The sequence below is a fragment of the Celeribacter naphthalenivorans genome (assembly GCF_020524585.1).
In the GTDB taxonomy this organism is placed as follows: domain Bacteria; phylum Pseudomonadota; class Alphaproteobacteria; order Rhodobacterales; family Rhodobacteraceae; genus Celeribacter; species Celeribacter naphthalenivorans.
This window is the reverse complement of the sequence record NZ_JAIVLK010000002.1, coordinates 506849-563334: the sequence shown is the minus strand read 5'-3', so window position 1 is coordinate 563334 and position 56486 is coordinate 506849. Positions and strand designations below refer to the sequence as shown.

Here is a 56486-nt window from a genome sequence, read left to right as displayed (position 1 = left end):
CAAAGGCAAGGAAAAGGACGCGTTGCGCGCCCGCTTCGATGCCATCGTGGCCTCTGTCGCCGCCGACACCACAGCGGCGCCGACGGGCATCGAAACTGTGCTCAATGAGATCGGCACCGGGCTGCGCCGTTAAACGCCGACGTCCCAAACCGGAACCATCGCAGCCCCAGAGGCGTTCTCTATTCAACACGAAAAGGAGAACATCATGGACCTTATCCGTATTCTGGCCGCGATTTTTCTGCCGCCTCTGGGCGTGTTCTTGCAGGTGGGCTTTGGCAAACACTTCTGGCTCAACATCCTGCTGACGCTTCTGGGCTACATCCCCGGCATCGTCCACGCCGTCTGGATCATCGCCCGCACGCCGGAGCACAGTCGCATTTGAACGGGCCGCATTTGATCTGGCCGCATTTGAACAGGCCCGATTTGATCCGGCGGTAACAGCCCCGGCCTAAGATACTCGTAACAGGCCCTCAAAGGCCGTCACCACTTTGCGTTTCCCCTGAAAGCCGGAACGCAAAAGGCCGCCTCCTTCACAGGAGGCGGCCACATTTTTGAGCTTAAGCGAAACGCTTAGCCGACCAGTTCGAGACCGGAGAAGAAGTAGGCGATTTCGACCGCTGCGGTTTCCGGAGCGTCGGAGCCGTGCACGGAGTTTTCACCGATGGAGAGCGCGAACTCTTTGCGGATGGTGCCCTCTGCGGCGTCGGCCGGGTTGGTGGCGCCCATGACTTCGCGGTTTTTCGCGATGGCGTTTTCACCTTCGAGAACCTGCACGACGATCGGCTCGGAGATCATGAATTCGCACAGTTCGCCAAAGAACGGACGGTCTTTGTGCACGCCGTAGAATTCCTGAGCCTGAGCCAGGGTCAGTTGAATGCGCTTGGAAGCCACGACACGCAGGCCGGCTTCTTCGAACTTGGCAACGATCTTGCCGGTCAGGTTGCGCTTGGTTGCGTCGGGTTTGATGATGGAGAAGGTACGCTGGATCGCCATGGGAGAGAACCTCTTGGATGGGTCAGATGGAACGGACAGGGCAAACACCCCGCCCAAAGATTGCGCGCCGGATAGCATGGGACGCGCGCTTTGAAAAGCGGCGATTGACCTTGGCCGAAAGCTCAGGCAAGTGAGCCTTATGCTTAAGATCCAGAACATCACCTATTCCGTCGAAGGCCGCACTCTGATCGAAGAGGCCTCAGTCACCATTCCCACCGGCCATAAGGTCGGCATCGTGGGGCGCAATGGCGCGGGCAAAACCACGCTGTTTCGCATCATCAAGGGCGAATTGGTGTTGGAGGGCGGCTCTATCGAGATCCCGAAACGCGCCCGCATCGGCGGCGTCGCGCAAGAAGTGCCGGGCAATGAGGTCTCGCTTCTGGACACGGTTCTGGCCGAGGATAAGGAACGCGCGAGCCTGATGGCGGAATCGGAAACCGCGACCGACCCGCACCGGATCGCCGACATCCAGACCCGTTTGGCGGATATTGATGCCTGGAGTGCCGAGGGGCGCGCGTCCTCCATTCTCAAGGGTCTCGGCTTCACCGAAAAAGAGATCCAGATGCCCTGTTCGGCGTTTTCCGGCGGCTGGCGGATGCGTGTGGCGCTGGCCGGGGTGCTGTTCTCTCAGCCCGATTTCCTTTTGCTCGACGAACCGACCAACTACCTCGATCTCGAAGGCGCGCTTTGGCTTGAGACCTACCTCGCCAAATACCCGCACACCGTGCTGTTGATTTCCCACGACCGCGCGCTCTTGAACCGTGCTGTCGGGGCGATCCTACATCTTGAGAGCAAGAAACTGACGCTTTACTCCGGCGGCTACGACGATTTCGCCCGGACGCGTGCCGCAAAGCGCGCCGTTCAGGCCGCCGCCGCCAAGAAACAAGAGCTGCAACGCGCGCATTTGCAGAGCTTTGTGGATCGCTTCAAGGCCAAGGCCTCGAAAGCGAAACAAGCCCAGTCCCGCGTCAAAATGCTGGAAAAGATGGAGACCATCACCGCCCCCGAAGACGCGGCGCGCGTGGTGTTTTCCTTCCCCGAGCCCGAAGAGCTTTCGCCGCCGATCATCAATATGGAGGGCACCTCCGTCGGCTATGATGGCAAGGCGATTTTGCAGCGGCTGAACCTGCGGATCGACCAAGACGACCGCATCGCTTTGCTGGGCCGCAACGGCGAGGGCAAATCGACGCTGTCGAAATTGCTGTCAAACCGTCTCGACCCGATGGGCGGCCAGATCACCCGGCACAACAAGTTGCGCATCGGCTTTTTCGCCCAGCACCAAGTTGACGAGCTGCATCTGAACGAGACGCCGCTTCAGCACCTGCAAAGCGCCCTGCCCGATTTCCACCCGCCGAAACTGCGGGCGAAACTGGCGGGCTTTGGCCTTGGCGCCGATCAGGCCGACACCGAGGTCGGGCGTCTGTCGGGGGGCCAGAAAGCGCGGCTTTCGCTGTTGCTCGCCACACTCGACGCGCCGCACCTCTTGATCCTCGACGAACCCACCAACCACCTCGACATCGAGAGCCGCGAGGCCTTGGTCGAGGCGCTCACCGCCTACACGGGCGCCGTGGTTCTGGTGTCGCACGACATGCACCTGTTGAGCCTCGTCGCCGATCGGCTGTGGTTGGTGAAAGACGGCCGTGTTGCCCCCTACGAAGAGGACCTTGACGCCTATCGCAAGCTCTTGCTGCAAGGCGACGAGAAGCCGAAGGCAGAGAAAAAAGAAAAGCCCGCACCCAAGCCCAAAAAGGCCAGCCGCGACGAGATTCTGGCGCTCCGGGCCGAGGTGCGCAAATGTGAGGAACGCGTCGGCAAGCTGACCGACATGAGCAAAAAGCTACAGGTCAAACTGGCCAATCCCGAGCTTTACGAGGACAAAGAAGCCGCCGTCGTCTGGCAAAAGAAATACGGTGAGGTGACGGAGGCGATGGACCGCGCCGAGGCGCTCTGGATGGATGCGCTCGAAAAGCTGGAGCAAGCGGGAGGCTAAGCCATGGAGTTGCAAGTTCTGATCACGGCCTTCATGACGCTTTTCGTCATCATAGACCCGATCGGCCTTGCGCCTCTGTTCGTGGCGCTGACCCAAGGCGCCTCCGCCAAACACCGCCGTGCGGTGGGCCTGCGCGCCGTCATGATCGCTTTCGTGATCTTGACGCTCTTTGGATTGTTCGGCGATCATGTACTTGAATTTATAGGGATTTCCATGCCCGCCTTCCGCATCGCGGGCGGGCTTTTGCTCTTCCTCACCGCACTTGAAATGCTGTTCGAGAAACGCTCGAAACGCCGCAGCGAACATGCCGAGCACCCAGAGCATCAACCGGTCGAAGACCCCTCCGTCTTCCCGCTTGCCACGCCTTTGCTGGCCGGCCCCGGTGCAATCACCTCGATGATCCTCTTGATTGATCAGGCCGATGGCGTCCCCGGTGTGCTCATGATGCTCGGCGTGATGGTCGCCGTGTTGGGCGTCTGTCTGATTTTCTTTGCTCTGAGCAACGTGATGGAACGCGGCCTCGGCGCGACGGGCATCAATGTGGTCACGCGTCTGATGGGCATGCTTTTGGCCGCTCTGTCGGTGCAATTCGTGGCCGATGGCATCAAGGCGCTGTTTTTCGTCGCTTAAACGTCATACGGCGCGCAAATTGCCCCGCTCCAAATTGTCCCACGCCAAATTGCCCCACTGACAAACCCGTTTGCCGTGCCTATCTATACCCCCATGGATCAAATGGACACCGCCCGCATTCTCTATCTGTCGCTCTTGTTGGGCGCCGTCGGCTTTTATTACGTCGTCGCCAATCGCCGCAATCTTGGCCAGATGGCGCGTCATGCCGCGCTCTGGGCGCTGATTTTCATTGGCGCTCTGGCTGCCGTCGGCCTCTGGCAGGACGTGCGCCCCCGTCTGGCGCCCGCGCAGATCAGCGACGGGGCCGGTGTGATCACCGTCGACCGCGACCGGACCGGGCATTTTTCCGTCATCGCAGAGGTGAACGGTGCGCCTGTGGAGTTTCTTGTCGATACAGGCGCGTCCAACGTGGTGCTCTCGTTCAAAGATGCCGAAAAAGCCGGGATCGACGTGGACAATCTGGCCTTCACCGGCCGTGCCCAGACCGCCAACGGCACGGTGCGCACCGCGCCTGTGCGGATCGACACGCTGGGGATTGAAGGCATCACCGACGAGGGCGTGCGGGCCTATGTCACAGATGGCGAGCTGTTTGGGTCGCTGTTGGGCATGGACTACCTGCGACGCTATGAGCGGATCGAAATTCAGCAGGATAAGCTGGTTCTGACGCGGTGAGGCTTACGGCATCGCGCGCACGGAGGCGAGTTTTGCAGCAAACCCCAGAAAGACCACACCTGTGACTCCCTTGAGCCAGCGTTGAAACCGACCGCCGCCGAGGCTTTTGGTCAGCCGTGCAAAGAGCAGCACCATCGCCGAGAACCAGATCGCATTGATCAGGGAATGGATCACCACCAGCGTGAAACTGGCGAGAACGGGGGTTTCCCCCGGGCTGATGAATTGCGGGAAAGCCGCGAGGTAGAACATCGACACTTTCGGATTGAGCGCATTGGTCAAAAGACCTTCGAGATAGGCACGAGACAGCGTCCGCCCTTGACGCGCTGGCGCAACCTCGAGCGAGGAGACACCCTGCCATGCCGACAGCAGCGCCTTAACCCCAATCCAGCCCAGATACGCCGCCCCCAGAAGTTTGACGATCGTGAACGCCGTGGCCGATTGTACCAAAAGCACGGACAGCCCGAGGATCGAAAGCGCACCATGCAGGTAAAATGCGGAGACGAAACCCGCAACCGTGGCAAAACCCGCCGCGCGCCCGGAGCTGGGTACGGTTTTCGCGATCAACACCCCGTTCGGCCCCGGCGACATCACCAAAAGCGACGCCACCAACGCAAACGTCATGATCTCTTGCAGGCTCATGTCACGCTTCCTTCTTGCTTTCAGCCTTCTTTTCCCAGCGACCGCTTTCCTCGGACCAATATTGCGCCTCGGCGCCGGCGGCGGTCAGGGTTTTCCATTGCACGCGCGCGTGTTGCACCGCGTCCAGATCGTCACCATCAAAGAGGATGCAGGCGCGGTCGAGCGCGGCGATGTCTTCCGCCGCCAAATCCGCCCCGCCGACGCTCATGACGCAGGAGGCCGCGTTGCCGCCCGCCCCGGTTGTGAAGAGGATCGGCTGATCCGCGTCATGCGGCCCGCCTGCGAGCCCGTGCGGCAAAAACCCCTCGCGCAGCCAGAGCGCCTGATCCAGCGCGCGGAGCATCTGATCCGAGCGCCCGCGCACCTCCACGCGCCAGCCCGCCTGTAGAGATTTCTCTGCAAGCGTGGCCAGCGTCTCCGCCAGAGGCGCGCGGGTCAGGTGATAGAAATAGACCGCACCCATAAGGGGTTAGCCCTCCTTGTTCATCTCGGCATTCATATCGTCGATCATCCGGTTGAGCGCTAACACGCCCCAGCCGGTCGCACCTTTGGGCGCCAAGGTGGTGGGCGTCGAAACCGAGGCCACGCCCGCAATGTCGAGGTGCATCCATGGCACATCGTCTTTGACGAAGCGCTTGAGGAACTGCGCCGCCGTAATGGCCCCGCCCCAACGCGGGCCGACGTTTTTCATATCGGCCACATCGGATTTGATCAGCGCATCGTAACCTGCACCCAACGGCAGACGCCATGCGCCCTCGCCCTCCGCTTCGGCGGCTTTCAGAAAGCCGTTGCAGAAGGCGTCGTCGTTGGAAAACACGCCCGCGTTTTCATGGCCCAAAGCCACCACGCAAGCGCCGGTGAGCGTCGCGAGGTTCACCATGGCGCGCGGCGCAAAGGTTTCCTGCGCATACCAGAGCACATCGGCCAAAACGAGGCGGCCTTCGGCGTCGGTGTTGATGATCTCGACGGTGTCGCCCTTCATGGATTTCACCACATCTCCGGGGCGCGTGGCCTGACCGTCGGGCATGTTTTCGACGAGGCCCACGAGACCCACGACATTCACCGGCGCCTTGCGCAGCGCGAGGGATTTCATCACGCCGGAGACCGTGCCCGCGCCGCCCATGTCCATGGTCATGTCTTCCATGCCCGCACCGGGTTTCAAAGAAATACCACCGGTGTCGAAGACGACACCCTTGCCGACAAGCGCAATCGGCGCTTCATCGCCGCCCTCAGACCATGTCATCACCACCATTTTCGTCGGCGTCACAGAGCCTTGGCCGACGGAGAGCAAGAGGTTCATGCCCAGCTCGGCGAGACGATCCTCTTCGAACACCTCGACCTTGAGGCCGAGGCTTTCAAGCTCGACGAGACGTTTGGCGAATTCCGTGGTGGTCAAGACGTTCGCAGGTTCAGAGACCAGATCGCGGGTGAAGAACACGCCTTCGGCCAGAGCCGTGACGGTCGAAAGATCGACATTCTCAGGTTTGGTCACGGCGAGCGTCACGTCAGGAACGGTGACCTCTTCGTCGAGCGTCTTGTGATCGGTAAAGCTGTAATGCTTGAGCGCAATCCCCAAAGCCAGTTCTTCGACGCGTTTGACACTTCCGGGCAGCACCAGAGCGTCTGCCTTGCCCAAAGCCGCACCAATCGCAGCGCCTGCTTTGCGGCAGAGCGCGGATGAGGCCTGATTGGACAGTTTGACGACCTGAACGGCGTCGGCCTCCATGCCGGTCGGATAGGCGAGATCCTTGGCCTCGCCCTCTTTCATCGTCTCAAAGCCGTCGCTTTCCACGAACCGCGCCAGAGCGCCCTTGGTCAGCCGGTTGATCCGCCGCGCGGGCAGCCCCAATTTGCCATCGGGCGTGACAATCACGACCACGCGGCCTTCCGCGGAGACAATGGCATCGAGATCGAGGGCGGCAACGGAAAGTTGGGCAAGCGCGGTCATGGGAGATCCTGTTTAAGTTCAATTCCGTTATAGGTAGCGGTCAAAGCCCCGAGTGACCAGTATGAGTTTACAGGTGTCTCTTCCGGCGTCTCTCCGGCATCTCTTCGCGTCTCGGCTTTTACGGGCAAGATTGGACCTTTCTCCTTGCGCGCTGTGACGATAAAGTCCGGCAAAAATATGTGCACGGGAACAGGACCACGGGTTTGGGAAGATTCGACAAATACATGCTTCAGCAATTGCTGATGCTGTTCGGTTTTTTCTCGCTCGTGCTGGCGCTCGTGTTTTGGGTCAACAAGGCGGTGAGCCTGTTGGACTGGCTGATGGGCGACGGGCAATCGGCCTCAACCTTTGTCCAGCTGACTTTGCTGTCGCTGCCGACCATTCTCGTGAACCTCCTGCCGATCGCGGCCTTTGCCGCCACGGTCTACGTCACCAACCGGCTGGCCTCTGAATCGGAACTGGTGGTGGTTCAGGCCGCGGGCTATTCGCCCTATCGCCTCGCGCGCTCCGTCTTGATCTTTGGCGCCATAGTCGGCGTGATGATCGCGGTGCTGGCGCATATGCTCGTGCCCCTGTCGCAGCGCGAACTGGACCTGCGCCGCGCCGAGATCACCAGCGACGTGACCGCGCGGCTTTTGACCGAAGGCTCCTTTGTGCACCCGGTCAAAGGCGTGACCTTCTACGTGCGCAACATCACGGCGGCGGGTGAGCTTGAGGATGTCTATATCTCCAACACCCGCACCGAAGGCGAGCGACAGGGTTTCATAGCCCGCAAAGCCTTGATCGTAAAGGATGACACGGGGCCCATGCTCTTGCTGTTCGACGGCATGTCGCAGGTCTTTGATCTTGAAGACAACCGCCTGTCTGTCACGCGATTTGACAGTTTTGCCTATAGTCTCGCCGGGCTTTTGAACACCAACCCGAACCAGAGACGCACGATGCGTTCCACCGACAGTGTGGATTTGCTCAGCGCGGGGCCTGCGCTTTTGACCGAATTGAACGCCAGCCGCCTCGAGGTGCTGGCCGAGGTTGCGCAGCGCACCAACAAGGCCGTTCAGGGCCTCGTCATCTGTCTTGTGGGCTTTGGCGCGCTGCTGATTGGCGGGTTTTCGCGTTTTGGCCTCTGGCGGCAAATCCTTTTGGCGATCTTGCTTTTGGTCATCGTGAAAAGCCTCGACAATGGGTTTGGCGGGGCGATTGACGACGACCCCCGGCTCTGGCCCCTGCGCTATCTGGCCTCGATACTGGCGGTCTTCATGGCCCTCGCCCTGATGTGGAAAGCCGCCCATCCACGCCTGCGCCCCCGCAAGGCGGATGCAGGCCGCGACACCCGAGGAGAGGCCCGATGAAGCTCGATCTTTATTTCGGACGTCGGTTCCTGCGCGCGCTGCTCATCGTCTTGGCGCTTTTCGGCGGGCTGATCCTGATGGTCGAGAGCCTCGATCAGCTGCGCGACCTGTCCGATCTCGGGATCGGTGGGGCCGCGATTTTGCAGATGGCGCTGCTCAGGGTGCCGCGCACGCTCTATGAAATCCTGCCGATCATCGTGATGATCGCCACGCTGGTGCTGTTTCTGGGCCTCGCGCGCTCCTCGGAACTGGTCGTGGCGCGTGCCGCGGGTCGGTCTGCGCTGCGCTCTCTGGTGCCGCCGATGACCGTGGCCTTTTTGTTCGGCGTCCTGAGCATCACCGTGTTCAACCCCATCGCCGCCACCTCAGAACGCAGCTATGAGCGCCGGATCACATTGATGAGCCAAGGCGAGGCGCAGGTGTTTTCGGTCTCCGACGAAGGGCTCTGGCTGCGCGAAGGCACAGCGAACGGTCAAATGGTGATCCGCGCCAGCCGGTCGAACCTCGATGGCTCAGAGCTTCAGGATGTCAGTTTCGTAGGCTTTGCCCCCGACAGCACACCGCTCTACCGCATCGAAGCGCAGACTGCCGAGATCGAAGACGGGCAATGGCATCTGCGAAACGCCAAACGCTGGCCCTTGTTGGGCGCGGCCAATCCAGAGGTCGCCGCGACCCTTCATGACGATCTGACACTGCCCACATCTTTGAGCCCGAATGAAATCCGCGACCGCTTCGGCGCCCCCGAGGCCGTGCCCTTTTGGGAACTGACCGGCTATATCGAAAAGCTCGAGGTCGCCGGATTTTCCGCCCGCTCCTATCGCATGTGGCTGCAAAGTGAATTGGCGCTGCCGTTTTCTTTCATCGCCATGGCCTTGATCGCCGCCGGGTTCACCATGCGCCACACGCGGCTTGGCAACACCTCCTCGCGGGTCGTCACGGCCATGCTTTTGGCCTTCAGCTTTTATTTCCTGCGCTCTTTCGCCATCGTCATGGGGCAGAACGGATTGCTGCCGATTACACTCGCGGCCTGGGCGCCGCCTCTGGCGGTCATCCTCGCCACTCTTGCACTTCTGCTGCATCTGGAAGATGGATAGAGATATGACTGCTGCCCCGTCTCATGCCCTCGCCGCACGCCTGTTGAAAGGCGCATTGCCCCGCCTTCTGAGCGGGGTGTCACGGCGTGCCTGTCAGGTTGCTCTGGTGACTGCATTGTCCCAAGCGGTCCTGCCCCATGCCACCCAGGCACAGGAGGCCTCGACCTCGACCGCGCTTTTGGCCAATGGCGTGACCTTTGACGGCGAGCTGTTGGTCGCCACCGGCGATGTCGAGGTGCTGCAAGGCGACAGGCGCCTCACCGCCAGCCGCATCACCTACAACCAGACCACCGGCGCGCTCAGCATCGACGGCCCGATCCGCCTCACGCAAAACGGTACAGAGGCGGTCATTCTGGCCTCCGCCGCCGAGCTCGACACAGAGTTGCAGAACGGCATTCTGACCTCTGCCCGCATGGTGATCGACCGCCAGATGCAATTGGCCGCCGCCCGGCTCGATGTGGTCGATGGGCGTTACATCCGGATGCAGAAATCCGTCGCCTCGACCTGTGAAGTCTGCGTCAATCGCCCGGTGCCTCTGTGGGAAATCCGCGCCCAAGAGATCATTCACGACAGCGAGGCGCGCCAGCTCTATTTCACCAATGCGCAATTCCGCCTGATGGATGTGCCCGTGCTTTGGCTGCCGCATCTGCGCGTCCCCGATCCGACGCTGAAACGCGCCAACGGCTTTCTGGTGCCGGAAATTCGCACCGACTCGACCCTCGGCACCGGCATCGTTGTGCCCTATTTCATCACGCTGGGCGATCACCGCGACCTGACCGTCTCGCCCTATATCGCGACCAAGACCACCACGCTCAACCTGCGCTATCGTCAGGCGTTCTCGAACGGTGATCTGGAGTTGAACGGCGCGGTGAGTTCCGATGACACCCGCGACGGACTGCGGGCCTATCTCTATGCCCAAGGGCAATGGGACATCGGGCGGGGTCTCAAGTTCGGGGTCGATCTGCGCGCCGCCTCTGACATTGCCTATCTCGCCGATTACGGCATCGACGATGGCGATTACCTGACCTCGAAGGTCACGCTCACGCGCTACCGGGCCGAGGAAGCGCTGGACGCCCAGCTCGCCTATTCCCGCAGCCTGCGCGCCTCTGACGTCGTGATCGAAGACAAGCTGCCGTTCATTTTGGGCGAATTCAGCTACGAACGGTTTCTGACGGTGCCGCAGTTGCCCGGTCGGTTGAGCTTTGGCCTCTCCGCCTCGACCTCGTACCGCGATTCCGAGGATGACATCGACGGCTATGATGTGATCCGCCTCGGCGCGGAAACCCGCTGGCGTGGCGGTGCGGTCTTTGGCCCCGGTCTGAAACTCGACAGCACCGCGGCGCTGATGGCCGATGCCTATATCCAGCAACAATATTCTGCCTATGAAAACAAAGTGATCCGGCTCACGGGCGAAGCCGAAACGCGGCTGAGCTGGCCCTTGCTGCGCCGGACGGCCTCTGGCGCCTCTCAGCTGTTGGAACCGATGCTCCAACTCGGCTGGTCCGACACCTCCGGCGGCGCTGTCCCCAATACGGATTCGCGTTTTGTCGAATTCGACGAGGGCAATCTTTTGACCTTGGCGCGCTTTCCGGGGGCGGACCGTCGCGAAACCGGGCTGACCGCCGCCGCCGGTCTGCATTTCGCGCATTTCGGCCAACATTCGGAATATGGTCTGACGCTGGGGCGGGTGCTCTATCTCGAAGACATCGCCGCCTACACCGAAAGTTCGGGGCTGGATTCGCGTCAATCCGACTGGCTTTTGGCCGCAACGATGCAATTCGACACCGGCCTCGCCTTCACCTCACGTGCCCTGTTCGATGACAAAATCGAGGTCACGAAATGGGAAACCCGCCTCGATTACATGCGCCCGCGTTACAGCCTTGGCACAAGCTACGCCTATGTGATCGCAGACGCTTTGGAAGAGCGTGACACGAATCTCAATGAATTCGGCTTTGATGGGGCCGTGAAAATCGCCCGGAACTGGTCGGCCACGGCGCAATATCTCTATGATTTCTCTGAAGATTCCGAGACCCGTGTGGGGGTTGGCGTCGAATTTCAAAACGAATGTAGCCGCTTTAACCTCGGCCTGACGCGGCGCTATTGGAATACGGATGATCTGGATCCGACCACGCGACTGTCCTTTTCCGTCGGCTTTGGCGCTTTCGCCTCCGAACAACAGGCCGGGTCGTGCGCGTTTTGAGCAAGACCAGTGGCCATCCGCAATCTTTCGCCCAGAGAGAGGCCTTGGCCCTTGGCAATCCGCTTGGCCCGCGCCAAGAAACCTCTTAAGAAAGAAACGAAACACCCCGGAATGCGCAATCTGCGGACCGGTATCGTTGTGAAGGTTGGAATATGGGAGTTGGCATGACACGCAAATTCGGGGCAGATCTGATCGCCGGGCTGAAGAAAGCCACCCTGGGCACGCTTTGTGCCGCGGCTTTGAGTGCGTTCTCACTCACGCCTGCCATCGCGCAAAACATGTTTGCCCCGGTCGCCTATGTCAACGACAAGGTGGTGACCAGCTATGAGCTGAACCAACGCATCCAGTTCATGAGCGTTTTGGGCAGTGTTCCGACCCGTCAGGCCGCGCTCGATGCGCTGATCGAGGACCGGCTGAAGGCCAATGAAATGGAACGCGTCGGCATCACACTGACCGACGAACAAATCGCACAGGGCATTCAGGAATTCGCCAGCCGCGGCGGTCTTCAGCCCGAGCAATTCCTGAGCCTCATGGCCCGCGAAGGCATCAGCGCCCAGACCGTGCGCGATTTCGTGGCCACCGGCAACGCCTGGCGCGAATACGCCCGTGCGCGCTTTGCCTCCAAGGCCCAGGTGTCCGAGGTCGAGGTCGATCGCGCGCTGCAAAACAACGGTCCCTCCGGCGGCTTGCGCGTGCTGTTGTCGGAAATCTTCCTGCCCGCACGGACACCCGAAGAACGCGCCAAATCCGAAGCGCTGGCCAAACAGATCGCCTCGCGCCCGACCATCGGCGCCTTTGCCGCCGCTGCAAGCGAATATTCCGTCGCGCCCTCGCGCGAGAAAGCCGGACGGATGGATTGGGTGAACATCGGCGATCTGCCGCCCGCTCTGCGCGGCACCGTTGCGGGTCTCAAACCCGGCGAAGTCACAGCACCGCTCTCGACCCAAAACGCCATCGGCATGTTCCAGCTGCGCTCTGTGGCCGAAACCACCCGGCCCACGCCGAAAGCCGACGCCATCGAATACGCCGCCTATTACATCGCAGGCGGGCGCTCCGAGGCGGCTTTGAAACGCGCCGCTGAGGTGAAAGCCAGCGTGGACAGCTGCGAAGACCTCTACACCATCGCCAAAGGTGAACCCGCCGAGGTGCTGCAAATCGACACGCTGCCTGCCGGTGATATTCCGACAGATGTGGCGATTGAGCTTGCCAAGCTCGATCCCGGCGAGGTCTCCACCGCTTTGACCCGCGCCGATGGGCAGACGCTTGTGTTCCTGATGATGTGCGGCCGCACTTACGGCAACTCGGGCGAAGCCGACCGCGATCAGGTCCGCAACCAATTGCAGACCCAGCGTCTGGCCGCCCTCGCAGACAGCTTTGTCGCCGAAATGCGGGCCGATGCGACCATCGTCTACCCCTGATCTGACGCCCGATGGGCACGTTATGAAAGAAGAGATATGAGCCCGGCTGCTTTTGCCCCCATCGCACTCAGTTGCGGCGAACCGGCGGGCGTCGGGCCCGAACTGGCCGTCGCCGCCGCGAAAGTTCTCGACGGCTCCGTGCCGTTTTTCTGGATCGGCGATCCGCGCCACCTGCCTGATGGCACTCACTACACGGAAATCTCCGCCCCCCACGAGGCGCATCATGTCGCCTCAGGCACCCTGCCCGTGCTGCGCCATGAGTTCGCCGCCCCCGCCACGCCCGGCCACCCGGATCTGCGCAACGCGCAGGGCGTGATCGATGTGATCGCGCGCGGCGTGTCTCTGGTGCAATCGGGGGCCGCCTCCGCGCTCTGCACCGCACCGATCAACAAAAAAGTCCTGAAAGACGGCGCCGGTTTTGCCTTTCCCGGCCACACCGAATATCTCGCCGATCTGGGCGGCGTGGAGCGGGTGGTGATGATGCTCGCCTGTCCGGAGTTGCGCGTCGTGCCCGTGACGATCCACATCGCGCTGAAGGACGTGCCCGTCGCTTTCACGCCCGCGTTGCTCGAAGAGACCATTCGCATCACCGCCACCGATCTGAGCCGTTTCTGGGGGCTGGAACGCCCACGCATCGCGCTTGCAGGTCTTAATCCCCATGCGGGCGAAGGCGGTGCGATGGGGCAGGAAGAGCTCGACTGGATGATCCCGCTGATCGAGCGTTTGAGCGCAGAAGGCTTTGATCTCAAAGGCCCGATGCCGCCCGACACGATGTTCCACGCCCGCGCCCGCGCGGGCTATGACGTGGCGCTTTGTGCCTATCACGACCAAGCCCTCATCCCGATCAAGACGATTGATTTTTCGGGCGGCGTCAATGTCACGCTGGGCCTGCCCTTCATCCGCACCTCGCCCGATCACGGCACCGCGTTTGACATCGCGGGCAAAGGTCTTGCCGATCCGACAAGCCTGATCGCCGCGCTCAAAATGGCCGCTGAAATGGCAGAAAAAGGAGTGCGCTGATGGCCACTGTCGATGGGCTCCCGCCGCTGCGCGATGTGATCGAAACCCATGGTCTCGTCGCCAAGAAATCGCTCGGGCAGAACTTTCTTCTCGACCTGAACCTGACCTCGAAAATTGCCCGCCAAGCAGGTGATCTGACGCACTCCGATGTTTTGGAAGTCGGCCCCGGCCCCGGCGGTCTGACCCGTGGCCTTCTGGCCGAGGGCGCGCGCAAGGTTCTGGCCGTCGAAAAAGACAGCCGCGCCATGGGGCCATTGTCGGAAATCTCCGCCGCCTATCCCGGACGGCTTGAGGTGATCAACGCCGACGCCTTGGAGATCGACCCGCTGGAGCGCCTGACGCCCCCCGTGCGCGTGGTCGCCAACCTGCCCTATAACGTCGGCACCGAGCTTTTGGTGCGCTGGCTCACGCCGCCCACTTGGCCGCCCTATTGGGCCTCGCTGACGCTGATGTTCCAAAAAGAGGTGGCCGAGCGCATCGTCGCAGAGCCCGGGTCGAAAAAATACGGCCGTCTCGCGATTCTCAGTCAATGGCGCACCCGGCCCCGTATTGTCATGGAACTGCCGCCCGAGGCCTTTAGCCCGCCGCCGAAAATCCATTCCGCCGTGGTGCATTTCGACGCCCTGCCCGCGCCGCGCTTTGAGGCCGATCCCAAAGTGCTGGAGCGCATCGTCGCCGCCGGGTTCAACCAGCGCCGCAAGATGCTCCGCGCTTCGCTCAAGGGTGTTGCGCCGGAGATCGAAGACCGGCTCGTCGCGGCCGGGATCAAACCCACGGACCGCGCCGAACAGGTGCCGATCGAAGGATGGTGCGCCTTAGCCCGAGAAATCGCAAAAGGATAAGTCATGTTTTCCCATGTCACGGTCGGCGCCGACGATCTCGACCTTGCCGCCGCCTTTTATGACGCCGTGTTGCTCCCTCTGGGCCTGAAACAACGAGCGGTTGAGCCCGATGGTGGCCCGGAGGCGCGATGCTGGGTCCGGCCCGAGGCACCTTATCCCCGGTTTTACGTCTATAAACCCTTTGATCGCACGCCCGCACGCGCGGGCAATGGCGCGATGCTGGCCTTTGTCGCCCCCACCCGCGCCGCCGTCGACACGGCCCATGCCGCGGGGCTGGCACAGGGCGGACGAGATGAAGGCGCGCCGGGTCTCAGACCGCAATATGCGCCGGATTACTACGGCGCCTATCTGCGCGATCCCTCGGGCAATAAGGTCCACATCGTGCACCGCGCCGAGCTGACCGAGAGTTTCGGGATACTGCCCTAACCTCAGACCTAAACTCAGGGTCAATTCCCCTCATCCTGAACGAAAAACACTGGTCTCCAACTTGGGTCCAATAGGTTTTCCGCTGCTCTCCTGCCTTTTTGCACCAGTCCGGCCCTCTCGCCGGTCCATCTGCAAAAAGGACAAACCATGATCAAAACCCTGATTTCCGCCACGCTTCTGGCCGCAACGCTCACCACCGGCGCTTTCGCCGCTGGCACGGTCGAACTGACCGATGAGAACAAGATGAAGATCACCGAACTGCTCACCGCAGACGGTCATGAGGTGGGCAAGATCAAACTCGAAGACGGTCTTTATGAGGCCTACACCAAGAAAGATGGACAAAAGCTCGAAGTCTTTCTGGATGGCGATTTCAACATCGTGAAAATCGAAGACTGATCTGCCCGTGCGGGGGGCTTCAAACGCCCCCCAGATTTCAAAAGAGGCCTCTATGACACGCGAGAAAATCTGGGACCCCGTCGTCCGCCTGTTTCACTGGACGCTTGTGGGCTGCTTCGCCGCCAATGCGTTTTTTGTCGATGACGAAAGCGATCTGCATCTCTGGATCGGCTACACGATCATTGCGCTTTTGACGATCCGCGTGATCTGGGGCTTTGTCGGCAGTCGTTACGCCCGCTTCGCCAGTTTCCCGCCCTCTGCGTCGCAGGCGATGGAACAGGCCACGGACATGATGACCGGACGGGTGCGCCCACACAAAGGCCACACACCTCTGGGCGCCTTGATGATCTACAACCTCATCGCCACGCTCGGTCTCATCGGCCTCTCCGGTTGGCTGATGACCACCGATTTGTTTTGGGGCGTCGAATGGCCCGAGGAGGTTCATGAAATCGCGGTCGGCTGGGCCGAGTTTTCGGTGCTTTTGCATATCGCCGCCGTGTTTTTCGAAAGCTGGCGGACGCGCATCAACCTTCCCCGCGCGATGGTGACAGGCTACAAGGACATGCCAGATTCCTGACCCCGAAAGGACGACGTCATGGCACATCCTGCCTTCACCGAACGCCCGACGCCTGCGGCCATGGTGGCCTTGATCGCCGCCCAGGCCTTTTGCGCGCTGTTTTTTATCACGGATGTTCTGACCGATCTGGGCGAAGCGGGCGGAAAACCGACCACGCATCTTTTGATCGAAGCCATGGCGGCGGCCACTTTGGTCGTCGCGATTTTCCTTGAAACACGGCTCATGCTGGATCTTTTCGCCCGAAAGGCCCGGCTCGAGACCAGTCTCAAAGAGGCCTCGCGCGCGGTGTTCGACGTCATCGAGGCGCATTTCGATGGCTGGGCACTCTCACCTGCGGAGCGCGATGTGGCGAGTTTTCTCGTCAAAGGCCTGTCGATCACCGAGATTGCCGACCTGCGCGGCAACAAAGAGGGCACGATCAAGGCGCATCTCAACGCGATCTATCGCAAATCCGGCACCAGAAATCGTGCGGAACTGATGTCTGCGGTCATCGACACGCTGATCGACGCTGATGTAACTGGCGAGGCCTAACGCCTTTCGCGAAAAGAAAAACCCCCGCCATGGCGGGGGCTTTCGATCTGTGGTCTGCGCCTTACTCGGCGGCGTCCGGTGCGGCCTCTGGCGCCGGTTCTGGCGCCTCAGAGGAGGCCTCTTCCGCAGCTTTCGCAGCCGCTTCCGCATCCTTTTCCGCTTTGGTCTTGCGCGGCTTGCGCGGCGCGCGCGGTTTTTTCGGCTTCGGCGCCTCGACCACCTCTTTCGGGGCCTCTTCCGGTGTCTCTACGAGACCGGTGTCGCCATCGTCCGCCTTGGTGTCCACAAAGACCAGATCGGGCTGATCGCCTTCGCCAGCTTGCGGTTGTGTGGACTGATGGTCGTCGCGTTTGCGCTGACGCTCGGCGCGCTCAGATTCCTGACGTTCACGACGCTCGGCCTGATCGCGCTCCTGCTGCTCGCGCTGCGCTTCCTGTTCTTTTTGGGCTTGGCCCAGAAGGCGAAGATAATGCTCCGCGTGCTGTTGAAAATTCTCAGCGGCCACGCGGTCGTTGCCAAGCTGGGCATCGCGGGCAAGCTGATTGTATTTCTCGATGATCTGCTGTGGCGTGCCGCGCACCTTGCCTTCGGGGCCGGAGCTGTCGAAGACGCGGTTGACGATATTGCCAACGGAACGGCTGCGGTTGTTCTTGGACCGCGAACGGTTTTTAGAAGATCTCATATGTTGTTCTTTCGAGCCTATATCTCGGTAAAGTCCAGCCTGTTGCCGGATTCTTGGACCGGCTTGTCCTGTAACTGGCTTGTCTGTCCTTGTTGATCCGCACTTCATGTTGTGGTCTGCGCTCCCCGAAATGGGAGCCCTCAACGTCAAAGCTGTGCAGGGTAACCGCGTTGGGGAGTGTCCTCCGCCTTACGCTGTCCCCAGTAACCATGTACATCCGCGCATTACAAGAGGTTTTTGCACATGGGCTGCGCCAAATTGAACCGTTTTGCCCGGATTTTGCCGATACGGGAAAAGGTATCGCTAACAGGCACTCTAACGCATAAGCCTTACCAAATCCCTTATCGATATCGTGGTGACCACATTCTTCCCCCGCATCATTTTCCCAAATTGCGCGGATGCGGATTCGGCGCCTGTGCCACGACCACGCGGTCGCGCCCATCGAGATCGGCGATGACGCGTACGGCCTTGAGACCCTGAGCCAAAAACAGGTCGGACACGGCCGCGCCCTGCGTCGGGCCGATCTCAACCATGATCCGCCCACGCGGCGCCAGATGCGCCCGCACACCTGCGGCAATCGCACGGTAGCACATCAGCCCATCGGCCTCGTCCGTGAGCGCCATGCGCGGCTCATGCGCGAGCTCCGGCGACAGGCCCGCCATCTCGTCCGCGGCGATATAGGGCGGGTTGGAGACGATCAAATCGAACTGGCCTTCGACGCCAGCCCACCAATCCGCCCATTGAAGCCGCGCGCGCTTGCCGAGGCCAAGTGCCTCCGCATTGGTCTGCGCAACTGTCAAAGCAGCCTCAGAGAGATCCGTGGCAAGCCCCTTGGCCAAAACCTGTTCCGCCAGCAATGTCAAAAGGATAGCGCCCGATCCTGTGCCAAGATCCAAGACGGAGGCAAAGGGTTTCGAGAGCGCTTCCGAGATCAGGATTTCCGTCTCGGGGCGCGGGTCCAACACGTCGGAAGAGACCTGAAACCGCCGCCCGTAAAAGTCGCGATAGCCCAAAATGTGCGAGACCGGTTCACGGGTCAGACGGCGTTCAATCGCCGCTTCAAACGCCGCTTTGTGATCCTCAGACATCTCATCCGGCATCACGAGCGTCAGCCGCCCCGGCTCCATGTCCAACACATGTGCCATCAACAGCCGCGCGTCGCGGGGCGCGCCGTCGATCCCGGCCTCTGTCAGGCGCTTGGTGCCGGCGATCAAAGACGCCTGAACACTCCCCTGCGCACTCACCCTTCCATCTCCGCCAAAAGCGCGGATTGATGGTCGGAAATCAGCGCGTCGATCACCTCATCGAGGTCACCCTGCATCACCTGATCGAGCTTGTAGAGCGTCAGGTTGATGCGGTGATCCGTCATACGGCCTTGCGGAAAATTATAGGTACGGATGCGTTCCGAGCGATCGCCCGAGCCGACCTGCGATTTGCGGTCCGCCGAACGCGCATCATGCAATTTTTGCCGCTCCGCGTCGTAAAGCCGGGCTTTGAGCACATTCATCGCAATCTCGCGGTTGCGGTGCTGGGATTTCTCGGAGGATGTCACAACGATTCCCGTCGGGATGTGGGTGATCCGCACCGCAGAATCCGTGGTGTTGACGTGCTGGCCGCCCGCGCCGGAGCTGCGCATCGTGTCGATGCGAATGTCATTGGCGTTGATCTCGATGTCCACATCCTGCGCCTCGGGCAGAACGGCAACGGTGGCGGCAGAGGTGTGAATGCGCCCGCCGCTTTCGGTCTCCGGCACGCGCTGCACCCGATGCACGCCGCTCTCGAATTTCATCCGGGCAAAGACGCCCTCGCCCTTGATATTGGCGACAACCTCTTTGACGCCACCCAGCTCGCCCTCGGACAGCTCGATGATCTCGAATTGCCAGCCCTTGGCCTCGCTATAGCGTTGATACATCCGCAAAAGATCGCCCGCGAACAGCCCCGCCTCGTCGCCGCCGGTGCCGGGGCGAATTTCGATGATGGCGGAGCCCGTGTCGGCGGCGTCTTTCGGCAAAAGCGCGATCTGAAGCGCCTCTTCGGCCTCCGGCAGCGCGGCTTTGAGATCGGGGAGTTCCTCTTCGGCCAAGGCCTTCATCTCAGGATCCGCGAGCATCTCCTCGGCCTCTTCGATCTGAGCACGCAGGCTCTGGTAGCCCCGGATTTGATCCACGACGGGACGCAACTCGGCATATTCGCGGCCCAAGGCGACAATATCGCCGGAGCCCTGAGACATGGAGGCCTCAAGGAATTCAAAACGCTGGAGGATTTGGTATAGGCGATCTTCTGGTATCATGGCGTGATCTGTTGCCCGCGATCCGGGCCAGCGTCAAGAGACATCGCTAAAACCCGGCGGCCTCGATCCACGCCTCCGCCCGCCGTCCGTTGACGCCCAGATCGGACTTGCCAAAGCGCAGGCGGGCGAGGATCACCACTTCGGCGCCGCTCTCATGCGGCCGCGCGGCGATGGTGGTGAAATCGGGAAAGCCCCAAAAGGCGGTGCGGCTGCGATAGGTCAGACGCCCCTCCTCGACCGATCCGGCAATGTGGCGCGTGCGCGGTTCGGTTTCAGCAATGGCGGCCAGCCGGGTGAGCGCCTCTTCGGGGTCCATCGGCACGGTCAACAGACGTTTGACGCCGCCCGGCGCGGGATCGGCAGCAGCGAAGGGATCGACATGCCAGCGCGCAGGATCGGTGGGCGCCAGACGGATCAGCGCCTGCAGCGCGGCAAATGCAATGATGATCCCCCAAAACACCATTCTCATGCGTCTTTCCGGCGTGTCCAGCCATAGAGCGCGATGATCTCCATCAGCACATGCGCGCCTGCGATGGCTGTGGCACCGGTGGTGTCATAGGGCGGAGAGACCTCGACGACATCGCCGCCGGTGAGGTTCACCCCCGCCAGATCGCGCAGGATCGCGGAGGCTTGCCATGAGGCCAGCCCGCCCCAGACCGGCGTGCCGGTGCCAGGCGCAAAGGCCGGGTCGAGACAGTCGATGTCGAAGGTCAGATAGCAAGGCCGCTCACCGACGATCTTTTTGACCTCCGCGGCCACCCATCCGGCGCCGCGTTCGTGCACGGTGCGCGCGTCGATGATATTGACGCCCATCGTGTCCGGGTTGTCGGTGCGAATGCCGATCTGGACCGAGGTTTTCGGATCAATGAGGCCGGTCTTCACCGCCTTGTAAAACATGGTCCCGTGGTCGATCCGGGTCAGATCATCATCTTGCCAAGTGTCGGAATGCGCATCGAAGTGAATGAGGCTCAGAGGGCCAAACTTCTCGGCATGCGCTTTCAGAATCGGGTAGCTGATATAGTGATCGCCGCCCATCACGAGGCTTCCGGCGCCGGCGGCCAGAATCGTGCGAATGTGGTCGGTCAAACGGTCGGGAAACTCGGAGACCATGGCATAGTCAAAGGCCAGATCGCCGTAATCCACCACATTGAACTCATCGAAGGGCGAATAGCCCCAGCCGTAAGGCGCGTCAAAGGCCTGCAAAGCCGAAGCCTCCCGGATCGCCCGAGGCCCAAGCCGGGTGCCGGGGCGGTTGGTCACCGCTTGGTCGAAGGGCACGCCAGTGATCGCCAGATCGACGCCCGTGAGATCCTTGGTATAGCGGCGACGAAAGGCCGAGAGCGCGCCGCCAAAGGCGTTTTCAAAGGCCAGTCCCCGCCCCGTGCCCGTAAAGGCCAGATCGATCTGAGTTTTCGCGTCTTCCAGCGCCATGGTGATACCCTTTGTCAGTTGCGCGCCAGTGTAGCCATCGCATCCGGCTTGGCAATGACATCCCGAGCCCGCAAAACAAAAAAGCCCCCCGCAAATCTGCGAGGGGCCGTGGCGGTTCTTGTGTGTGGGGGGGAACCGAACCGCCTGTAACGATCAGCTCAAATCAGAGCTTGCCGGATCAGAACTTGAACGACACACGGGCACCCAAGGTGGTGGCCGAGAGGTCCGTGCCGCTGTTGTCGAATTCGTCGAATTCGTTCTGCAGAAGCTCGGCACCGACGTTGATGCTGTCGGTCACGGCATAGTCCACACCGATACCGTAGGTGTAACCGGTGTCGTTGTAGGACTGGCCACCGATGTCGGCATTGGCATAGGCCGCACCGACCACACCGTAGATCAGAGCCGGACCGGCGTCGTAACCGGCGCGCAGTTTCAGACGGGTCAGATCATCGAGGTTGGCCGTGTCATTTTCGATCTCGGAGCCGAGATATTCCAATTCGCCGCCGAGCACGAACTGACCGAAGTCGTAGTTGTAGCCGCCGAAGATGCCGTAGGTCATGTCGTCCGCGTCATCGAGCGCGTCGTCACCCCAGCCGTAACCAAGCGACGCACCGGCGTAGCCACCGGTCCAGTCGGAGCCGGACACCGGCACGACGGGTGCAGGCGCGATGGTCGGCTGTTCGATCACCGGCTCGGAATAGCCGCCAGCGAAAGCCGGGGCGGACAGGGCCAGGGCGCTCAGGACCAGCACGGGGGTTGCGATACGTTTCATATTATTCTCCTTTTCTGCCTCGTTCGTGAGGTGATGTCTTGATCGACATCTCAACCGAAGAGATAGCGAAGTTGTTCCGAGAAAATAGGGGGTCCGAGATCACGCCAGCGTGAGGAAACCGTGAAGTACCATAAATCGGAAAAATGCCGCTCATTGCCGGGAGGGAACCGGCAAAAAGCAGCTTATTTCATAAAATTTAAATAGGTCAGGCGCCGGAATTCTTTTCTTCGAGAGTAAGCCATTCTTCCTCGGCGGCCTCCAAGGCAGACTGACGTTCTGTCAACATATCCGTGGCCTTTTGGAACTTCACAGGCTCGCGGGTGAAGAGCTCCGGATCGGACAAAAGCTCGCCCAATTTAGCGATCTCCGCCTCCAGCCGCTCCATCTCCGCAGGCAGCGCTTCGAGGCGGTGTTTTTCCGTGAACGACAGCTTGGATTTCGCCGCAGGCTTAGGTGCAGGCGCGGCAGGTGCCGCCGCTTTCTCGACCGGTTTCGGGGCCGTTTTCGCAGCCGATACGGCAGGTTTCTCGCCGCGCTGCGCCCGGTAGTCCGACCAGCCGCCGGCATAGACGACAGCCTCGCCATCGCCCTCCATCGCCACCGTTTGCGTCGCCACCCGGTCGATGAAATCGCGGTCGTGGGAGACCAAAAGCACGGTGCCTTCGAAATCCGTCAGCAGCTCCTGCAACAGGTCCAGCGTTTCGATGTCGAGATCGTTGGTCGGCTCGTCGAGCACCAAGAGATTCGACGGTTTCGCCATGATTTTCGCCAGCAACAGCCGCGCCTTTTCACCGCCCGAAAGGGACGCCACGGGCGCGCGGGCCTGCGCATCGGTGAAGAGAAATTCCTTGAGATAGCCGACCACATGTTTCGGCGTGCCGCGCACCATGACCTGATCGGCCTTGCCCGACACGCGCATGTCCTTGTCCGACGTCATCGCCTCCCAAAGCGTCAGATCATCGCGCAGATTCGAGCGCGTCTGATCGAAGATGGCCATCTCAAGCTTCGTGCCCAGTTTGACGGTGCCGCTGTCGGGCTCCATCTCGCCGGTGAGCATTTTCAAAAGCGTCGTCTTCCCTGCCCCGTTCGGGCCAACAAAAGCGATCCGGTCGCCGCGCGCCACTTTGATCGAGAGATCACGGACGATGATTTTGTCCTCGAACCTCTTCGAAATGTGATCGGCCTCGACCACGCGCTTGCCGGATTTCTCGGCGACTTCCAATTCCATCGCCGCCGTGCCCTGACGCCGGATTTGGCCGGCACGTTCGGCGCGCAGGTCCTGCAACGCACGCACCCGGCCCTGATTGCGTTTGCGCCGGGCCGAGATGCCCTCGACCGCCCAACGCGCCTCAGCCTTGATCTTGCGATCCAACTTGTGGCGCTGCATGTCCTCGTCTTCCCAGACCTTGTCACGCCAAGTCTCGAAGGCTTCGAAACCTTCCTCCTGACGCCGCACCTGCCCGCGGTCGATCCAAAGTGTCGCGCGGGTGAGGTGATTGAGGAACGCCCGGTCGTGGGAGATCAGCACATAGGCGGTTTTCGTCGTGCGCAGCTCTTCTTCGAGCCATGCAATCGCCTCGATGTCCAAGTGGTTGGTCGGCTCGTCCAAGAGCATCAACCCCGGCCCCTCGGCCAGAAGTTTCGCCAAAGCCGCCCGGCGCCGCTCGCCGCCCGAAGCGGTCTCGATCGGTGTCTCCGGGTTAAATTTAAGCCCCTCGGCGACCATATCGACCTTATAGGATTCCGATGGGTCCAGCGCGGAGGCGGCAAACTCGCCCAGTGTCGCAAAGCCCGACAAATCCGGGTCCTGCTCCATATAGCCAACCGTGATCCCCGGTCCCAACACGCGGGCGCCCCGGTCGGCCTCGACGAGACCGGCCATGACCTTCATCAGCGTGGATTTGCCGGAGCCATTGCGGCCCACAAGAGCGACGCGGTCGCCCTCCTGGACCACGAGGTTCAGACCATCGAATACGGGATCGCCCCCAAAGGTGAGGGAAATGTCGGAGAGCTGTAAAACGGGTGCGCGTGCCATGTCGCCTGCGCTACTGTGAAGTGCTGCAAAGGTCAATATCAACTGCTGTGACACAGGCTGACACAAAAGCTGATTTGGGCTTTCTGGGGCCTGCGGCTACCGTTCCCGCATGTTCGACTATACCCTCCTCCACTGGACCACCTTCTTCTCCGCCGCCCTCGTGTTGAATCTCGCACCGGGGCCGGATTTTGCCTTTATCCTGGGCCAGACCTTTCGCGGCGGACGTCGCGCGGGCTTTATCGCCATGTTCGGCATTTGGACCGGCGCCATGGTGCATGTGCTGATGGCCGCACTCGGGCTGTCGGCGATCCTCATGACCTCGGCCACCGCCTTTTCCATCGTCAAATGGGTCGGCGCGGCCTATCTTTTGTGGCTCGGATTTTCTGCGCTGCGCGCGAAAAGCGCGAGTTTCCTGCCAGATCAGACCGAAAAAGGCCCAAGCTTTCCGGTCGCCACGATTTTCCGCCAAGGCATGCTGACCAACATCCTCAACCCGAAAGTCGCGCTGTTTTTCCTCGCCTTCCTGCCGCAATTCGTGGTCGAGGGCGCGGGGCCGATTTCGGCGCAGCTTTTCCTGCATGGCATTCTGATCATCTGCATCGCCGCCTTCATCGAGCCGCCACTCATTTTGATGGCGGATCGTCTGGGGCAGACCCTCAGACGCAGCAAGAGGCTGGCGCTCTGGATGGAACGCTCTGTCGGCGCGATCTTTATTGCGCTGGGGCTACGCCTCGCACTGGATAAGCGCTGAGCCTTACCCAGCCACCGCGCGCAGCAATTTCTTGCGCGCGGGCGGAATGGATTTGATCTCCACGCCGGTGAACACATGCATCGTGTTCAAATCAGGGTCCACCACCGCGTGATCCGACACCCAACCGCCCATCATCAGATAGGTCTTGAGCAACGGCGGCATTTTGAGCATCGCGCGACGTGCATCGGGTTTACGACGCAAACGCGCGGCGAATTTAAAGACATTCGGCGCTTTCACCTTGGGCAGGAACCGTTTCGGCCCGAGATGGCGGTGTTTCAGCATCGCCAAAGCGTCCGCATGCTCTTTCCATTCCGTGCCGTGAAACGACGAACAGCCGAACAACAAATCGACCCCCTGCTCGTCCACATAGCGCGTCATCGCGCCCCAGGCGACGCGCAGGATGTCCGGATCGCGTGCCTCGGGGTGGATGCAAAACCGCCCCATCTCCAACATACGACCTTCGTAATCCGCCAATCCGTCGAGACCGTAGAACTGCGCCGCATAGCTCTGCGCGATCTGCGCACCGCCCTCGAGGTCCAAAAACCGATAGGTGCAGACAAGCCGCCCGCTCTTGCGCTCTTCGATCAAGACATGACGGCAAAGCGCATCGAAATCATCGGCCTCAAGCCCGTCTTCGCGCGCCATCGCCCCCGTGCCCGCCACAAAGGCCAGATACCGCAACCGCTGCGCCGCCTCGATGTCGCGGCGCTCTTCGGCAAAACGCACCGTGTAACGGCCTTTCAAAAGCTTGAACATCGCCCGGATCCTTCCGCTTGTCCTAAATAGACTATGGGGTCGCCCCACCATGGCTACAAGAGATGACGGTTTTTTGACGTCTTGCCCTAAGCCATTCCCCGCCTATGTTTGGCACAGCATAAAAAGGAACTCTGCCATGGCAAAAATCGAGAAAACCGACGCCGAATGGCGCGAAGAACTGGACCCGGAAACCTTCCGTGTCACCCGTCAGGCGGGCACCGAGCGTCCGTTTTCGCATCCGGGTTTTCCGAAAACCCCCGGCGTTTTCACCTGCGCCTGTTGTGGCGCTGAACTGTTCGCGCAGGACAATAAATTCGAATCGCATTGCGGCTGGCCGTCCTTTGACGCCACCAAAGCGGGCGCACCTGTGGCCGAAACCCGCGACACCTCCCACGGCATGGTCCGCACCGAGGTGCATTGCGACGATTGCGGCGCGCATCTGGGCCACGTCTTTCCCGACGGTCCGCGCGAGACCACCGGCATGCGCTATTGCATCAACGGCGTCTCGATCCGCTTTCAGCCGGACGAGGGCGCCGTCGAGACCTGACATCCAGCTTTTTCTTGGCCCAAATACTCAAAAAGCCGCCCATGGGGCGGCTTTTCTCATCTCATTCACAGCTCGGCTTACTGCAACAACTGCTCAGCGGAGACGTTGCCCAGGTTGCCAAAGAGCTGTTGCAGGAAGGTGATGCCCTGCACTCCGCCGTCCGTAACACGACGCGACAGCACGACAACGCGGCCCTGCTCAAGCCCGAAACGTTCGACATTGCTCACGCGGCCTCCCGCATCGAAAGAAATCGCCACCACTTGGCGGTCCACTTCCTTCGGCTCCAAAGCGCCCAAATGACGGAATTGTGAGCGCACATAATACCAGGCGGCACCGTCCAGAATGCCCTCGGCACCCGGCGCGCCGATCTCTTCGGCCAGCGTCTCCTTGGTGTCGACACCCACGTTGATCTGCGCCAGTTGGGCATCAGAGGGCACATAGCCATGATTGCGGAACTGCGCGACACAGGCCGTCAAAGAGAACACGAACACCAGCCCAAGCAGGGCCTTCACCAGAATGCCAAGCCCGGATGATGCGGGTTTTTGCGGGAAAATGCGGTCGGCCATGTGCCCCCTCTTGCCTTGTGCGCGTACGCCTCTTATCCGCTTATAGAAACAGTGCCCGACGTTCAAGGAGACATCGACTATGGGACATGACGGTTTGACCAGCTGGGGGGTGGAATTGCGCTTGCGCGATCTCTCCGACGCCCATGCGCATCCGTTTCGGCTCAAACCCACTTCCGAAGATCTGGAAGAAATGGCCGCCACGTTAGGCCTCTCTTCGGTCAAGAAAGTCAGTTTCGAAGGCAAGATGGTGCCGGTCGGCAAACGCGACTGGCGGCTTGAGGGCGTCCTGGGCGCCACGGTGGTGCAGCCCTGCGTGGCCACTTTGGCCCCGGTGACGACCCGCATCGACGCAGAAGTCACCCGCACCTATCTGGCCGAGCTCAAGGAAGAGGCGACCTCAGAGGAAGAGGTGGAGATGCCGGAGGACGAGACGACAGAGCCCCTGCCCGTCTCTCTTTTGCTGTCCGCCGTGGCCGAAGAGGCGCTGGCGCTCTCCGCTCCGGATTATCCGCGTGTCGAAGGCGCGGAACTGGCCGTCACGCAATTCACCGAATCTGGCAAAGAGGCGATGAGCGATGACGACGCCAAACCTTTCGCCAGCCTGAAAGCGCTGCGCGACAAACTCGGGAAAGACGGCGAATAACCCCCTGAGAGGCCGCGAAATGAACCGAAACAGAGGGGAAAACAGGCGTTAACCCTCTGAAAACACAGGCGCGAACAAAAGACTTGCAAGATAGCGGAATCCGAGTATGTTCCCGGCCTCGCTTCCATGCATGTTTTCGCGCCTGATGCAGACAGGATCCGCAGTTTCGAGGCCATGGTACAAACCATGGTTTACACGCTGCTCACGAAGGCCTATGAAGCGCCAAAGTTTTGCCGGGCAAGAGGTCCGGAGATGAATGGGGGCACCTGCCCCGCCCACCTGTGGCATAAGTCCAACCCGGTCTTCTGCCCTATAGATACCGAGGTTGAGACATGGCTGTCCCTCAGAATAAAGTCACCCGCTCCAAGCGGAACATGCGCCGCGCTCACGACTCCCTGGTCGCTGGCAACCCGGCAGAATGCCCGAACTGTGGCGAGCTGAAACGCCCCCACCACGTGTGCGGCGCCTGCGGCCACTACGATGACCGTGAAGTCATCGCTCAGGCCGACGAAGTCGATCTCGACGAAGACGCAGCATAAGCATCCTCTTTTTGACGTCTGACGCATGACCTCTTCTCAACCTTCCGTTGACCCACTGTCTGCCGCCCCTGCGGAGACCGAGGCCCAACACAAAGGTCGCTTAGGGGCGCGCGCAGGCGTGAAAGTGACGCTTTCGGTCGACGCCATGGGCGGCGATCGTGGACCGGCGACTGTTGTCGCCGGTATTGCGCGTTCTGCCTCCAAGAATCCTGCGCTGGATTTCATCCTCCACGGCCCTGCCGCGGAGTTGGAAAAGCTTGTGCGCAAGCGCCGCGTGCTGCGGGACCGTGTTGAAATTCGCGATGTGCCGGGCGTCGTCACCATGGACGAAAAGCCCAGCCAAGCCATGCGCCGCACCGACACCTCGATGCGCTCCGCCATCGATGCGGTGAAAGACGGCGCGGCTCAGGCCTGTGTTTCCTGTGGCAACACCGGTGCCTTGATGGCCACCTCGATGATCCGCCTGCGCAAGCTCGACGGCATCAACCGGCCCGCCATCGCCTGCCTCTGGCCCTCGCGCAACGATCAGGGTTTCAACGTCATGTTGGACGTGGGCGCCGACATCCGCGCCGATGCCCGCGATCTGTTGCAATATGCCATGATGGGCGCCTCTTACGCGCGCAACGGGCTTGGCCTCAACGTGCCGCGTGTCGGGCTTTTGAACGTCGGGACCGAAGAGCACAAAGGCCGTGCGGAACTCAAAGAGGCCAACGATCTGATCGCCAATGCGGCCCAGATCGGCGGTTATGATTTCAAGGGCTTCGTGGAAGGCGGCGACATCCCCGGCGACCGGGTCGATGTGATCGTCACCGATGGGTTCACCGGCAATATCGCGCTGAAAACCGGCGAAGGCACCGCAAAGCTTGTGGGCGACTTCCTCAAGGAAGCCTTCAAAGCCACGCCTTTGTCGCGCATCGCCGCCCTTTTGGCACTCACCTCCCTGAAACGCCTGCAAAAACGAATCGACCCGCGCCGTGTGAACGGTGGCGTGTTCCTTGGCCTCAAGGGCACCGTGGTCAAATCGCACGGCTCGGCCGACGCGACCGGCGTTTCCGCCGCCATCAAATTGGCCTATGAACTGGCCTCCACCGGGTTCACCGAACGTTTGGCCGCACGGGTTGCATCCGCCGACGCCTCGGCGCAAAATGACCCAACGTCATAAATAACAAAAGGCTCAAAGCCATGACAATCCGGGCAGTCGTCACCGGCGTGGGTCACTACCTCCCCGCACGTGTGGTCGAAAACGCAGAGTTCGAAAAAACCCTCGACACGACAGACGAATGGATTCGGACGCGCTCCGGCATCGAACGCCGTCATTTCGCCGCTGAAGGCGAGACCACCTCGATGCTTGGTGCCGCTGCCGCGCGCGCCGCGTTGGAAAACGCCGGGCTGGACGCCTCCGAAATTGACGCCGTGATCGTCGCCACCTCGACGCCCGATCTGACCTTCCCTTCTGTCGCCACGATGATCCAGAACGAGCTGGGCATGAACTGCGGCTTTGCCTTTGACGTTCAGGCCGTCTGCGCTGGCTTCATCTACGCGCTCTCCAATGCCAATGCCCAGATCGTCTCCGGTCAGGCGAAAAAGGTGCTGGTGATCGGCGCTGAAACCTTTAGCCGCATCATGGATTGGGAAGACCGCGCCACCTGCGTTTTGTTTGGTGATGGCGCAGGCGCATTGGTGCTCGAAGCCCAAGAGAGCGCAGGCACCCCCGAGGATCGCGGCATTCTCGCGGTCGATCTGAATTCCGACGGCCAGTATAAAGACATGCTCTATGTCGATGGTGGCGTCTCCACCACCGGCACCTCGGGCAAACTGCGGATGCAGGGCAATGCGCTCTTCCGCCAAGCCGTGCAGAAACTCGCCTCCACCGCCGAAACCGCGATTGAGAAGGCAGGCCTCAGCTCCGACGACATTGACTGGATCGTGCCGCATCAGGCGAATATCCGCATCATCGAGGGCACCGCGAAGAAACTCGGCCATTCGATGGATCAGGTCGTCGTCACCGTACAGGATCACGGCAACACCTCCGCCGCCTCCATCCCGCTCGCCATGTCCGTGGGCGTTGCGCGCGGTCAGATCAAAAAGGGTGATCTTTGCGTCGCCGAAGCGATCGGTGGCGGTCTGGCCTGGGGCGCGGTGGTCCTGCGCTGGTAATCGGACGGCCCTCGCAAGAGAATTCCTGCCTCAAGACCTCGGCCCAAGTCATTGATATTGACGGAGGCTTGGCAAACTGCCACTGTCGCTCCAACCTATAGAAACAGGGGGAGAGATATGAGCAAGACTTTGACACGTATGGACCTGAGCGAAGCCGTGTTTCGCGAGGTCGGCCTGAGCCGCAATGAATCCGCCACGCTGGTCGAAAGCGTTCTGGCTCATATTTCCGACGCGTTGGTCGAGGGCGAAACCGTCAAGATTTCCTCCTTCGGAACCTTCTCTGTGCGCGCCAAATCCGAACGTGTGGGCCGCAACCCGAAGACCGGCGACGAGGCCCCGATCCCGGCCCGCCGCGTGCTGACCTTCCGCCCGTCTCACCTGATGAAAGATCGGGTTGCCGACGGCAACAAAGCGTAAGAAAAACATCTAAGGCCTTGATGACACATGGATAAATCACCGGACGCCTTCCGCACAATCAGCGAGGTTGCCGATTGGCTCGACACGCCAGCGCATGTGCTGCGCTTTTGGGAGAGCCGGTTTACCCAGGTCAAACCGGTCAAACGCGCCGGCGGGCGGCGGTATTACCGCCCCGCCGATATGGCGCTTTTGGGCGGCATCAAAAAGCTGTTGCACGATGACGGCATGACCATTCGCGGCGTGCAAAAACTTCTGCGCGAACATGGCGTCAAATATGTCGCCTCGCTGTCGCCGATCATCGACGGCGTGGCCCCGGTCACCGCCCCTGCACCGGTCGATGCACCGATTCCCTCGGCCCCGGTTCCGCCCGCCCCGATGGCCGAAATGGTGCCGCAGGACGATACGCCGCTGGGGTATGGAGCAGAAAGCGCCGCCCCGCCGGAAACGGTTGTGCCCTTTGCCCGCCCCGATGTCCGGTCCGAGGCAACGCCTTTGTCTGAACCAGTGTCTGAACCGGCAGTCGCCGAGGTGCCAACTGAGGCGCCCGCGCCACGCGCGCCCGACGAAAACATCGCGGCAGACCTCCCGGAAGATGGTGATCTCTCGACAGAGCGCTTTGCGCCCCATGGCTTTGAACCGCCCGCGCATGTTCAGGAAGACAGCGTTGACCTGCCTGACGTCGCTTTGGAAATCCCGGAGGCTCCGCTCTCCGATTTTGCCGACAGCTATGCCGCTGCGGCCCCCGACACCGAAGATCAGCCGCAGCCGGATCTGATCCCAGCGTCCGATCCGATGACCAATCCAGTGGCTGATCCGGTGGCAGAATCCCTCTTTGAGATGACCGCCGCACCGGCCCCCGCGGCCCCGGAACCGCCGCAAGACGTCTTGCCCGGTCAGGCCGCCTTCGATTTCGGCATGGCGCCCCCCGCGCAGGATGTGAAGGTGGAGGCAGAGGCAGAGGACCTGCCGCCGATTGCTGCCGATGAGGGTCATTTTGCAACGGAGCTTCGGCCCGTTGAGGCCGACTTGCCCCCTGCTGCGGATGCCCCCGAAGCACCGTTTGTCGATGTGCCAGAGCCCATGTTCGATGCGGCTCCTGCTGAAATCGCGCCTGTTGAGAGCGCAGAGGACATCACGCCGCCAAATCTTTCGGCCGATCTTCCGAGCGATCTGCCACCTGAGCCTGAGGCCGCATATGGTGAGACCGAACCCCAAGCGGCCCCGCTTGGCGCAGGCCTCGATCTGCCTGAGGACCTCGACGATAGCGCCACGGGGATCACCCCGCCGCCTGGCGTGCTTGGCCAGCTCAATCACCGACATCTCACCGCCTTGCCCGCGCAAGAGCTGAACGCGCTGATCGCCCGGATCGAAACGCTGCGGGATCGTCTGGCGAGTTGATGGCGCAAAGGGGGAAGGACACCGGATCGGTGATTTCCAAATTCATCGCAGAATTTGCTAAAATAGCCCTTGCCCCCAGCAAGGAAATCACTATTTAGGTCACCACGTCGGGCTATAGCGCAGCCTGGTAGCGCGTCCGTCTGGGGGACGGAAGGTCGCAGGTTCGAGTCCTGCTAGCCCGACCAATATACACTCAAAACCGCTCGCAACCCTCTGGGCTTGCGGGCGGTTTTGCGTTATGCCAAATGCCAAACCGGTTGCCGGAAGAACAAGCCTGAAAGATGGGTGGAGGGACGATTATGGGTGTATTGGCGGATCATGCCATTCGCGAGATGCTGACGCGCGGCGAGATTGCCGCCGCCCCCGAGGTGATCGACGCGCAAGTCCAACCTGCCTCCTTGGACCTGCGACTGGGCACGCGGGCCTGGCGCGTGCGGGCCTCGTTTCTGGCGGGCGCGGGCCGGCGCGTCAAAGAACGTCTCGAAGAATTCGAAATGCATCAGATCGACCTCTCTGAAGGCGCCGTTCTGGAAAAAGGCTGCGTCTATGTCGTGCCTTTGATGGAAAGCCTGTCCCTGCCCGAGGGCATCCAAGCGGTCGCCAACGCCAAAAGCTCAACCGGGCGACTGGACCTGTTGACCCGCCTGATCACCGACGAAGGCGAAGAATTCGACCGCATCGCGCCCGGATATAGCGGGCCGCTTTATGCCGAAATTTGCCCCCGCTCCTTCTCCGTTTTGGTGCGTCCGGGAATGCGGCTCAATCAGGTGCGGTTCCGCGCCGGTCAGGCCCAGCTGAGCGACGCGGAACTCACCGCACTTCATCAAGACAGCCCGCTGGTGGACGGTCCCGCCGTGATTGATCAGGGGCTTGGATTCTCCGTTGACCTGGAACCGGCGGAGGGCAGTCTCGTTGGCTACCGGGCCAAGCCGCACACGGGTGTGATCGATTTGGACAACATCGGGCATTACGACCCGGCGGACTATTGGGAGCCGATCTATTCCAAGAACGGCCAGATCATCCTCGACCCCGGCGCCTTCTACATTCTCGTGAGCCGCGAAGCCGTGCATATCCCGCCGGATTACGCCGCCGAAATGGCGCCCTACCTTGCCATGGTGGGCGAATTCCGGGTGCATTACGCGGGCTTTTTCGATCCGGGGTTCGGCAATATCGATGCAGGCGGCGCAGGCGCGCGCGGCGTGTTGGAAGTGCGCTGCCACGAGGCGCCCTTTGTTTTGGAACATGGGCAAATCGTCGGGCGTCTGGTCTATGAGCGGATGCAAAGCCGCCCGGAACGGCTTTACGGCGCAGATCTTGCGTCGAATTATCAGGGTCAGGGCCTGAAGCTGTCGAAACATTTCCGCAGCTGACCCGTCCCCCCTTAATGCAACGCCGATGCTTTCGGTCGATAGTCCGCAATCGTTTTCGACTGTGCCCCACCTCCGGGCGCGTTGTGACACAACACCCGGTTGCGGCCCTGTGACTTGGCGGCATAAAGCGCCGTATCGGCCTTTTGGATCGCTTGTTCGAGGCTTTCCGAACCATCGGCCGCATAGATCGCCGCCCCGATCGACAGGGTCACCGGTTCCTTCTGGCCGTCTTTTTCCCAATACACATGAGAGGCCACCGCCGCCCGCAGCACCTGCGCCATAGTCATGGTCTGCTCAAGATTGGCGCCCGGCAGCAAGATAAGAAACTCCTCACCGCCCCAGCGCGCCAAAAGATCAGAAGGACGCAACTTGCTCTGAAGCTTTTTGCCCAGCTCACTGAGCACGCTGTCCCCCACAATATGGCCGACTGTATCGTTCACCCGCTTGAAATGGTCGATATCCGCCAAAAGAACGCCGACAGTTTCCATATTGCCGCCAGCAACCGTGTGGTTGTCGATATAGGCCCGCACGGCACGGCGGTTCAAAAGTCCCGTCAAAGGATCTTGACGCGCCTGCCTGCGCATTTCGCGCGACAGGCTCCGACGTTCGCGTTCGATCCGTTCAAAGATCGGTCCCGCCGCCAAGAGGATCACCAGAGACAGCCAGAACACGGCCGCCAAAAGCGCGCCGGACATGCCCGTGTCATCAGATCCGTGAAACACGGTGCCCAAGAAGAAGACGCCCACGGTCGCCGCCGCCGCCTGACGGCGCGCCATACGTCCCCAGGGCGTCTCGCTCAGAAAGGGCCGCAAAAGCGGGGTGCGGAAGAAAACGAAAAGCTGCGACACCCCCACGAGGCTTAGCAACACAAGGGTCGGAGGCGACATCTCGACATACCCACCGGGCATGCCAAAGAAATAGGAAAACATCGCGTGGCTGACCGGAACAAGGCCCAGAACCGTCACCACGAAAGCCGCCGTCGATTTGCGCGGCCGGATCAAGGCCCCAAGGCTGAACAGCCCCAAAGCCAGCGCTGTATTGGCCCCCATGGAGAGCGGCACCGGAGCTGAATCGCGATAAAGAGACATCGTGATATGTGAGAGTGGCGCGGTGTTCAGCAGGAAAAGTTCCGCCAAACGCATGAGGCAGATCATCAAGACCACCGTGAAAAGCACACGCCGCCACCAGGTTTGAACCTTGAACGGGCTGCGCCGGAGAATGGCAATGCTGAAAAGGCACACCGACAGAACGCTCAGCGGGTGCGGGCCATTGCCCTTGGACAGAAAGATCGCCGGAACATGACCGGACAGCTCACTCAAAGCGATGAGAAGCGCAATCGACAGAGCCGACAGAGCCAACAGGGACTGGACATGCAAGAGAAAAAGCGCAGGCCGAAAGCCCGTCACGCGCTGTCCCATATTGGTGGGCAACACTGTCACGGTCTCTCTCCTTTGCTCTCCTTGCAGCGTGTCACGATCCTACCTCCTCGTCGTCGCACAACATGGCAGTCTCTCGGCAGTCTCACCGGCGCTGTTGCGTCTCCCTCCATCGGGGGAGAACCGCAGCTGAGCCGCATCTTCATAGTCCATTGGGCCTTTTATCGATGACATATATTTTCTGGGAGTGTCTGATCAAAACGGTTAAAAAAAACTGAAGACTTATAAAAACTTTGCGTGAAAATTCATATCTCTTTCAAAACGCTTACTTTTTAATTCCCCACTTTCAGAGCGCAAAGCGTGACCAAGCCCTTTTCCGGACCGGTCATCGCGCTGTCTTTTCCACGAAATTCAGGAAAGCGGCTTAAAACTTGCCGATACGGCGGCCCATGCGCGCGAATTTGCGGGCATTCTTGGCGGCTTTCTTACCCTGAGCGGCCATACGGGCCTGATCCTGGTTCTGCTGACGCTGCTCGTCTTCGCTGAGCAGCCCCGCGTCAGAGGGTTTGCGCCGCTTGGCCAAGGCCGAAGACCCCGCATCGATACCGGCATTCACCCCCTTGTTCACGAGGGTGCGGATCACGCGGTTGATGACCATATTGATCACTCTGTCCAAATTCATATCGCATCGCCTTTTGGCTCGAGTGGTGCGCGGAACGCGTTATTTTCTGATCTTTTACAGTAGATAAGCAAGAAATGCGCCCTTTCCACGTCACAAACATGAAAACCTGAGGCACAAATTTCTGTGAAAATCAGGATTCATCCTCGAACAGATCGTCCTGATCGTCCTCCTCATCGCGCTCGTCCAACCCCGGCATCGGACGGCTTTCCAACAGACCGGCAGCCCGCAGCTCCTTGACCCCCGGCAGATCGCGCGCGCTCTCAAGGCCGAAGTGATCGAGAAATTGCGAGGTCACCACATAGGTCACGGGCCGCCCCGGGCTCATGCGGCGGCGCCCGAAGCGGATCCATTCCAGCTCCATAAGCTGATCCAACGTGCCGCGGGACACGGAAACGCCACGGATTTCCTCGATCTCGGCGCGGGTGCAGGGTTGGTGATAGGAGACAATCGCCAGCGTCTCGATCGCCGCACGGCTGAGCTTGCGGGTCTCAACCGTTTCTTTTTGCATCAGAAACCCAAGGTCCGGTGCCGTGCGTATGGCCCAATTGTCGCCCACACGCACCACCCGCACGCCACGCCCCTCATAGCGTTTCTGCAACTGCTCCAGCGCCGCTTTCGGCGCGCAACCATGCGGCATCCGGGCGGTGAGATCGGTGAGGCTCACGGGATCGCCGGAGGCGAAAAGCACCGCTTCGACCATGCGCTCCTGCTCCGCCAAGGGCGGGGCCTCGAACAAGCTTTCTTCTTGTGCAACCTCTGCCTGCTCGTCCGACATCTTATCTCCGTCTCGCTTTGATCTGAATGGGCGCGAATGTGCCGCCCTGACGCAATTCGATCTGGCCCTGTTTCGCCAACTCCAAAGAGGCCGCGAATGTCGCCGCCGTCGCCGAACGCCGTTTCTTCGGGTCCAATTCCCAGCCCTCGGGCAGATAGGACGACAGGTCCGCCCATTCGACCGCAAAAGGAATAAGCCCCCGCAACCGTTCCAAGGCCTGTTCCATCGACAGGATCGCCTCGCGGTCCAAGACGAAAGGCCGGAATTCGTCTTTCGTGCGCACGCGCGCATAGGCCTGCATCAAATCCAAAAGCGTCGCCGTATAGGTCACATTGCGCAGGCGCTGAACCTCTTCGGGAATGCCACGCACAAAGAAATCGCGGCCCTTCTGGTCGCGCGCCATGAGTTTCGCGGCGGCGTCGCGCATCGCCTCGAGACGTTGCAACTGAAAGGCCAGATGCGCGGCCAGTTCTTCGCCCGAAGGGCCCTCATCCGTGGGGTCGGGCGGCAACAAAAGCCGCGATTTCAGGAACGCCAGCCACGCCGCCATCACCAGATAATCTGCGGCCAGCTCGATCCGAAGCTCCTTGGCCTTCTCGACGAAGATCAGATATTGCTGCGCCAGATGCAGGATCGAGATCTTCATCAAATCGACTTTCTGCGTGCGCGACAATTGCAGAAGCAAATCCAAAGGGCCTTCGAACCCATCGACATCCACGATCAAAGCCTCAGCGGCGAGACGTTCCTCGACGCTGAGAATATCGCTGAGATCGAACTGGTCGTTGTCGGCCATTTGCTATCTTTTCAGGGGCTATGCAGATTTACGTTCTGGAAAACTCTTCCGCCAGCGCGTCGATGTCAATGGGCGCGTAGGCCGGGCGGCGGGCGATGGCACGGTCCGCACGGGCCTGTGCTGCCTCCGACATCAAACCCAAACGCGCAATCTCCTGCATCTCTGTGAGATCGCCATTGCAATGCAGAACCATGTCGCAGCCAGCGGCGAGCGCCGTTTCGCCGCGCTCCAACACCGTGCCCTCAAGTGCGCCCATGGAAATGTCATCGGTCATCAAAAGCCCGTCAAAGCCGATCTCGTCGCGGATCACCTTGATCGCTTTCGGGCTTTGCGTCGCCGGGCGCTCATGGTCGATGGCATCCAGAATGATATGCGCGCTCATACCCATCGACAGATCGCTCAAGGCCTCGAAGGGCGCGAAATCCTCGGCCAGGTCTGCACGGGAGGCGGTCACACGCGGCAAGCCTTTGTGACTGTCCACCGTGCCCCGCCCGTGGCCGGGCAGATGTTTCATCACCGGTGCCACGCCGCCTGCGGCCATGCCTTCGACCAAGGCACGGCCCATGCGGGCGACCATGCCGTGATCTTCGGAGAAACAGCGGTTCTTCAAGAAAGGATGGGTCTCATCGCGGGCGACATCGAGGCCGGGCACACAGTTCACGTCGATACCGACGCGGAACAAATCCTCGGCCAACAACCGCCCCCTGAGCCACAGCGCGCGGTCTGGGTCCTTCGCGGTCAGGACCTGATCCAAAGGCGGCAGGAATTCGCGCCAATGCGGCGCACGCATGCGTTGCACGCGACCGCCCTCCTGGTCGATCAGCACTGGCGCGTGCCAGCCAACGGCCGCACGCAGATCAGCGGTCAATGCCCGCAGTTGATCGGGCGTGTCGACGTTGCGCGCAAAAAGGATAAAGCCCCAAGGCTGCGCCTCACGGAAAAACGCCGCCTCCGAGGGAGACAGCGTCAGAGTTTCGCAGCCGAAAATATAGGCGCCCTGCCCTCGATCCTGCCCCATGATCAGCGCTGAACGGTCGGCACACAGGCCGCGTTCATCGCCGTCAAAGCGGCACAGAACCGGTTGGCATCGGACGCATCGGCAAAGCCGTAGGCACGCAGGCGGTAAAAGGATTTGCCGCCACTTTCCGCCTCTTCGATCACGCGGGTCTTGCCTTCCATCAGCTCTTCGAAGCGGCCCGAGAGACGGGTCCATTCGCTGCGCGCGATGTCTTCGGACTGGAACGCGCCGAATTGCACCAGACGCGATCCTGCGGGCACCTCGGAGGGGGTCATTTCATTCACACCGCCGATGGCGGCCAGAATATCGCCCGCCACGCCATCGAGGCTCGCGGCATCCGTGCGCGTCGTAGAGGTGCTCGCAGATTGCGCCAGAGAGGCCAACCGCACCGGACGCGGCTTCGGGATCGGCGAAATCATCACATCGCTGGTCGCCAAGTCTTCCGCCATCTCCTCGACGGAAGCGGCCAGATCTTCGACATTTTGCAGCTCAAGCGGATCTTCGGTCACCGCGACCTGTTCGAGCGCCTCAGGCGCGGCCTGCAACGCGAAGGCGTCACTCGACGGCTCGTAAGACGACAGAACCGGCTGAACCGAGGACATCGGCTGATCTTCGTCGGTCAGGCTGGCCGTGGCGGGCGCCAGAACATAGCGATCCGCAGGCGCCGCCGCAGAGCCATCGGCGGTCACGGAATTGACCGCGAGGCCCTGATGCATCGCCAGTTGCCCGCCCGGATCGTCGGGCAACAGACGCGCAGAGCCTTCGAGCGCGCGGATCACCGGCACGCCGGTCACATCGCGCACCATCAATTTGTAGCCCCAGATGCCGAGGCCCAGAATCAGCGCCAGAGACACGATCGCGCCGCCGATTTGCGCCGGGCCAAGATGCGGGCGCGCCGCGGCCTCGATCTCGGGCAAATCCGTGGTGTCGTAGACATAGGCGGGACCCGCCTCATAGCTGGCACGCGGATCGTGGAAGCCTTGTGCGACATGGCTGTAATCTGGCGACGGAGCGCGCCCTGACTGTGGCTCAAAGTGCACATTCTCATTGGAAAACAACCGGTCCGCATCCGGCGCACCCGCCAGTCCGGGATGACCGTGACCACCATAATGGGCCTGCCGCGAGACTTGCGGCTCGGGTCTTTGCCAGTGATTTTCCTGGGGCCAGTGAGCGTCACGGTGATGATCACGGGGGGTTTCACGAGAAGTGAAGCCGCGATCCTGCGCCTGCGCATAGGGGGAACCGGGGCCGTTATAAACGTCCTGCATAGTCTTCGCCTCGTTCTTTTCCCGCTTGTTTTCTGCGGGTTATCGTCTGCTCTTGAGAGGCCGCGTGAGGATCTTTTGCCCTCGTTTTCTGTGCGGCCCCTCCCGGGGGTCCCGGTCAGTTTGGCGCGAAGCTCTTGAAGATCAACGCATTTCCTTCGCCGGGGTTACGCCAAGGATAGCAAGTCCGGCAGAAATCACAACGGCAACGGCACGCGGAAGTGCAATTTTTGCCGACGACAGGTCTGCGTCATCCTGCAAGAAGCGCAACGCCTCATTGTCATTGCCCTTATTCCACAGCGCGTGGAAGTCAGACGCCAGCTCATAGAGGTAGAAAGCGATCCGGTGCGGCTCGTGGCCTTTGGCCGAAATTTCGACCTGACGCGGGAAGTCGGCAAGTTTGCGCGCGACGGCAATTTCGGCTGGGTCGTCGAAGCGGGGGCTGTTGGAGAGCGTAATCCCCTGCTCCTCTGCCTTGCGCAGCACGGAAGAGATCCGCGCATGGGCGTATTGCACGTAGAACACCGGGTTGTCTTTCGACTGCTCCAAAACCTTGTCGAAGTCGAAATCCAGAGGCGCGTCGTTTTTGCGGGTCAGCATGATGAAACGCGTCACATCCTTGCCCGCCTGTTCGACCACATCGCGCAGGGTCACGAAGGTACCTGCCCGCTTGGACATCTTGAACGGCTCGCCGTTCTTGAAAAGTTTCACCAGCTGAATGAGCTTGATGTCGCAATCGACCTTGCCATCGGACAGCGCCGACACGGCCGCCTTCATCCGTTTGACATAGCCGCCATGGTCGGCACCAAAGACGTCGATGATGCCGTCATAGCCGCGCTTCACCTTGTCGTAGTGATAGGCGATGTCGGGGGCGAAATAGGTCCAGGCGCCATCGGATTTCTGGATCGGACGGTCGACGTCATCGCCATGTTCGGTGGATTTGAACAGCGTCTGCTCGCGCGGTTCCCAGTCCTCGGGCAGCTTGCCTTTCGGCGGCTCCAGAGTGCCGCGATAGATCAACCCCTTGTCTTTCAGCTCCTGAATCGCAGCCTCGATCAGACCGGTGTTGTAGAGCGATTTTTCCGAGAAGAAATTGTCCATCTCGACGCCCAAAAGCGCCAGATCTTCGCGGATCATCGTCATCATCGCCTCGGTAGCAAATTCGCGCACGTCGACCAGCCACGCCTCTTCGGGCTGATCCAAAAGGCTGTCGCCGTATTTCTCTTTCAGAGCCTCGCCCACCGGCACAAGGTAATCGCCGGGGTACAGCCCCTCGGCAATCTCGGGGCTCAACCCGTTGGCCTCGCGGTAGCGTTCAAACACAGAGCGCGCCAGCACATCGACCTGCGCACCGCCATCGTTGATGTAATATTCGCGCGTCACATCATAGCCCGCGAAATCCAACAGAGACGCCAAAGCATCGCCAAACACCGCGCCGCGCGTGTGGCCGACGTGCATCGGGCCGGTCGGGTTGGCGGAGACATATTCGACGTTGATCTTGGCCTTCGCCCCCATGGTCGAGCGGCCATAGCCCTCGGTGGTAAGCACGGTTTCCACGAGACCGGACCAGACGCTTTCATCGAGACGCAGGTTGATGAACCCCGGCCCCGCCACATCGACTGAGGTGATCCGCGCGTCTGCGGCGAGTTTCTCCGACAGCTTGTCGGCAATGTCGCGCGGCTTCATACCCGCCGGTTTCGCCAGCACCATCGCGGCATTGGTCGCCATATCGCCATGCAGCGGATCGCGCGGCGGCTCGACGGCCACATTGGCAAACTCCAGACCTTCGGGCAAAACGCCCTCTTTGGTCAGAGCCTCAAGGCTGTCGATCACAAGGGCACGGATATCGGCGAACAGGTTCATGGTCTCTCTCTTTATAAGTCCAGCGCGGGTTTACCACGCGGGCGCGCCACGTCAACGGCTTCAATGGGGGGCTTAGCCGGCCTTTGCGCTTTCAGCCTCCGGCGGACCAAGCGACACAAGCTTGACCCCCGGCGACATCCGCCCCCGCGCCGCATTCACCCGCAACTCGGTGCGCCGCCGTATCAATGCCTCGCGCGCACTTTCGCGCTGGTCCTCGGGCAGCTCCTTGATCGCCGCCTCTGCGCGGCCCGGGAACAAAAGCTCTGCATCTTCCGACAAAAACCGCTTGAACACGCCATCGGTGCCCATCCGCCCCAACAGCATCGCCTTGGGCCGGTCCTCTTTCCACTGATCAAAGCCGTAATCCTCTGAGAGCGGCGTGACTGATAGTTTCCAGCCCTGCCGCATCAGATCGTCCAGCTCGCCATAGGTCTTGCCGCCGCCAAAAGGCCGCCCGCCGAGTTGCGGCGGCAATGCATGCCGCGCGCGCTCACCTTTCACACGGGCCAGTTGCCAGACCTGATCCCGCCCGAATTCAGAGCCAAAATCCGTGGCCACAAGCGTGTTATAGGCATCATTCTCCGTCGCCGCGATCAAGGTCTCATAGGACAGCACCTCAAGACTGTCCTCCGCCGCCTCGCCCAGAATGTCGCCGTAAAACACCGGCAGCCCCGCCGCGCGTGGCCGCACCAAACGCGCGTGGTTCGGGTCGGCGATCAGCACTGGCACCTCTTCGCGCTTCAACGCCTCGGCCAGCGCCGTGGTGAAGCGAGAGCCGCCAAGGATCAGAACTCCAGGCTTGCCACTCGTCGCCAGCCCCAGCGCGCGCGCCATGGGGGCAAGTGTAAAGCCGTGCAACACCACCGTGACCAGCACCAAAACAAAGGCCAAAGGCCCGACAACAGCCCCGTCAGCGACACCCGCCTGCGCCAGACGTTCACCGAAAAGACCGGCGACGGCGACCAGCACGACACCGCGCGGGCCGGTCAACGCGATCAACAGTTTCTCATTGCGTGGCAGCCCCGTGCCAATCAGCGAGATCAGCACCGTCAAAGGCCGCGCCACGAGGATCACCAAGGCCACGAACAGCCCCGCACGCCAGGTGAGTTGCCCCAGAGAGGCGAAATCCATCGACGACGCCAAGAGGATAAAAACGCCCGAAACCAAGAGGATCGTCGCGTGCTCCTTAAACCGCCTGAGCTCTTCGAAAGACGGCAGGTCTGCATTGGCGATGATCAAGCCCATGACGGTCACGGCCAAAAGTCCGCTTTCGTGCAACATCATGTTCGGGAAAGCAAAACTCGCCAAAAGCGTCGCGAAAAGCACAGGCACCTTCATATATTCCGGCACGTAAGCGCGACGGAAAGTGTAGGAAATCGCAGCCCCCGCCGCGATGCCCACGGCCATGGCGATGGCAATGCCGAGCGCCAATTGCGTCACCGCGTCGGGCAGGCTCTCCGCCTCGCGGCCCACAAGCACGAATTCGAAGGCCAAAACGGCGGCCAGCGCGCCGACTGGATCGTTGACGATGGCCTCCCATTGCAACAGGTTCGCAGGCCGTTTTTGCAATTTGGCCTGACGCAAAAGCGGCGCGATCACCGTCGGACCGGTGACCACCATGATGCCGCCGAACACGGTCGAGGCCTCCCAGCCAAGCCCCGCGCCCCAATGCAGCGCCGCAGACGACAGAAACCATCCCAAAGGCGCGCCGATCAGCACCAGCCGCGTCACGCCCTTGCGCGCATCGCCCAATTTATGCAGATCGAGCGTCAGCCCGCCCTCGAACAGGATCACCGCAACCGCGAGCGAAATCAGCGGCTGCACCAGCTCGCCAATGTCGCGCTGCGGCTCCAAAATGCCCAAAGCTGGCCCGACCAAAAGCCCGGCGGCCAGCATCAGCACAATCGCGGGCAGTTTCAGACGCCAGGCCAGCCACTGCGAGCCAACGCCCAGCACACCCACGAGGGCAAAGGCCTCCACCGGCCCCAGCCCCATCACTTGTTCTGTGGCCATCTGTGCGCCCTCACTTCATTGCAGCCGAAATACTCACTCTAACGCGTCAGGCGCAAAGTCGTTCAAATTCCTGAATGGCAAAACGGTCCGTCATGCCCGCAACATAATCAAGCACGATCCGCGCGAGTTCGGTTTCCGTCTGCGCCGCCTCGACCTCGTGGCGCCATTCGGCGGGCAGAAGGTCGGGCTTTTGCATGAACAAAGGGAAGAGCGTGTTGACCATATGAGTGACGCGCTGGCGTTCCCTGACGACAGAAGGTGCGCGATACATCCGTTTGAACAAAAAGGATTTAATCGCTTTGAGGTTTTGAAAGAACGGCTTTGAGAAGCGAATGATCGTCCGGTCCATATCGCGGATATCCTGCGCCGTTTCGGGTTTGGCGGCCTCCAGACGGTTGGTGGCGATGGTCAGCACATCCTCGACCATATAGCCGAAAATCCGCCGCAAAGCCTCGTGATCGCGCCGGTTGCGCTCAAGGCCGGGATAGAGCCGGTCGACCTCTTCGTAGGCCGGTCCCGTCAGCGGCAATTCCATCAGATCCTCGGCGGTGAACAGCCCCGCCCGCAGCCCGTCGTGCAGATCGTGGTGGTTGTAGGCCACATCGTCGGCAATCGCCGCCACCTGCGCCTCGGCGCTGGCAAAGGTGTGCAACTCCAGATCAAAGAGATCGTTCACCTCCTTGAGCGCATAGGGCAAAGGCGCATCGTCGGGGTGTTTCTTTTTGTCGGCATTGGGGCCGATAATAGGCCCGTTGTGCTTGGCAATGCCCTCAAGGCTTTCCCATGTCAGGTTCAGCCCATCGAAGGTCGCGTAGTGCTTTTCCAGCTTGGTGACGATCCGAAGCGCCTGCGCGTTGTGATCGAAGCCGCCGTAAGGTTCCATCAACAGCTCAAGCGCATCTTCGCCGGTGTGCCCGAAGGGCGAATGGCCCAGATCATGCGCCAGGGCAATCGCTTCCGCCAGACCTTCGTTCAACCCCAAAGCCCCCGCCATGGTCCGCGCCACCTGCGCCACCTCAATGGAATGGGTGAGCCGCGTGCGGTAGTAATCGCCCTCATGTTCGACGAAGACCTGCGTCTTGTGTTTCAGCCTGCGAAAGGCCGAGGAGTGGATGATCCGGTCGCGGTCGCGCTGAAAGGGGGATCGGAATGTCGACAGTTCCTCGGGGTAGAGACGGCCCCGCGTCTCATTGGGCTGGCTTGCATAGGGTTTCAACATCTGTTCTCTTTTCCACAGTGGGGCTTACACGCCCCCACCTTGTCGCCTGAGTTTTCCACAACTATATTGTGCTCAGAGACCCGCGACAAACAGATGACGTCGCTTTTTCGCAATAAAGGACTGTTTTTTCAGTCTGAACCCCCGGGATCGACACCATGGCCCTCACCCTGCCCCCGAAAGTGACCTCTCGCGCCTATGCTCGTCTGGCCGAGATTAACGCCGCAACCGGCGAGGAGAAGGCCCTGCGCGTGGCGGTCGAGGGCGGCGGCTGTTCGGGATTTCAATATGACATCACGCTGGACGCGCCAGCTGACGACGACGTGGTTCTGGCGGGCGATGGCGGCACGGTGGTGATCGACCCTGTGTCCCTGCCGTTCTTGGAAAACGCCACGATCGATTTCACCGAAGAGCTGATCGGCGCGCGGTTCGTGATCGACAATCCGAATGCGACCTCGGCCTGCGGCTGCGGCGTGTCGTTTTCGATGTAAGACCTCGGCACCCTCAAATGCCCAAAAGACGGAGGCCTTTTGGCCTCCTTTTTATTGCGCCAGCGCCCAACGCCCCCCTCCACATACGCACAGATAAAAACTTCGTGATGTCATTTTATGCACACACCATTGTGAAGTTTCACGGACTACCCTTCTCGTCCAAAAGCACAATATGAGGAGGCAAGACGAGAGCATCCCTGTCGCTCTCGCAGTGAAAAGGACCAATACTCATGACCAAACATTCCGTTAAAACCGTTCTCGCCGCCGCTCTTGTCACCCTCGCAGGCTCCGCCGCCTTCGCAGACAGCAACTACATCAAACCCGGGTACGCGCAGAACACCAACTCCGGCGTGACCCTTGATCTGGTGCGCTCCGACAGCGCCGGTGTGATCTATGCCTACAACGCGCGTGACGGCGTCGAAGGCAAAGTGCTGGGCTCCGCTCCCGTGAAAGCCGGCGTGAACAAAGACGTGCGCATCGACTTCCGCACGCCTGCCCTGAATGACGTGCTCACCGTGCTCTACACCGGCGACACCACCACCCCGGCTGCGAGTGCCGAAGTGAACGACAACTAAGACTGCCCCTCCCACAGTCTTACAAAAGGCTCCCGTTTCGGGGGCCTTTTTTGGTTCTACCACCGGAGGAGTTTCCGGGCTTGCAATGTGTCCCGCGCCCTGCTCAAACCGGGCTATGGAACAGTTTGACACGATCATCTTGGGCGCGGGCGCTGCCGGGCTTTTCTGCGCGAAATTCGCCACTGAAAAGGGCGCGTCCGTGCTGGTCGTCGATCACGCCAAACGCCCGGCCGACAAGGTGCGCATTTCCGGTGGCGGGCGGTGCAATTTCACCAATCTCTATGCCGAGGCGCAAAACTACCTCTCCGCCAATCCGCATTTCATGAAATCCGCTCTGGCGCGTTACACGCAATGGGATTTCATCGATCTTCTGGCACGGCACAGCATAACTTGGCATGAGAAAAACCCGGAAAAAGGTCTGGGTCAGTTGTTCTGTGACGGCAAATCCGCCGCGATCATCGACATGCTGCTGAGTGAGGCGCGAAGCGCCGAGATCCGCCTGTCCACAGAGGTGGGCGACATCCGCCACGACGGACATCAGTTCATCGTCACGCTGAACGGCACCCCTGTTCAGTGTCGCAACCTCGTCGTCGCCACGGGGGGCAAGTCGATCCCCAAAATGGGCGCCACCGGGCTGGGCTACCAGATCGCCGACCAGTTCGGCCTCACGGTTCTCGACACCCGCCCCGGCCTCGTGCCTCTGACCTTTGCGCCGCATGAGCTCGACTGGATCGCACCGCTTTCCGGCACAGCGCTGGAGGCGCGGGTGACGGCGAATGGCACCTCTTTCGATGAGGCGCTTTTGTTCACCCATCGCGGACTCTCCGGCCCTTCGGTGCTGCAAGTGTCGAACTATTGGCGCGAAGGCGATGCGATCACCGTCGATCTTCTGCCCGGACAAGATGCATTTGAAGCGCTGAAATCCGAGCGCAGCCAAAATGGCCGGCGCCAGATGCAAACGGCGCTGGCGACGCTCTTTCCCGCCAAACTCGCGACGGCTTTGGCAGAGAAATTTCAGCTAAAGGGCAACCTCGCCGATCACTCCGACAAGGCGCTCCGCGCGCTCGCCGATCAGCTCCATGGGCTGACTTTGAAACCCACCGGCTCCGAAGGCTACCGCACCGCCGAAGTCACTTTGGGCGGCGTGGACACCGATGGATTGTCGTCGAAAACCATGGAGGCCAAATCCGTGCCCGGGCTTTATTTCATCGGCGAAGTGGTGGATGTCACCGGCTGGCTCGGCGGCTATAATTTCCAATGGGCCTGGGCCTCGGCGGCGGCGGCGGGCCGGGCGATTGCGGCCCAGAGCTGAAGGCTCCTTTTGAAACCTGCGCAACCCACTGTTTCCGCTCAGTCGCCTCTCCCAATGCCCCTTCGGTCTTCGACTGAAACCTCCCGCTTTCACCTAACGTTAAGGTTAACAGGCATTAACCTTAACGCCCATTAACCTTAACATCAATTAACCTTAACACCCCATAAAAGTTCATCCATCGCACCCTTAGCGCAGGTTCGCCCCTGAATTCCGCGCCCCTCGCTTCGCGCTTCTGCCAACATTCCCTTTCCCTCGCCGGACGCGCCCCCTAAAAAGGGGCAAACCAAGGAGAGCCGTCATGAAAATCGCCAGCTTCAACATCAACGGCATCAAAGCGCGGGTGAATGCCCTGCAAGACTGGCTAAAAGAGGCCGAGCCGGATGTGGCGATCTTGCAAGAGATCAAATCCGTCGACGAAAACTTCCCCCGCGAGCTGTTCGAAGACATGGGCTACAACGTTGAAACCCATGGACAAAAGTCGTTCAACGGCGTCGCGCTCCTGTCGAAACTGCCGCTGGAAGACGTCACCCGTGGCCTTCCCGACGCCGAAGGCGCAGGCCGCGACGGCGCCGACGACGAAGAGGCCCGCTACATCGAGGCCACCGTGGTCGGCGACAAGGGCGCGATCCGCATCTGCGGGCTTTACCTGCCAAATGGCAACCCGGTTGATCTCGACAGCGACGGCGCGCCTGTGCCCGGATCGAAATATGACTTCAAACTCAAATGGTTCGACCGACTGACAGCCCGCGCGCAAGAACTTTTGGCCGAGGAACAGCCCTTCCTCATGGCGGGCGATTACAACCTGATCCCGCAGCCTGAGGACGCCAAACGCCCCGAGGCGTGGAAAGAGGACGCGCTGTTCCGCCCTGAGAGCCGCGCCAAGTACCGCAGCCTCATGAACCTCGGCCTGACGGACGCGCTCCGCGTGCGCAACGGCGCGCCGGAGACCTATACGTTCTGGGATTATCAGGCGGGCGCGTTCCAGAAAAACGACGGCATCCGCATCGACCATTTCCTCTTGTCGCCGCAGGCCGCAGACCTTTTGACCGACTGTCAAATCGACGCCTACACGCGCGCCAAAGACAAGCCCTCCGATCACGTCCCGATCTGGGTCGATCTCGGTCTCTAAAGTAAAAAAGAGGGGCACAAGGCCCCTCTTCTTTTGTCTCTAAATATCCTCGCCGAAGGCAAAACGCGTAGCGTTTTACCGCTTCGGAGGCCGCTGTTTCTTGGGCTTCGGCGCATCGGCACGGTCTTTGCCCAAATGTTTGCGCAGCCGCGACGGCGTCGATTTCGTCTTGTTTTTATAGGGGTTCTTGTCCGACTGAGAGCGGAAGAACAGCCGGATCGGCGTCCCCGGCATATCAAAATCTTCGCGCAACCCATTGATCAGATAGCGTTTATAGCTGTCGTTCAACTCGTCGGGGTGCGAGCACATCACCACGAATTGCGGCGGGCGGGCTTTCACCTGCGTCATGTAGCGAAGCTTGATCCGACGGCCGCCGGGCGCGGGCGGCGGGTGGGCCTGGGTCATGGCGCCGAGCCAAGAGTTCAGACGCGAGGTCGACACACGGCGGTTCCAGATCGCATGGGCATTCAAAATGGCTTCCTGAAGCTTGTCGAGGTTCTTGCCGGTCATCGCCGACACGGTCACCAATTGCGCGCCACGAAGCTGTGGCAAGAGACGCGCGAACTCTTCGCGCAGCTCTTTCGCCTTGTTGGATTTGTCTTTTTCCTCGTCCCATTTGTTCACCGCGATCACCACGGCGCGGCCTTCGCGTTCGGCCAAATCGGCGATGCGCAGGTCTTGCTGTTCAAAGGGGATCGAGACGTCGAGCAAAACGACCACGACCTCGGCGAATTTCACCGCGCGCAAACCATCGGCGACGGAAAGCTTTTCAAGCTTTTCCTGCACCTTGGCCTTTTTGCGCATCCCCGCCGTGTCGAACACCCGCACCGGCGTGCCGTTCCAGGTCATGGTCACGGAAATACTGTCGCGGGTGATCCCGGCCTCGGGACCGGTGAGCAAACGATCTTCGCCCAAGAGCTTGTTGATCAGCGTCGATTTCCCGGCGTTCGGACGGCCCACGACGGCGATCTGAAGCGGTTTGTCGAGGGTGAAATCACGCGACGCGCCGCCGATGTCTTCGCCCTCGCCCAGCTCCTGCTCTTCCTCGGTCAGTTCGACATCGACCTCGGGTTGCTCTTCGGCAGAACGAATATCGAACTCTTCCGCCAGCGGTTTGAGCGCCTCGTAGAGATCCGGCATGCCCTCGCCATGTTCGGCCGAGAGCCGCAAAGGTTCGCCAATGCCCAGCCCATAGGCCTCAAGAAATCCGCTCTCGCCCGCCTGCCCCTCGGCCTTGTTCACGGCGAGGATCACATGTTTCGCGCGTTTGCGCAGGATCTCGGCAAAGACCTCATCGGCGGGCAGCACGCCTGCACGCCCATCGACCATAAAGAGGCACACGTCCGCCATATCGACCGCACGTTCGGTGAGCTTGCGCATCCGGCCCTGAAGGCTCTCGTCGGTGGCTTCCTCCAGCCCCGCCGTGTCGATCACGGTGAACCGCAGATCGCCAAGCTTGGCCTCGCCCTCACGCAGATCGCGCGTCACGCCCGGCTGGTCATCGACCAAAGCCAGCCGCCGCCCGACAAGGCGGTTGAACAGGGTCGATTTGCCCACATTGGGACGACCGACAAGGGCAAGCGAAAAGGACATGGACAGGCTCCAAAACAAGTGTCAAGCGGCCCCGATACACGTGTTCGGGGCCGCTCGTCAAAGAGATTTCATGCGCGTCTCGAAAAACGCTTTAGCGCAAAGCGGCCAGAGAACCGTCTTCGAGCAGAAGATACATCACACCGCCGACAACGATCGGATCGGACGTGGCCCCTTTCGGCAGCGAGACCGAAGACACCAGAGCACCGGAGGCCGGATCAAAGCCGCGCAGCACACCATCGTCAGAGGCGACCCAGAGTTTGCCACCCGCGGCAACCGGACCGTAATGGGCAAAGACGGTTTTGCGTTTGCGCACCTTATCGGTGGTGAAATACGGCAGTTGCACGCCCCAGATGCGCTCACCAGAGGACGCGGACAGGCGCACCAACTCGTTGCGATCCGTGACGATAAAGACAGAGCCGCCGACGATGGACGCCGGGCTATACGCGCCCTCATCCGCCGTCCAGATGCGCGTGCCGGTCTCGAGGTTGAACGCCGCATAGCGCCCGGCCTGATTGCCGACATAGAAGGTGTTGCCCACCACCACCGGATCGGAGGTGATGTCGGAGACGTTGGCGTAGACCACGCCCTTGCGCTGACCGGCCAGAGAGGCGGTCCAATAGCGGATGCCACCTTGGCGGAACACGCCGTAGAGATCGCCCGAGGCAAAGGGCAGGATCGCGAATTTGTCGGAGACGGCGGGCGATACCGCGCCTGCGCGCGAGGTCACGCTTTCGGGGCCGGAGATCTGCCATTTGACGCGCCCGTCGGAGGTCTGAACCGCCCAAGCCGTGCCGTTGCCTGCGGTGACATAGGCCAGACCGTCATAGACCGTCAGACCCGCCGCGCCGACGGAATCGAGGCGTTGGCGCCAAATCTCGCCGCCAGATTTCAGATCAAGCGCCACGAGATCGCCGTAGCCCGTGGTCGCATAGACCACATTGCCGGAGATCGCCAAAGCACCGCCGAAGACCTTGCCGGCTTTTTCGCCCGCAGGCGTCAGATCGACGGACCAGACCGTGCCGCCCGTGCTGGCGGAGACCGCCGTCAAACGTGCTTCGGCATCCATCGCCACCACAACACCTTGGGCGGCGACCGGGTCGACCGTCATACGGGTTTTGCGGGTCTTGCCCTGACCGATGTCAGAGGTCCATGCGAGAGACGGTGTGCCAGAGGTAAAGGCGTTATGGCCCGAGGCATGCATCCGCCCGGCACCGGTCATGGTCCAGGCATCGCGCGACACCTGTTGCCCCAGTGAGATCGCCACGCTGCGGTTCTGAACCGGTCCCGTGTCGGCATTCGCCAGCGGCGAGCCATCACGCAAATCGACACGCGGGCCAGACAGAATCTCCTCACGCCCCGCGCCACAGGCGGTCAGCGCCAGCATCGCTACGAACAGTCCCGCTTTGCCAGATCGACCGATCATACCCGCACTCCCTTTCTTCACACGATCCCGATGCATCTCTTGCATGCAGACTACTCTTACTCAGCCACGGGATCGGCCCCAAGGGCCACAATCATCTGTGCCGCGCGCCGACGCAAGGCATTACTTGCCTCGACATCCTGCGAAATGGCCCGATAGCCCTCGATCGCGGCCTGAACCTCGCCCATTTCAACCTGAGCGGCGGCAATTTGTTCCTCGGCCAAAAGCCGATAGGGCGCACCGGGGCTGGCGATGGCGGCCAGTTGCGTCACCCGGTCTTCTGGCGCAATCTCTCCGGCGCCGATCATGGCGGATTTCAGCACAGCTAGATCACGGTAGACCGGCGCCAGCATATCGTCGGCCATCAAAGGCGCCAAAACCGACAGCGCCGCCTTGGCGTCGCCCGCCGCATGCAATTCGCCTGCGCGCAGCATGGCCGCGATCACGCGGGCGTCGCCCTCGGCGGTGACCTGCCCCAACGCTTCGGCGCGGGCCGCGTCGGTCTCTTGTCCGAGGGCTACGGTCAGAGCGTCGCCCGTGGCCTCGGCCTCAGCGCGTGCCTGAGCCTTGGAATATTCGTTGAAAGCCGCGCCGCCCACGAGGGCCAGCACGGCAACGATTCCAATCCAGCCGTATTTCTTCAGAAAGCCATAGAATTTGTCGCGGCGGACCTCTTCGGTCACTTCCTCGATAAAGGTATCGCTGTGGCTCACGTCTGCCCCCTGCCCTGACCCTGCGCGCATCACCGCGCTTGAGAGTCCTATCGTTTTTAAAAACTCGTGCCCCCTCTTACCCCGATCTTCGCCAGATTGCCAAGACCCGGCCTTTCATCTGCGCGTCGCTCACGAAGGGAACGGTGCGTTGTGCGAAAACAGAGTTGGGAACCATCCCCCTCTCTACAAATACGCCCCAGCCGCCCTGTGACGCGGCAAAAATCCTCGAAATAGGGTGAAAAAAGCGCGACACGATCTTGTGAATGTCGCGGAGCTTCCCCATCTTGGCCGCAATGTTAAAGCCATTAACTCTTGAAAGCGTGATAAGCTTGATCCATCGCCTCGGCCCAACCGTATAATCAGAGACGAGATCAAAAGACCGCCGCAAGACTGAAGTACAGGGACAGACCACCATGCGTATCGTTTCCATCCTTATTGCCCTGCTTGTGACCGTGGGCCTGTACCTGTTCATCTTTGAACGCGACCGCCTGACCGGCGCCCCCGCAGAGACCGAAACGGCAGAGATCCGCGAAGACTTCGCGCCGCCCGCCGAGAAAGCCACCGTAGGCGACACCGCGGTCTCCGTCGTCGCGCGCCATTCCACGGCACAAACGCTTGAAACCGGCGTCGTCCTGCGCGGCGAAACCGAAGCCGCGCGCAGCGTCGAGGTCACGGCGGAAACCACAGGCCGCGTGATCAACGAACCACTGCGCAAAGGCGCGACGGTCACGGGCGGCCAAGCGCTTTGCGAAATCGACCGGGGCACCCGCGATTCGAGCCTCGCTCAGGCCCGCGCGGCGCTCTCAGAGGCCGAGGTGGCGCTGGCCAATGCCCGCAAACTCGCCTCCGGAGGCTATGCCTCAGAGACGCAGATTCTCTCCGCCGAGGCCGGTGTCGAAAGCGCGCGGGCCGCTGTCGCCCAAGTCGAGCGTGACATCGAGAATCTGGTGATCAAAGCGCCCTTTGCGGGGCTTTTGGAAAGCGACACGGCGGAGCTTGGGACAGTCCTGTCGGCGGGGGCCACCTGCGCGACCGTGATCCAGCTCGACCCGATCAAACTTGTGGGCTACGCATCCGAGAGCGATGTGACAAAGGTCAAATTGGGCGCCATGTCCAGTGCACGGCTGATCACCGGGGACCGGGTGATGGGTCAGGTCAGCTTCCTGTCGCGCTCCGCCGATCCGGCCACCCGCACCTTCCGCGTCGAGATCGCCGTGCCGAATCCCGATTTCGCCATCCGCGATGGCCAGACCGTCGAGATCGCCATCGCCTCCGCCGGTGTCGAGGCGCATCTCGTGGCGCAATCCTCGCTCACGCTGGATGACGAGGGCCGCATCGGGTTGCGGCTTGTTGGGCCTGAGAACCGTGTCGAGTTCGCGCCCATCACGGTGCTGCGCGACACCCGCGAAGGCATTTGGGTCGCGGGTCTTCCCGAGCGTGCCGACATCATCACTGTGGGTCAAGAATTCGTCCGCGCGGGTGTGTTGGTCGATCCGCATTTCGAGGGTGAAGATGCCGCCGATGACGCCGAATCCTCCGCAGAACCATCCGGGGAGATCGGCCAATGACCGGCCTCGTCGATTGGGCGGGCGAGCGCGCCCGGATGATCCTCGCCTTCGTGGCGCTCACCTTGATCGCGGGCGCCTATGCCTATGTCAGCCTGCCGAAAGAGGGCGAGCCGGACATTGAAATTCCCGGCCTGTACGTTTCGGTGCAATTCCCCGGCATTTCCGCCGAAGACGCGGAAAAGCTCTTGGTCAAACCGATGGAGACGGAGCTCTCTGACCTCGACGGGCTCGACACCATGTCGGCCACGGCCGCCGAGAATTACGCGGGCATCTGGTTGGAGTTCGAATTCGGTTGGGACAAGACCAAAATCATCGCCGATGTGCGCGACCGCATGGGCCGCGTCGAGGCGGAATTCCCGGAAGGCGCCGACAGTTACACTATCTCCGAGGTCAATTTTTCCGAGTTTCCGATCCTGATCGTGAACCTCACCGGCCCCGTGCCGGAGCGCACTTTGGTGAAATACGCCAAACAGATGCAGGACCGGCTCGAAGGTCTGGAACCCGTCTTGGAAGCGCAGCTCACCGGTCACCGCGACGAAATGCTGGAGGTCGAAATCGACCCGCTGCGGTTGGAAAGTTACAATGTCACCGCCGCCGAATTGATCACCGTGGTGACCAGCAACAACCAATTGGTCGCCGCCGGTGAGGTCGAAACGGATCAAGGCACATTCTCGGTCAAAATCCCCGCCTCTTTCAACGATCAGCGCGATGTCATGGAGCTGCCGGTCAAGGTCAACGGCGACCGCGTGGTGACACTGGGCGATCTGGCGGACATTCGTCTGACTTTTGAGGATCGCGTGGGCACGGCGCGGTTCAACGGCGAAAACACCGTGGCGCTTCAGGTCGTGAAACGCAAAGGCTTTCCGATCATCGACACGGTGGAGATCGTCAAACAAGAGGTCGAGGCCGAATTCTCCACATGGCCCGAACCGCTCCGGCAGGCCATTGTGGTTGGAACCTCCAACGATCAATCGCGGCAGGTGTCGTCGATGGTGAGCCAGCTCGAAGGCTCGGTTCTGACCGCCATCGCTTTGGTGATGATCGTGGTGCTGGCCTCCTTGGGCATCCGCTCGTCTTTGTTGGTCGGTTTCGCCATCCCGACGTCTTTCCTGTTGTGCTTCATCCTTTTGGGTCTGATGGACATCACCATCTCGAACATCGTCATGTTCGGGTTGATTTTGGCCGTCGGCATGCTGGTCGATGGCGCCATCGTCGTGGTGGAATATGCCGACCGCAAGATGGAGGAAGGCACCGGCCCCATGGCCGCCTTTGTCGAGGCCGCGAAACGCATGTTCTGGCCCATCGTGTCATCGACCGCCACCACGCTATGCGCCTTTTTGCCGATGCTGTTCTGGCCCGGTGTGGCGGGCGAATTCATGGGGATGCTGCCGGTCACGATCATTTTCGTGCTCTCCGCCTCCTTGATCGTCGCTTTGATTTACCTGCCCGTTATGGGCGGCGTCTCGGGCCGCATTGCGCGCCTGTTTGATTATCTTTCAAGCGGCCTGCGCGCCACCACGCCCTATTGGCTGCGTGCGGTTCTGGTCGTGCCTTCTGCCTATATGGTCTTCCTCGGGCTGATGCAGTTGATGAACCCGAGCTATCTTCTCGCAGACCCGGACGGCTTTTGGCCCACAGCCCTCGGCGCCGTGTTGTTCCTCGCAGGCTCCGCCTTCACCGGCATCACGCTCTCGGCGGCGCGCATCGAGCGCAAACGCAAAAAGGTCGACGCCGGTTACAAACGCTCGCCCTTCGGCCATTTCACCCATTTCATCGCTGGCAACCCGGTGATGCCCGTCGTCACCATTCTGGCCGTGATTTTCGCGGTCATTTCGGTCTTTGGCTATTATGGCAAGAACAACAAAGGCATCGAATTTTTCGCCGCCACCGAGCCGGAGCAGGCGATCATCTACGTCAAAGCGCGCGGCAACCTGTCGCTCACGGAAAAAGACGCGCTGGTGCGGCAGGCCGAAAACATCGTGCTCGCCCAACCCGGCGTCGACAATGCTTTCGTGTTCGCCGGTGACGGCGGCCTCAATTCCAACACCGGCGGCGGCTCTGCGCCGCGTGACACCATCGGGCAGATCCAGGTCGAGTTGATCCCTTGGGAGGACCGCCCGACGGAGACGAAAGACGGTTTTCTGTTCTTCGAGGACACCCATGTGCGCCCCGAGTATGACGGCAACTACGTGCTCGATCAGATCGAGGCGAAACTGGCGAAACTGCCCGGCATTCAGACCGAAACGCTGAACCTCGCGATGGGGCCTGCTTCGGCGAAACCCGTGCATTTGCGGCTCAAATCCGACGATTTCGGCCTCTTGGAAGAGGCAACCGAGATCGTGCGCGCCAAATTCGATGCGACCGAAGCGCTGGCCGACACCGAAGACACCCGCCCCCTGCCCGGCATCGACTGGCAGATCGACGTGGACGTCGAGAAGGCCGGGCGGTTTGGTGCGGATGTGGCCACCGTCGGCGGGATGATCCAGCTTGTCACCCGTGGCATCACGCTCGACACCATGCGGGTCGACAGTTCGGACGAGGAAATCGACATCCGCGTCCGCCTGCCCGAGGAGTTCCGCGTGCTCTCGACCCTGGACACGCTCAAGGTGCGCACCATGGACGGGCTGGTGCCGCTGTCGAATTTCATCACCCGCGAACCTGTGGCGAAACTCGCCTCCATCTCCCGCGTCGATCAGCAACGCTATTACGATGTGAAAGCGGCGGTCGACAGTGGACTGACCCGCGAAGATGGCGTCACGATCACGCCCACCGAGCGGATCGAAACGCTGACCGCATGGCTCGAGAGTGAAAATCCCCTGCCCCAAGGTGTCGCTTGGGAATGGACCGGCGACGACGAAGAGCAAAAGGAAACCGGCGAGTTTCTCGGCAAGGCCTTTGGTGCCGCTCTGGCGCTGATGTTCATCATCCTCTTGGCCCAGTTCAACTCCTTCTACAACTCGGTGCTGGTGCTCATGGCGGTGGTGATGTCCACGGCGGGTGTGCTGATCGGGCTTTTGGTGATGGATATGACCTTTGGCATGATAATGACCGGCACGGGCGTCGTTGCGCTTGCGGGCATCGTGGTGAACAACAACATCGTTCTCATTGATACCTATCAGGAATATTCCCGCTACATGCCTCGGATCGAGGCCATCGTGCGCACTGCCGAAGACCGCATCCGGCCTGTGCTTTTGACCACGATCACCACCATGGCGGGTCTGACGCCGATGATGTTTGGCCTGTCTTTGGACTTCATCAACGGCGGCTACACGATCAATTCGCCGACCGCTCAGTTCTGGACCAACCTTGCCACCGCCGTCGTTTTCGGCCTCGGCATCGCCACTGTTCTGACGCTGATCTTCACGCCCGCGATGCTGGCGCTTCGGGTCTGGTTCTGGGATATTTTGCACCATGTCTGGATGCGGCTGATGACCCAGATGGGCCGCCAAAGCCGTTCTGCCGAAGACTTCCGCCTGCGTCGCGAGGCCAAACGTGCCAAGAACCCGGAATTTGTCTGGAGCACCGGAGAGGATGGCTGGGCCGCGCCCGACAGCTTCGATGCCACCCGCGTCTCCCAAACCGCACCGAAACAGCGCCCGGTCGAA

Annotated in this window: 55 protein-coding genes and 1 tRNA gene (2 of these 56 running past the window's edge); 31 read left to right on the top strand and 25 right to left on the bottom strand. The window is 61.1% G+C overall.

Annotated features, from left to right (window positions below):
- Positions 1 to 133, top strand: partial view of a TfoX/Sxy family DNA transformation protein gene (locus LC094_RS06435; protein WP_226550960.1) — the end only. It extends 206 nt beyond the left edge of the window; only the last 133 of its 339 coding nucleotides appear in the window; the start codon falls outside the window, past its left edge; its stop codon occupies positions 131 to 133.
- Positions 134 to 205: 72 nt separating this feature from the next.
- The gene (locus LC094_RS06430) at positions 206 to 382 is read left to right on the top strand and encodes a YqaE/Pmp3 family membrane protein (protein WP_226550959.1); all 177 of its coding nucleotides are present in this window, start codon (positions 206 to 208) and stop codon (positions 380 to 382) included.
- Between the two features lie 188 nt (positions 383 to 570).
- On the opposite strand, the gene ndk is transcribed toward LC094_RS06430, so the two are convergent.
- Complete coding sequence (gene ndk / locus LC094_RS06425) at positions 571 to 993, bottom strand: nucleoside-diphosphate kinase (RefSeq protein WP_226550958.1); 423 nt, start codon at positions 991 to 993, stop codon at positions 571 to 573.
- 139 nt (positions 994 to 1132) lie between these two features.
- Between ndk and LC094_RS06420 the strand changes: the two genes are divergently transcribed.
- The 3 genes from LC094_RS06420 (at position 1133) to LC094_RS06410 (ending at position 4285) form a co-directional block, all read left to right on the top strand.
- Positions 1133 to 2983, top strand: coding sequence for an ABC-F family ATP-binding cassette domain-containing protein (locus tag LC094_RS06420; RefSeq protein WP_226550957.1), 1851 nt, complete (start codon positions 1133 to 1135; stop codon positions 2981 to 2983).
- Positions 2984 to 2986: 3 nt separating this feature from the next.
- On the top strand, positions 2987 to 3613 hold the full coding sequence (locus LC094_RS06415; RefSeq protein ID WP_226550956.1) for a MarC family protein: 627 nt from the start codon (positions 2987 to 2989) through the stop codon (positions 3611 to 3613).
- A 102-nt stretch (positions 3614 to 3715) separates the two neighbouring features.
- A complete protein-coding gene (locus LC094_RS06410) occupies positions 3716 to 4285 on the top strand; it encodes a retropepsin-like aspartic protease family protein (RefSeq protein WP_319003279.1) in 570 nt (189 codons plus the stop codon).
- A gap of 3 nt (positions 4286 to 4288) precedes the next feature.
- Here the strand turns inward: LC094_RS06410 and LC094_RS06405 are convergent, their stop codons facing one another.
- Genes LC094_RS06405 through LC094_RS06395 form a run of 3 tightly spaced genes read right to left on the bottom strand, consistent with a single transcriptional unit; the run spans position 4289 to position 6872 of the window.
- Entirely contained in the window at positions 4289 to 4924 is a 636-nt protein-coding gene (locus tag LC094_RS06405; protein WP_226550955.1) for a LysE family translocator, read from the bottom strand.
- A 1-nt stretch (position 4925) separates the two neighbouring features.
- Positions 4926 to 5387: a DNA polymerase III subunit chi gene (locus LC094_RS06400; RefSeq protein ID WP_226550953.1), complete on the bottom strand. Its 462-nt coding sequence runs from the start codon at positions 5385 to 5387 to the stop codon at positions 4926 to 4928.
- Positions 5388 to 5393: 6 nt separating this feature from the next.
- Positions 5394 to 6872, bottom strand: coding sequence for a leucyl aminopeptidase (locus LC094_RS06395; RefSeq protein WP_226550951.1), 1479 nt, complete (start codon positions 6870 to 6872; stop codon positions 5394 to 5396).
- Positions 6873 to 7075: 203 nt separating this feature from the next.
- Here LC094_RS06395 and LC094_RS06390 point away from each other — a divergent pair, with 203 nt between their 5' ends.
- From LC094_RS06390 to LC094_RS06345, 10 genes are all read left to right on the top strand, one after another.
- The gene (locus LC094_RS06390; protein ID WP_226550949.1) at positions 7076 to 8221 is read left to right on the top strand and encodes an LptF/LptG family permease; all 1146 of its coding nucleotides are present in this window, start codon (positions 7076 to 7078) and stop codon (positions 8219 to 8221) included.
- Positions 8218 to 9315, top strand: a complete 1098-nt coding sequence (gene lptG / locus LC094_RS06385; protein WP_226550947.1) for an LPS export ABC transporter permease LptG — start codon at positions 8218 to 8220, stop codon at positions 9313 to 9315. Before LC094_RS06390 ends, lptG begins: the two co-directional genes overlap by 4 nt.
- 4 nt (positions 9316 to 9319) lie before the next feature.
- A complete protein-coding gene (locus LC094_RS06380; protein ID WP_226550945.1) occupies positions 9320 to 11515 on the top strand; it encodes an LPS-assembly protein LptD in 2196 nt (731 codons plus the stop codon).
- Between the two features lie 164 nt (positions 11516 to 11679).
- A complete protein-coding gene (locus LC094_RS06375; RefSeq protein WP_226550943.1) occupies positions 11680 to 12933 on the top strand; it encodes a peptidylprolyl isomerase in 1254 nt (417 codons plus the stop codon).
- A 36-nt stretch (positions 12934 to 12969) separates the two neighbouring features.
- Entirely contained in the window at positions 12970 to 13953 is a 984-nt protein-coding gene (gene pdxA, locus LC094_RS06370) for a 4-hydroxythreonine-4-phosphate dehydrogenase PdxA (protein ID WP_226550941.1), read from the top strand.
- Positions 13953 to 14795, top strand: coding sequence for a 16S rRNA (adenine(1518)-N(6)/adenine(1519)-N(6))-dimethyltransferase RsmA (rsmA, locus tag LC094_RS06365; protein WP_226550939.1), 843 nt, complete (start codon positions 13953 to 13955; stop codon positions 14793 to 14795). The genes pdxA and rsmA overlap by 1 nt, the downstream gene beginning before the upstream one ends.
- Before the next feature lie 3 nt (positions 14796 to 14798).
- Positions 14799 to 15221, top strand: a complete 423-nt coding sequence (locus tag LC094_RS06360) for a VOC family protein (RefSeq protein ID WP_226550938.1) — start codon at positions 14799 to 14801, stop codon at positions 15219 to 15221.
- 147 nt (positions 15222 to 15368) lie between these two features.
- Positions 15369 to 15617 carry a PepSY domain-containing protein gene (locus LC094_RS06355; protein WP_226550937.1) on the top strand — a complete coding sequence of 83 codons (249 nt, stop codon included), beginning with the start codon at positions 15369 to 15371 and terminating at the stop codon, positions 15615 to 15617.
- A gap of 52 nt (positions 15618 to 15669) precedes the next feature.
- Complete coding sequence (locus LC094_RS06350) at positions 15670 to 16194, top strand: cytochrome b/b6 domain-containing protein (protein WP_226550936.1); 525 nt, start codon at positions 15670 to 15672, stop codon at positions 16192 to 16194.
- An 18-nt stretch (positions 16195 to 16212) separates the two neighbouring features.
- Positions 16213 to 16725, top strand: a complete 513-nt coding sequence (locus LC094_RS06345) for a helix-turn-helix transcriptional regulator (RefSeq protein WP_226550935.1) — start codon at positions 16213 to 16215, stop codon at positions 16723 to 16725.
- 61 nt (positions 16726 to 16786) lie between these two features.
- Here LC094_RS06345 and LC094_RS06340 read toward each other — a convergent pair whose 3' ends face one another.
- The 7 genes from LC094_RS06340 to LC094_RS06310 all read right to left on the bottom strand — a co-directional run bounded on the left by LC094_RS06340 (position 16787) and on the right by LC094_RS06310 (position 23935).
- Positions 16787 to 17407 carry a DUF4167 domain-containing protein gene (locus LC094_RS06340; protein WP_226550934.1) on the bottom strand — a complete coding sequence of 207 codons (621 nt, stop codon included), beginning with the start codon at positions 17405 to 17407 and terminating at the stop codon, positions 16787 to 16789.
- A 377-nt stretch (positions 17408 to 17784) separates the two neighbouring features.
- A complete protein-coding gene (gene prmC, locus LC094_RS06335; RefSeq protein ID WP_226550933.1) occupies positions 17785 to 18651 on the bottom strand; it encodes a peptide chain release factor N(5)-glutamine methyltransferase in 867 nt (288 codons plus the stop codon).
- Entirely contained in the window at positions 18648 to 19697 is a 1050-nt protein-coding gene (gene prfA / locus LC094_RS06330; RefSeq protein WP_226550932.1) for a peptide chain release factor 1, read from the bottom strand. The genes prmC and prfA overlap by 4 nt, the downstream gene beginning before the upstream one ends.
- Positions 19698 to 19743: 46 nt before the next feature.
- A complete protein-coding gene (locus LC094_RS06325; RefSeq protein ID WP_226550931.1) occupies positions 19744 to 20166 on the bottom strand; it encodes a DUF1499 domain-containing protein in 423 nt (140 codons plus the stop codon).
- Entirely contained in the window at positions 20163 to 21128 is a 966-nt protein-coding gene (gene speB, locus LC094_RS06320; protein ID WP_226550929.1) for an agmatinase, read from the bottom strand. Before speB ends, LC094_RS06325 begins: the two co-directional genes overlap by 4 nt.
- A gap of 178 nt (positions 21129 to 21306) precedes the next feature.
- Entirely contained in the window at positions 21307 to 21900 is a 594-nt protein-coding gene (locus tag LC094_RS06315; RefSeq protein WP_226550927.1) for an outer membrane beta-barrel protein, read from the bottom strand.
- Positions 21901 to 22105: 205 nt separating this feature from the next.
- Positions 22106 to 23935, bottom strand: coding sequence for an ABC-F family ATP-binding cassette domain-containing protein (locus LC094_RS06310; RefSeq protein ID WP_226550925.1), 1830 nt, complete (start codon positions 23933 to 23935; stop codon positions 22106 to 22108).
- A gap of 109 nt (positions 23936 to 24044) precedes the next feature.
- Here LC094_RS06310 and LC094_RS06305 point away from each other — a divergent pair, with 109 nt between their 5' ends.
- Positions 24045 to 24686: a LysE family translocator gene (locus LC094_RS06305; RefSeq protein ID WP_226550923.1), complete on the top strand. Its 642-nt coding sequence runs from the start codon at positions 24045 to 24047 to the stop codon at positions 24684 to 24686.
- A 3-nt stretch (positions 24687 to 24689) separates the two neighbouring features.
- Here the strand turns inward: LC094_RS06305 and LC094_RS06300 are convergent, their stop codons facing one another.
- A complete protein-coding gene (locus tag LC094_RS06300; RefSeq protein WP_226550921.1) occupies positions 24690 to 25442 on the bottom strand; it encodes a GNAT family N-acetyltransferase in 753 nt (250 codons plus the stop codon).
- A gap of 136 nt (positions 25443 to 25578) precedes the next feature.
- Between LC094_RS06300 and msrB the strand changes: the two genes are divergently transcribed.
- Positions 25579 to 25989, top strand: coding sequence for a peptide-methionine (R)-S-oxide reductase MsrB (msrB, locus tag LC094_RS06295; protein ID WP_226550920.1), 411 nt, complete (start codon positions 25579 to 25581; stop codon positions 25987 to 25989).
- A 77-nt stretch (positions 25990 to 26066) separates the two neighbouring features.
- On the opposite strand, the gene LC094_RS06290 is transcribed toward msrB, so the two are convergent.
- Positions 26067 to 26555 (bottom strand): outer membrane protein assembly factor BamE, encoded by a 489-nt coding sequence (locus LC094_RS06290; protein WP_226550919.1) that lies wholly within the window; start codon positions 26553 to 26555, stop codon positions 26067 to 26069.
- 79 nt (positions 26556 to 26634) lie between these two features.
- On the opposite strand from LC094_RS06290, the gene LC094_RS06285 reads away from it, so the two are divergent.
- From LC094_RS06285 to LC094_RS06250, 8 genes are all read left to right on the top strand, one after another.
- Positions 26635 to 27198: a YceD family protein gene (locus LC094_RS06285; RefSeq protein ID WP_226550918.1), complete on the top strand. Its 564-nt coding sequence runs from the start codon at positions 26635 to 26637 to the stop codon at positions 27196 to 27198.
- A 332-nt stretch (positions 27199 to 27530) separates the two neighbouring features.
- The gene (rpmF, locus tag LC094_RS06280) at positions 27531 to 27737 is read left to right on the top strand and encodes a 50S ribosomal protein L32 (protein WP_226550917.1); all 207 of its coding nucleotides are present in this window, start codon (positions 27531 to 27533) and stop codon (positions 27735 to 27737) included.
- Between the two features lie 25 nt (positions 27738 to 27762).
- The gene (gene plsX / locus LC094_RS06275) at positions 27763 to 28899 is read left to right on the top strand and encodes a phosphate acyltransferase PlsX (RefSeq protein ID WP_226550916.1); all 1137 of its coding nucleotides are present in this window, start codon (positions 27763 to 27765) and stop codon (positions 28897 to 28899) included.
- Between the two features lie 20 nt (positions 28900 to 28919).
- Positions 28920 to 29894, top strand: coding sequence for a beta-ketoacyl-ACP synthase III (locus LC094_RS06270; RefSeq protein ID WP_226550915.1), 975 nt, complete (start codon positions 28920 to 28922; stop codon positions 29892 to 29894).
- A gap of 117 nt (positions 29895 to 30011) precedes the next feature.
- Positions 30012 to 30311 (top strand): integration host factor subunit alpha, encoded by a 300-nt coding sequence (ihfA, locus tag LC094_RS06265; protein ID WP_167600471.1) that lies wholly within the window; start codon positions 30012 to 30014, stop codon positions 30309 to 30311.
- Between the two features lie 27 nt (positions 30312 to 30338).
- Positions 30339 to 31709: a MerR family transcriptional regulator gene (locus tag LC094_RS06260; protein WP_226550914.1), complete on the top strand. Its 1371-nt coding sequence runs from the start codon at positions 30339 to 30341 to the stop codon at positions 31707 to 31709.
- Positions 31710 to 31817: 108 nt separating this feature from the next.
- Positions 31818 to 31894 (top strand) — tRNA-Pro (locus LC094_RS06255).
- A gap of 114 nt (positions 31895 to 32008) precedes the next feature.
- Positions 32009 to 33079, top strand: a complete 1071-nt coding sequence (locus tag LC094_RS06250) for a 2'-deoxycytidine 5'-triphosphate deaminase (RefSeq protein WP_226550912.1) — start codon at positions 32009 to 32011, stop codon at positions 33077 to 33079.
- Positions 33080 to 33090: 11 nt separating this feature from the next.
- On the opposite strand, the gene LC094_RS06245 is transcribed toward LC094_RS06250, so the two are convergent.
- The 9 genes from LC094_RS06245 to LC094_RS06205 all read right to left on the bottom strand — a co-directional run bounded on the left by LC094_RS06245 (position 33091) and on the right by LC094_RS06205 (position 44083).
- Positions 33091 to 34518: a GGDEF domain-containing protein gene (locus LC094_RS06245; protein WP_226550911.1), complete on the bottom strand. Its 1428-nt coding sequence runs from the start codon at positions 34516 to 34518 to the stop codon at positions 33091 to 33093.
- Between the two features lie 361 nt (positions 34519 to 34879).
- On the bottom strand, positions 34880 to 35137 hold the full coding sequence (locus tag LC094_RS06240) for a hypothetical protein (RefSeq protein ID WP_226550910.1): 258 nt from the start codon (positions 35135 to 35137) through the stop codon (positions 34880 to 34882).
- 130 nt (positions 35138 to 35267) lie between these two features.
- A complete protein-coding gene (gene scpB / locus LC094_RS06235) occupies positions 35268 to 35912 on the bottom strand; it encodes an SMC-Scp complex subunit ScpB (protein ID WP_226550909.1) in 645 nt (214 codons plus the stop codon).
- A 1-nt stretch (position 35913) separates the two neighbouring features.
- The gene (locus tag LC094_RS06230) at positions 35914 to 36705 is read right to left on the bottom strand and encodes a segregation and condensation protein A (RefSeq protein WP_226550908.1); all 792 of its coding nucleotides are present in this window, start codon (positions 36703 to 36705) and stop codon (positions 35914 to 35916) included.
- A gap of 28 nt (positions 36706 to 36733) precedes the next feature.
- Positions 36734 to 37723 (bottom strand): glycoside hydrolase family 3 N-terminal domain-containing protein, encoded by a 990-nt coding sequence (locus LC094_RS06225; RefSeq protein ID WP_226550907.1) that lies wholly within the window; start codon positions 37721 to 37723, stop codon positions 36734 to 36736.
- A 2-nt stretch (positions 37724 to 37725) separates the two neighbouring features.
- A complete protein-coding gene (locus LC094_RS06220; RefSeq protein ID WP_226550906.1) occupies positions 37726 to 38991 on the bottom strand; it encodes an SPOR domain-containing protein in 1266 nt (421 codons plus the stop codon).
- Between the two features lie 141 nt (positions 38992 to 39132).
- The gene (gene argS / locus LC094_RS06215; protein ID WP_226550904.1) at positions 39133 to 40851 is read right to left on the bottom strand and encodes an arginine--tRNA ligase; all 1719 of its coding nucleotides are present in this window, start codon (positions 40849 to 40851) and stop codon (positions 39133 to 39135) included.
- 72 nt (positions 40852 to 40923) lie between these two features.
- The gene (locus LC094_RS06210) at positions 40924 to 42864 is read right to left on the bottom strand and encodes a cation:proton antiporter (RefSeq protein ID WP_226550903.1); all 1941 of its coding nucleotides are present in this window, start codon (positions 42862 to 42864) and stop codon (positions 40924 to 40926) included.
- A gap of 46 nt (positions 42865 to 42910) precedes the next feature.
- On the bottom strand, positions 42911 to 44083 hold the full coding sequence (locus tag LC094_RS06205) for a deoxyguanosinetriphosphate triphosphohydrolase (RefSeq protein WP_226550902.1): 1173 nt from the start codon (positions 44081 to 44083) through the stop codon (positions 42911 to 42913).
- A gap of 155 nt (positions 44084 to 44238) precedes the next feature.
- Here LC094_RS06205 and LC094_RS06200 point away from each other — a divergent pair, with 155 nt between their 5' ends.
- The 4 genes from LC094_RS06200 to xth all read left to right on the top strand — a co-directional run bounded on the left by LC094_RS06200 (position 44239) and on the right by xth (position 47587).
- Positions 44239 to 44571 (top strand): HesB/IscA family protein, encoded by a 333-nt coding sequence (locus LC094_RS06200; protein ID WP_226550901.1) that lies wholly within the window; start codon positions 44239 to 44241, stop codon positions 44569 to 44571.
- 230 nt (positions 44572 to 44801) lie between these two features.
- Positions 44802 to 45146, top strand: coding sequence for a hypothetical protein (locus LC094_RS06195; RefSeq protein WP_226550900.1), 345 nt, complete (start codon positions 44802 to 44804; stop codon positions 45144 to 45146).
- Positions 45147 to 45261: 115 nt separating this feature from the next.
- Complete coding sequence (locus LC094_RS06190; protein WP_226550899.1) at positions 45262 to 46458, top strand: BaiN/RdsA family NAD(P)/FAD-dependent oxidoreductase; 1197 nt, start codon at positions 45262 to 45264, stop codon at positions 46456 to 46458.
- Between the two features lie 298 nt (positions 46459 to 46756).
- Positions 46757 to 47587 (top strand): exodeoxyribonuclease III, encoded by an 831-nt coding sequence (gene xth, locus LC094_RS06185; protein WP_226550897.1) that lies wholly within the window; start codon positions 46757 to 46759, stop codon positions 47585 to 47587.
- Between the two features lie 75 nt (positions 47588 to 47662).
- Here xth and der read toward each other — a convergent pair whose 3' ends face one another.
- The 3 genes from der to LC094_RS06170 form a co-directional block, all read right to left on the bottom strand.
- Positions 47663 to 49180, bottom strand: coding sequence for a ribosome biogenesis GTPase Der (gene der / locus LC094_RS06180; protein WP_226550895.1), 1518 nt, complete (start codon positions 49178 to 49180; stop codon positions 47663 to 47665).
- 91 nt (positions 49181 to 49271) lie between these two features.
- Complete coding sequence (locus LC094_RS06175; RefSeq protein ID WP_226550894.1) at positions 49272 to 50603, bottom strand: PQQ-like beta-propeller repeat protein; 1332 nt, start codon at positions 50601 to 50603, stop codon at positions 49272 to 49274.
- 56 nt (positions 50604 to 50659) lie between these two features.
- On the bottom strand, positions 50660 to 51313 hold the full coding sequence (locus LC094_RS06170; RefSeq protein WP_226550893.1) for a hypothetical protein: 654 nt from the start codon (positions 51311 to 51313) through the stop codon (positions 50660 to 50662).
- Between the two features lie 413 nt (positions 51314 to 51726).
- On the opposite strand from LC094_RS06170, the gene LC094_RS06165 reads away from it, so the two are divergent.
- Positions 51727 to 52881 carry an efflux RND transporter periplasmic adaptor subunit gene (locus tag LC094_RS06165; protein ID WP_226550892.1) on the top strand — a complete coding sequence of 385 codons (1155 nt, stop codon included), beginning with the start codon at positions 51727 to 51729 and terminating at the stop codon, positions 52879 to 52881.
- A protein-coding gene (locus LC094_RS06160; protein ID WP_226550891.1) for an efflux RND transporter permease subunit crosses the window boundary here: on the top strand, positions 52878 to 56486 show its 5' portion. 117 nt of this gene lie beyond the right edge of the window; only the first 3609 of its 3726 coding nucleotides appear in the window; it begins with the start codon at positions 52878 to 52880; the stop codon falls past the right edge of the window. The genes LC094_RS06165 and LC094_RS06160 overlap by 4 nt, the downstream gene beginning before the upstream one ends.

Bases quoted from the DNA above. Each gene is read 5' to 3' on its own strand.
- LC094_RS06310 (WP_226550925.1), bottom strand. From the start codon at position 23,935: ATGGCACGCGCACCCGTTTTACAGCTCTCCGACATTTCCCTCACCTTT.
- ndk (WP_226550958.1), bottom strand. From the start codon at position 993: ATGGCGATCCAGCGTACCTTCTCCATCATCAAACCCGACGCAACCAAG.
- der (WP_226550895.1), bottom strand. From the start codon at position 49,180: ATGTCCTTTTCGCTTGCCCTTGTCGGTCGTCCCAATGTGGGCAAATCG.
- argS (WP_226550904.1), bottom strand. From the start codon at position 40,851: ATGAACCTGTTCGCCGATATCCGTGCCCTTGTGATCGACAGCCTTGAG.
- speB (WP_226550929.1), bottom strand. From the start codon at position 21,128: ATGGCGCTGGAAGACGCGAAAACTCAGATCGATCTGGCCTTTACGGGC.
- xth (WP_226550897.1), top strand. From the start codon at position 46,757: ATGAAAATCGCCAGCTTCAACATCAACGGCATCAAAGCGCGGGTGAAT.
- LC094_RS06360 (WP_226550938.1), top strand. From the start codon at position 14,799: ATGTTTTCCCATGTCACGGTCGGCGCCGACGATCTCGACCTTGCCGCC.
- scpB (WP_226550909.1), bottom strand. From the start codon at position 35,912: ATGTCGGACGAGCAGGCAGAGGTTGCACAAGAAGAAAGCTTGTTCGAG.
- pdxA (WP_226550941.1), top strand. From the start codon at position 12,970: ATGAGCCCGGCTGCTTTTGCCCCCATCGCACTCAGTTGCGGCGAACCG.
- LC094_RS06300 (WP_226550921.1), bottom strand. From the start codon at position 25,442: ATGTTCAAGCTTTTGAAAGGCCGTTACACGGTGCGTTTTGCCGAAGAG.
- LC094_RS06250 (WP_226550912.1), top strand. From the start codon at position 32,009: ATGGGTGTATTGGCGGATCATGCCATTCGCGAGATGCTGACGCGCGGC.
- LC094_RS06415 (WP_226550956.1), top strand. From the start codon at position 2,987: ATGGAGTTGCAAGTTCTGATCACGGCCTTCATGACGCTTTTCGTCATC.
- LC094_RS06260 (WP_226550914.1), top strand. From the start codon at position 30,339: ATGGATAAATCACCGGACGCCTTCCGCACAATCAGCGAGGTTGCCGAT.
- LC094_RS06410 (WP_319003279.1), top strand. From the start codon at position 3,716: ATGGACACCGCCCGCATTCTCTATCTGTCGCTCTTGTTGGGCGCCGTC.
- LC094_RS06420 (WP_226550957.1), top strand. From the start codon at position 1,133: ATGCTTAAGATCCAGAACATCACCTATTCCGTCGAAGGCCGCACTCTG.
- LC094_RS06380 (WP_226550945.1), top strand. From the start codon at position 9,320: ATGACTGCTGCCCCGTCTCATGCCCTCGCCGCACGCCTGTTGAAAGGC.
- LC094_RS06285 (WP_226550918.1), top strand. From the start codon at position 26,635: ATGGGACATGACGGTTTGACCAGCTGGGGGGTGGAATTGCGCTTGCGC.
- LC094_RS06350 (WP_226550936.1), top strand. From the start codon at position 15,670: ATGACACGCGAGAAAATCTGGGACCCCGTCGTCCGCCTGTTTCACTGG.
- LC094_RS06225 (WP_226550907.1), bottom strand. From the start codon at position 37,723: ATGGGGCAGGATCGAGGGCAGGGCGCCTATATTTTCGGCTGCGAAACT.
- LC094_RS06375 (WP_226550943.1), top strand. From the start codon at position 11,680: ATGACACGCAAATTCGGGGCAGATCTGATCGCCGGGCTGAAGAAAGCC.
- LC094_RS06210 (WP_226550903.1), bottom strand. From the start codon at position 42,864: ATGGCCACAGAACAAGTGATGGGGCTGGGGCCGGTGGAGGCCTTTGCC.
- LC094_RS06240 (WP_226550910.1), bottom strand. From the start codon at position 35,137: ATGAATTTGGACAGAGTGATCAATATGGTCATCAACCGCGTGATCCGC.
- LC094_RS06395 (WP_226550951.1), bottom strand. From the start codon at position 6,872: ATGACCGCGCTTGCCCAACTTTCCGTTGCCGCCCTCGATCTCGATGCC.
- plsX (WP_226550916.1), top strand. From the start codon at position 27,763: ATGACCTCTTCTCAACCTTCCGTTGACCCACTGTCTGCCGCCCCTGCG.
- LC094_RS06340 (WP_226550934.1), bottom strand. From the start codon at position 17,407: ATGAGATCTTCTAAAAACCGTTCGCGGTCCAAGAACAACCGCAGCCGT.
- LC094_RS06305 (WP_226550923.1), top strand. From the start codon at position 24,045: ATGTTCGACTATACCCTCCTCCACTGGACCACCTTCTTCTCCGCCGCC.
- LC094_RS06315 (WP_226550927.1), bottom strand. From the start codon at position 21,900: ATGAAACGTATCGCAACCCCCGTGCTGGTCCTGAGCGCCCTGGCCCTG.
- LC094_RS06165 (WP_226550892.1), top strand. From the start codon at position 51,727: ATGCGTATCGTTTCCATCCTTATTGCCCTGCTTGTGACCGTGGGCCTG.
- prfA (WP_226550932.1), bottom strand. From the start codon at position 19,697: ATGATACCAGAAGATCGCCTATACCAAATCCTCCAGCGTTTTGAATTC.
- ihfA (WP_167600471.1), top strand. From the start codon at position 30,012: ATGAGCAAGACTTTGACACGTATGGACCTGAGCGAAGCCGTGTTTCGC.
- LC094_RS06190 (WP_226550899.1), top strand. From the start codon at position 45,262: ATGGAACAGTTTGACACGATCATCTTGGGCGCGGGCGCTGCCGGGCTT.
- LC094_RS06205 (WP_226550902.1), bottom strand. From the start codon at position 44,083: ATGTTGAAACCCTATGCAAGCCAGCCCAATGAGACGCGGGGCCGTCTC.
- LC094_RS06400 (WP_226550953.1), bottom strand. From the start codon at position 5,387: ATGGGTGCGGTCTATTTCTATCACCTGACCCGCGCGCCTCTGGCGGAG.
- LC094_RS06290 (WP_226550919.1), bottom strand. From the start codon at position 26,555: ATGGCCGACCGCATTTTCCCGCAAAAACCCGCATCATCCGGGCTTGGC.
- rsmA (WP_226550939.1), top strand. From the start codon at position 13,953: ATGGCCACTGTCGATGGGCTCCCGCCGCTGCGCGATGTGATCGAAACC.
- LC094_RS06195 (WP_226550900.1), top strand. From the start codon at position 44,802: ATGACCAAACATTCCGTTAAAACCGTTCTCGCCGCCGCTCTTGTCACC.
- msrB (WP_226550920.1), top strand. From the start codon at position 25,579: ATGGCAAAAATCGAGAAAACCGACGCCGAATGGCGCGAAGAACTGGAC.
- rpmF (WP_226550917.1), top strand. From the start codon at position 27,531: ATGGCTGTCCCTCAGAATAAAGTCACCCGCTCCAAGCGGAACATGCGC.
- LC094_RS06345 (WP_226550935.1), top strand. From the start codon at position 16,213: ATGGCACATCCTGCCTTCACCGAACGCCCGACGCCTGCGGCCATGGTG.
- LC094_RS06405 (WP_226550955.1), bottom strand. From the start codon at position 4,924: ATGAGCCTGCAAGAGATCATGACGTTTGCGTTGGTGGCGTCGCTTTTG.
- LC094_RS06325 (WP_226550931.1), bottom strand. From the start codon at position 20,166: ATGAGAATGGTGTTTTGGGGGATCATCATTGCATTTGCCGCGCTGCAG.
- LC094_RS06220 (WP_226550906.1), bottom strand. From the start codon at position 38,991: ATGCAGGACGTTTATAACGGCCCCGGTTCCCCCTATGCGCAGGCGCAG.
- LC094_RS06175 (WP_226550894.1), bottom strand. From the start codon at position 50,603: ATGATCGGTCGATCTGGCAAAGCGGGACTGTTCGTAGCGATGCTGGCG.
- LC094_RS06230 (WP_226550908.1), bottom strand. From the start codon at position 36,705: ATGGCCGACAACGACCAGTTCGATCTCAGCGATATTCTCAGCGTCGAG.
- LC094_RS06270 (WP_226550915.1), top strand. From the start codon at position 28,920: ATGACAATCCGGGCAGTCGTCACCGGCGTGGGTCACTACCTCCCCGCA.
- LC094_RS06430 (WP_226550959.1), top strand. From the start codon at position 206: ATGGACCTTATCCGTATTCTGGCCGCGATTTTTCTGCCGCCTCTGGGC.
- LC094_RS06200 (WP_226550901.1), top strand. From the start codon at position 44,239: ATGGCCCTCACCCTGCCCCCGAAAGTGACCTCTCGCGCCTATGCTCGT.
- LC094_RS06355 (WP_226550937.1), top strand. From the start codon at position 15,369: ATGATCAAAACCCTGATTTCCGCCACGCTTCTGGCCGCAACGCTCACC.
- lptG (WP_226550947.1), top strand. From the start codon at position 8,218: ATGAAGCTCGATCTTTATTTCGGACGTCGGTTCCTGCGCGCGCTGCTC.